The organism is Lederbergia graminis (assembly GCF_042655485.1).
Classification (GTDB): domain Bacteria; phylum Bacillota; class Bacilli; order Bacillales; family Bacillaceae_C; genus Lederbergia; species Lederbergia graminis.
The window spans coordinates 403,701-454,818 of the sequence record NZ_JBHSMC010000014.1; the positions used below are offsets into that span (position 1 = coordinate 403,701).

Genomic DNA, 51,118 nt, shown 5'->3' on the forward strand with positions numbered 1-51,118 from the left:
ATTTTGTTCCTGAAGGTTAATTGCCTCTATAGAGTAGATGTTTTTTATTCAAGAGCACTCTTAATTTATCAGCTACAATTGTTAATGATGTAACAGGAAGGATATTTCATGGTGGATATTGAATATAGAACTAGGAACCTTTGGTGTAAGGAAAAAAGCGAGGTATTAACATGAGCAATTGGTGGTATGGCTTTTATTTTTTAGTATTGAGTATTGTAGCTTTTTTTACAGGTGAAATTGTAACATTCATTATGCTTGGATTTATATTGCTAAGTCTTAACAATATAAACTCAACTTTAAAAAAGATACATAGAAGTAATGGTGGGGCATCCACTCCGAAAGAATAAGCAATTGTTATCCATTAGAATAGTTATTTGTTTTCTTAAGCAGGATTAATAGTATTAGTTTTTAGTGATAAGACAAAGGCTGTCGAAATCGTTTCGGTAGCCTGTGGGCACACACACTTTTACTTTGCTCAACTTCACTACTTTGTCGTTTGTAATTCTCCTAAAGGAACCGTCTCAAATTCGATGACGTCATGGCCCTCATATGTAAACCTATGTTCATAGTTTATCGGGTCGTTAAGAATGGTAGGTAAGAAATATTTTAAGTTTGCCATACCTTGATTATGAGGATGGAGAATCCAGTCAATATTTTTCCAATCAAGAATCCCTTCATCTGTCTTCATAGGAGTAGCAAAGTGAAATTCCTCAGGTAACTCTGCCACAAAGACATACATTCCTCCACTAATCCAACTAACGATTCCTTTATACTCCGCAGTATCCAGTACAATGCCGGTTTCTTCTTCCACTTCGCGCAAAATACATTGTAATGGAGTTTCCCCTGCATCTATCTTACCGCCAACGCCATTCCATATTCCCATCCATTCAGGATTTTCGCGATTAAGTAGTAATATATTATCACCTTGCCTAATAAAGCAGATAGTATATTTATACATAAGTAACCTCCGAACTCGAATCTTAATTGTATTCTATCATTTTTGCTTAGAATATTCTTTCTTTTTTAGATTGTAAAAGATGTATAATGAGTAATAAGAAAAATTTTCCAAACAGGAGAGGGGCTATTCTAATGCATGTTGTCATTGCAGGTGGAAGTGGCTTTATTGGGAAAGCATTACAGGAACGGTTATTAAATGATGGTTATCAAGTAACTATTTTAACAAGAAATCCAGAAAAGGTTACAGAAACAGAGCAGCTCAAAGCTGTTCAGTGGCTAGTTGCGAATAGTGAGCCTGAAAAACAATTACATCAAGTGGATGCGATTGTAAATCTAGCAGGCGAGTCTATTAATGGAGTCAGATGGACAAAATCAAAAAAGCAGAGAATATTAGACAGTCGTATGACAGCAACACGAGAAATCATTCGAATTATTAGTGCATTAGAAGTTAAGCCACAAGTACTTGTAAACGGTTCAGCTGTTGGATTTTACGGAATGTCTGATACGGAAATTTTTACTGAGCAATCGACAAGTGATGCAACTGATTTCCTTGCAACCGTAGTGAAAATGTGGGAAGCAGAAGCAATGCATGCCGAACAATATGGAGTTCGTACGGTGTTTGCTCGTTTTGGAGTCGTGCTTGGGAAGGAAGAAGGAGCTTTACCATTAATGGTTCTCCCTTACAAAATGGGAGTCGGTGGAACAATAGGTTCAGGGAAACAATGGTTATCATGGATTCATGTTGTAGACGCAGCTGGTTTACTCCATTTCGCAATCGAAAACCCAGAAATAATTGGTGCGATAAATGTCACCGCTCCTGAACCAGCAAAAATGCGTGAATTCGGTAAAACAATTGGAAGAGTACTGCGTCGCCCACATTGGCTACCAGTCCCGAGTTTTGCGATGAAGGCATTACTTGGTGAAATGAGCGATATGCTCTTACGTGGGCAATGTGCGATACCAGAACAAGCAATGCTCAATAAATACGAATATCAATATCCGCAATTAGAAAAGGCGTTGGAAAATATACTGAAAGACTGAATTAACAAGGAACTGACAATACTTATATAGTAATTTCTAATAGGAGGTAGAGTGATGGATGATAAAGAGTTACGTAAAAGTATATTACAGCAATTAAATCACATCCTTACGGAAGCATTAGTTGATTATAATGTAAGGATCTACCTATTTGGCTCATGGGCACGTAATGAAGAAAAGCAGAGCTCTGATATTGATATTGCTATTGAATCTCTTGAGGAAATTCCTGTAGAAAGTTGGATAAAATTAATAGATAAAGTAAAAGAATCGACTATTCCATATAATGTGGATGTTGTAAATTTGAAAGAAGCTAGTTCTAGCCTTATCCAAAATGTACATAAGGAGGGGATCTTATGGAAAGACTTCAAGAACGGATAAATACTGCGAAAAATGCTTTAACGGCCTTTGGAGAGCTTGTTGTGATTGACCAGCCGAATGCGATTGAGCGTGATGCTTGTATTCAGAGATTTGAATTCACTTTTGAAGCCTGTTGGAAAGCAGGTAAGCAATATTTGTATGATATAGAAGGTATTGATGTAGGTTCTCCTAAAAGTGTCATTCGTAGTTTTCGGGAAATAAATCTTTTTAGTGTGGAAGAAGCCATTGTAGGACTGAAAATGGTGAATGATCGAAATCTGACTGTCCATACTTACAATGAAGAAATAGCCATCCAAATTCATTCCAATTTGAAAGCATATTATAACTTGTTAGATATTTGGATGGAAAGAATGAAAAAGGAAAGTCTTAGAAATTAAAAAAACTAGACACACTCTCTTAATCTGCTATACTAAAGATGAAAATTACATCATGTGGAATGTGGGGGGACCGGTAGTGCCGGTTGAGATAGCATCCGTTAGGTGCTGACCCTTAGAACCTGCTCTGGCTCATACCAGCGAAGGGAACATCAAATCATTTAAAGTTAATGAGTGTTCTTTTTGATGCCCAGGTTCATAACCTATGGGCATCTTTTTCGTTTTCAAGCGGTTCTCTTTCCAAAAATAATGGAGGGAAAAAGAGGATGAAGAAGTGGTTATTTAGTTTAGTAGCTTTACTATTGCTAGCAGGTTGTGGTGCTGAAGATAGTAAAAGCAAAAATGAAGATGGTTTAACAGAGGTTACAATGGTGCTCGATTGGACACCAAATACGAACCATACAGGTTTATATGTAGCCCAAGAAAAAGGATATTTTAAAGATGAAGGTTTAGAAGTTGAAATTATGATGCCAGGTGAGACTGGTGCTGATCAGCTAGTTGCTGCTGGAAGAGCGGATTTTGGTATTAGTGCACAAGAGGCTATTACAGAAGCACGTGTACAGGATGTACCAATCGTATCTATTGGTGCAATTATTCAACATAATACGTCTGGATTTGCCTCTCCAGTGGAAAAGAATATCACATCTCCAAAAGATTTTGAAGGTAAAACATATGGCGGTTGGGGTGCTCCTGTCGAGGAGGCAGTAATTTCTTCCTTAATGGAAGGAGAAAATGCTGATATTAACAAACTAGATATTGTAAATATGGGGAATACTGATTTCTTCACTGCGGTAAAACGCGATATCGACTTTGCTTGGATTTATTATGCATGGACAGGTATCGAAGCGGAAATCCGTGGTGATGATTTAAATATGATGTACTTAACGGACTTCTCTGATCAACTGGACTACTACACACCAGTTATTTCTACGAATGAAAGCATGATTAACAAAAATCCGGACACGGTAAAAGCTTTTATGGCAGCTGTAACAAAAGGATATCAATTTGCGATTGAAAATCCAGATGAAGCTGCGGACATTTTAGTAAAAGCTGTACCTGACTTAGATGCAGAGCTTGTGAAAAAATCACAACAGTGGCTTGCTACTCGTTATCAAGACGATGCTCCTCGTTGGGGAGAGCAAAAAGAAGAAATTTGGGAAAACTATATGAACTGGATGTTTGATAGAGATCTTTTAGAAGAAAAAATTGATGTTAAGAAAGCATTCACGAATGAATTTTTACCTAAGCAAGGGGAATAAAAAATGGTAAAACTATTGGGAACGCTATGGAGGAAAGGATGGAGACCAGCATTGGTTCTCCTCCTTTTACTTACTATATGGCAGGTTACTGTAAAAGTAGCGGATGTACCAACATGGTTATTACCTGCTCCTTCTGTCATTGTATTGGAGGGCTGGAGTAACTTTGGAAACTTTACACATCATCTCCAATCCACAATCGGACTTGCATTAACAGGTTTTGTGATTGGGTGTTCTGTCGGGCTGCTCGTAGCAATTCTCTTACATCTGTTACCTGGAGTACGAGAGGCTGTATATCCACTGTTAATTTTATCGCAAAATGTCCCAATCATAGTTTTGGCTCCACTCCTTGTGATTTGGTTTGGATTTGGGGTACTACCAAAAATTATCATTATTACATTAGTTTGTTTTTTCCCGATTACAATAGCCGCTCTTGGTGGGTTTAAAAATACACCGCCAGAAATGAAACATTACATGTTAATGGCTGGTGCTAATAAGCTACAATTATTTTCGAAATTAGAATGGCCTAATTCTTTACCTGCTTTATTTTCAGGTTTAAAGATTGCTGCTACTTATAGTGTAATGGGAGCAGTTATCTCAGAATGGCTTGGAGCAAAGCAAGGGATAGGTGTGTATATGACACTGGCAAGTTCTTCGTTTAGAACAGATCGCGTATTTGTGGCGATTTTTATCGTGATGATTTTGAGTCTCCTATTCTTTGGGGTCATCACATTATTTGAAAAGCTGTTAATTAAAGGCAGAAGGAAGGGGGATTGAGTTGGATGGGCGCATTAGAAGTGAAGGAGCTATCGAAAAGCTTTGATGGACGTGAAATATTAAAGGATATTAGCCTCCATGTCGAAGAGGGAGAATTTGTAACTATTCTCGGACCATCCGGAAGTGGAAAAAGTACATTGTTTCAACTGATCGGAGGGTTGTTGAATCCAGATCATGGGGCGATTTCACTTGATGATGATAACATTACGGGAAAACGTGGATTTATTAGTTACATGCCCCAACAACCGGCGCTCCTACCTTGGAGAACAGTATTGGATAATGTCATACTAGGGCAAGAGCTCCATGGAACAAAGGATAAAGTGAAGGCGAAGGAAATGATTCAAAAAGCAGGACTAGGTGGTTATGAACAAGCATTTCCAGAAGAGTTATCTGGAGGTATGAAACAGAGGGTAGCCTTTATTCGTGCTTTATTAAGTCCACAATCACTCATCTGCCTGGATGAGCCATTTTCTGCGTTGGATGATTTCACGCGCCAAGAAATGCATGAATGGCTTCTATCTATTTGGTCTCAATATAAAAGAACTATACTGTTCGTTACCCATAATATTGATGAAGCTCTCTTCCTTTCTGATCGAATACTTGTGTTTTCAAGCAATCCAGCACAAATTGCGAATGAGTTTGTTATTCCTTTTTCTCGTCCACGAAAGCAGGAGTTGTTACTTACAGAGGAGTTCCTTAAATGGAAAAGAAAAATAAGCTCCACAATTGTGCAAAATGGGTTAGGTGGAGAAAGTGATGAATAACATAATCGATGCCCATATTCACTTGGATCTTTATAAGGAAAAGGAAATCGAGCATATCATGGAGAGCTTGGAGAGTGCGCGCTGTACAGATCTCGTATCTGTTTCCTTTCATTTGGAATCATGCCGAAAAAATCTTGAGTTAGCAAAAATCTATCCTCAAGTGAAACCTGCATTTGGTTTTCATCCTGAACAGGAATTGTTGACGGATCATGAGGCAGCAGATTTGTTTCAGTGGATGGAAGCCAACCTTGATAAAATGGTAGCTGTAGGTGAAGTTGGCCTCCCTTATTATTCACGAATAGAAAGTGAAGGTGCCTTTTCTTTAGAAGGGTACACAGAACTATTAGACGCCTTTCTAAGATTTGCTAAAAAGTGGGATAAACCGGTCGTACTTCATGCAGTGTATGACGATGCACCGATAGTATGTAATCTATTAGAAAAGCATTCTATTAAAAATGCGCACTTCCATTGGTTTAAAGGCGATAATAAAACAATCGAGCGGATGATTCAAAACGGGTACCATATTTCGATTACCCCAGATGTTATGTACGAGGAAGAAATTCAGCGTCTTGTCGCACGATATCCACTACAACAAATGATGGTGGAAACGGATGGACCTTGGCAATTCGAAAGTGAATTTGCAGAGAAAATAACACAACCTAACATGATTCATCGATCCGTTGGAAGAATCGCTGAGATAAAACAACTAGATGTGCACAAGGTTTACGAGATACTTTATCGAAATACGAAGGGATTTTATCAACTATAAAAGTAATACCTTTAATATATTCCATATATTTGACTGACAAACCAATGATTTTGATTGGTTTGTCTTTTTTTAAGGCAATAATATTTTACCATGGGATTTGACAGGGGAATGAACAAAAGTACATGTTATAATAATAAGTAGTATTGTGGAGGTGACTCAATTGAAGTGGGAAGATGTGTGTAAAGCATTTCCGAGACAGTGGGTTTTAATAGAAGCACTTCGAGCACATACGAATGAACAAAGTGAGCGTATTTTAGAAGACATTGCACCGTTGAAAAAGTTTTCTAACTCCCCAGATGCAATGAGAGCCTATAAAGAAATTCATCAAGAAGAGCCTAATAGGGAATTATATGTTCTTCATACTAGCCGTAAACATCCCAATATCATAGAGAAAAAATGGGTTGGTGTTAGGCGATAGTGAAAAAATTACTAATTGAAAATGGCTTATTACTGGCCGATATGGAACTATCGTTTAACGGAAAAACACTTCATTTGCAACGTGTATTAGTAGATACAGGATCGGGTAGTACAGTTATTTCATCAGACCTAGCAGAATCAATAGGGATTGTCGCAGAAGAAAATGACATGATATATCGTATTACTGGAGTTGGTGGATCAGAGTTTGTATATTCAAAAAAGGTGGACACCGTAAGAGTTGGGGATATGGAAGCTGAGGAGTTTATATTGGAAATAGGTGCAATGAATTATGGTTTCGATTTAGATGGAATCATTGGCTTGGATTTATTACAACAGTTGAAGGCAATTATAAATATAGATCAGTTATTATTAGAGTCAAATAGCTAATGGTGGGTATAAATATACTTGCCATTTTTTATTATATAAAGAGATATAATGAAGATGAAAAGTTGTGAAAGTTATTAGAAAATATAGCCTACTGGGGGGGAGTGCCATTTCTACATTTTTAAATATTAATAATAAGAGACTAGAGATACATACAATCGGTAATACAGGAAGACCTGTCATTATTGTTACTGGAATGGGTTGTTCGTTTTATGAATGGATAAATGTTGCTGAATCCATTGCTCCAACGAATAGAGTTATCCTGTTTCATCGCCCTGGACTTGGTTTGAGTGAGATTGTTTCTGAGGTCCGCAATACACAGGCTGTAGTTACCGAATTAAATGAGATTATTCGAAAACTTAATCTAGCAGAACCTGTCATTTTAGTAGGCCATTCATATGGAGGATTATGTGTACAGCATTTTGCCAAAGAATATCCTGAAATGGTAGCTGGAATCGTATTAGTAGATTCAACTTCAGTAGATTTGCAGGAATTAGATGACTTACACTTACCTACGTTAGATGAAGAAGATACAGATGAACTTTGGATGCAAAAATGTCAGACCTATTCTCTAATGGATCAGCGAGAATTAGAAAAAATTTTAAAACCTACTCTTACTGACAAACAAAAACTGCTCCCTGCTCATATACAACAACGCATATTAGATTTTCAAGTGAATCCTTCCATGTATAAAGCGATGTATTCTGAAATCAAACATTGGAAGCAGGATGCTGAAGTAATAAAGAGTTTAGGCGAGTTCCCAGAGATACCTCTTATTGTTATTGGCCGCGATAAAGATTACAACATTACATTAGGAATGAAAGAAGGTCTTCCTGAATCTGAAATACGGATATTAGAAGAGAAGTGGGAAGAACTCATCGTCCAGCAAGCACAGCTAAATAAAAGTAGTGAATTGATATTTGCATCAGAGGCAAGTCACGCTATATATATGGATAGACCAGATGTGGTAGTAAGGGCGATAAAAAGGTTGGAACAATAAGTGAGTAATTATATTAGCGCTAAACAGGTAACATTTTTTAAAAAATATCGTCAAAATACAAAAGGGGGGATGTATTTTGAAGAAGGTAATATTTATTATCTGTATTTCATTGGTATTGATTGTCGGTTGTAATAAACCAAATGTTACTACTTGGACTGAAGCGCAAGGAATTGCAAATGATATGGTCGAGAATGATGAAAATGCAAATATATTTATGTTCAATGACCGTGTATACGAGTTATATTCATCCGACGTTCATGATACGAGTATAGAAAAAATTGGTGAAATACAAAATGTATATTCACCTGGCGATACATTTCAAAATGGTACGGCAACGAAGCTCCCGATCGATGCAAGGATTTATAGTACATCAATAGAAAGTAATAGTGATTTTTTACTTGTGAAAATAGATGGTAAATGGTTTGAATATAAATCTGTTCCACAAGGTTAGTTATCGCTTATTTACTTACTTGATTTCAAGGGTGTGAATAAATGAAGATAATTTCCGTAAAAGAACATCCTGAATATATGGATGTAGCCATTCAGTATTTTCAAAGTAAATGGGCAAATGAGCAAAGTATGATGGTATATGAAGATTGTATAAAACATTGTACAGACCTTTCCAAACCTTTGCCACAATGGTTTTTGTTAATAGATGGTGACAATATAATTGGTTGTGCAGGTCTTATTACAAATGACTTTATTAGCCGCATGGATTTATATCCGTGGTTCTGTTCTTTATATATTGAAGAGGATTACAGAGGAAATGCATATGGAACTATCCTATTGGAAGAAGGAAAGAAAACAGCTAAAGAAGGCGGCTTTAACTATATGTACCTCTGTACCGATCATATTGGTTACTATGAGAAATATGGATTTGAATATATTGGTATCGGTTATCACCCATGGGGAGAGAGCTCGCGAATTTATCGGATAGATTTGCATTGAGTGTTTTGTATGTAGGAGTGCATAAGAGCAAGTATTTGGGAACACTAAGATGAGGTGTTTCTAATGAAAGCATATATCAGTTTTATATTAGGAATCCTTCTATTAATTTCTCCAACTTTTGCAGGTGCAGAGATGGAAGGATATGAAATTGTTAGTAGATTTAATGAAGAGAAAATAACGCTGTATGGTAAGAAAATGGGTGGTATGTATAGAGGATTTAAGGTTGATTTTAAAGGCGGAATTTATACAAGACCTTTTTGGAATAGTGTAACGACCCAAGCTTTCTTACCAAAAATTTTCTATTTAGATATCAATGAGGACCAAAAGAAAGAACTAATAATAACTTTAACGACAGGGCATGGAACGGGTTTATTGTTAGAAGAAGTACATGTCTTCAATACGCTGGATGATCACCTTTTAGGTAACGAAGTGATTGTAGATAACCCTTTGGCTATCATTCACAAAAATGTGAAAACAAATCTAACAAAGGATCATGCGGAGATTCGAGTTAGAGATAAACAGTATAAAATTAATATTGCTCCTTTAGATATTGATTCGAAAAACTTATTTAAGGATATAATTTTTGAAAACATTATTGATTATGAAGTAATGAATAATCAGTTAATGGTCAGTGTAAGTGGGCAAATAGCTCCTGCAAGTTTTATTGGAGATATAATTATTACGTATGAATACCGTGATAACATGTATCAAGCGAAGACAATTGATTTTATAGCAGATATGAAGAAAAATCCTTTTTATGGTCCTGTGACAAGCAGTGATTATCGCGTGAAATAAATCCCTCAAAAGTACAAATCGTTAAATAAGGTAACTATTTACTCGAAATAGTTACCATCAGCGTGATAATTTTTGAGAAAGGTAACTATTCGGTCGGAATAGTTACCTTAAATGTGGAAATATATGAGTGAGGGTTCTATTCGGCCAGAATAGTTACCTTAAACGTAGAAATATATGAGTGAGGGTTCTATTCGGGATGAATAGATCCCTTAAACGTGAAAATCTGTGAATGAGGTATCTATTCGGGATGAATAGATCCCTTAAACGTGAAAATCTGTGAATGAGGTATCTATTCGCTTGGAATAAGACCCGAAAAAAGGAGAATCTTCAATCTAGGTACCTATTCGCTCTGAATAGATCCCTAAAACGTGAAAATCTATGAATGAGGTATCTATTCGCTTGGAATAAGACCCGAAAAAAGGAAAAGCTTCAATCTAGGTACCTATTCGCTCGGAATAAGTCCCATAAAAAAGAAAATCTCCATTCTAGGTAACTATTCAATCAAAAGAACCAAATAGGCACATATCTCAAATCAAGGGAACTATTCAACCGCAAAAAAAAAGCACCGTTAAATACGGTGCTTTTAGTATTAATACGATAAAGCAGTGTTACGCTGTTTGTAATTCGGAGCGTGTGTCTTTATACGCTTTTTCTTTTGCTTTTCTTCGTTGGAAAATATTATTGAGTAACAACGCTGCAATTACAAGTAATATACCGACGATATCATATACAGTCAGAGCATGACCTTGAATAAATGTCACAACTACTGTTGTAATTGGAACAAAGTTGATAAACAGTAGTGCGTTAACTGGTTTCAATATACTAACTCCGACATTCCAGCCGAGAAGTGCAATTAAACCAGGGAAAATGATCATAAATGCTAGATCGAACTTAACAGCATCGATTGTAGCTAACGTAGGTACTTCGATCACACCGAACATTGTAGTTACAAGTACGACAATAGTTGCTGTTACAGTTCCATATAAACATGTAAGTGTGGAATATCTTAATACCGACCATCCACTGAAACGACTGCCACCCATTGTATATAAAACCCAGCCTACAACAGATGCAAAAAGTGCTATAAAGGGAATTAATTGACTCTTCATACTTAGCAAGCTTGAAAAATCACCTTTTGTGATGACTAAAAGCACACCAATAAAAGCAATACCTATACTTAGCATGTTGTAGCCTTTTGGTCGAATCCCGCTAATCACCCATAGAATAAGTACAGAAATCATTGGCATCAGCGATTCCATAATCGAAGCTAATAAAACTCCTGAATCTCCCATTTTATCCTGACCCCAGAATATAAATAAATTATATATAGTAAAGGCCATTGTTCCGAAGAACCATAGTGCGATTCCTTTTCCTTCTGTACGAAATGCTTTCTTACCTTCTTTGAACCACAACATAATGACAAGAATGATCGCTACAGGTATGTAACGGAAAATTGTGAAATAAAATGGTTCAATATATTGAAAGGAATGATTCGCTACAGGAAACATCGCTCCCCACGATATACTAGCGATTAAGCATAAAAATGCTCCATATAAAATACTGTTTTTCAAGATGCTTCCCTCCCCAGAACTTACCATGAATATATATATTTAACATCACATTTGATATCGTGTAAAATGATTATAAGAGATGGTATGCATCAGAAAAAATGATACCAAAGAAATCAGGAATGCTAGGGGTGAAACTGATGGAATTAAAAGATCTATATATCTTCATGAAGGTAGTAGAAACAGGGAATATAAGTAAGGCAGCGAAAGAGTTGAATTATGTACAATCGAATGTAACAGCAAGGATTCATAAACTAGAAGAAGAATTAACAACGCCGCTTTTTCACCGTCATAATCGTGGTATGACTCTTACTCCTGAAGGGAAAACACTCATTCAATACGCGGAAAAGATTTTATCGCAAGTGACAGATATGAAGAAAGCATTCCAAAATGCGGATAAACCAACAGGGAAATTAGAAATTGGGTCGGTGGAAACCGTTATAAAACTCCCATTCATTTTATCTACTTATAATAAAAAATATCAAAATGTGGATTTATCCTTAACAACAGGAGTTACAGAAGAGCTCATAGATGAAGTACTTAATTATCGCTTAGATGGTGCATTTATAACTGCAGGGAATCATAATGTCCACCCAGATTTAGTTCAATATGACGTGTTTGAAGAAGAGTTGGTGCTCGTTTCTGATATGAATCCTGTCTCATTAGAGGAAATAAAAGAAAAGCCATTCCTTGTATTTAGCTCTGGCTGTGGATATCGAGCGAAGTTACAAGAATGGTTACGGGATGAACAAGTAGTTCCATCGAAGTTAATGGAACTGGGTACACTTGAAACGATATTAGGAAGTGTATATTCAGGGTTAGGGGTATCGTATGTCCCTAAGTCAATTGTGGAACATCACCATGCACGGGGACTAATGCAATATCACCGCTTACCTGAGCAATATAGCAAAATAAAAACAGTATTTATTCGTAAAAAGGACGCATTCCTCACATCATCATTAGAAAAATTTATTGAGACAATAGGTGAAATAAGATCGGTGCAAGGGACAACATTTCCGTTTTTTTTGAGAGAGTAATTTGAAGGGAATTACGGATATGGTACGAAAATATATATGAGTAAGAACGTATAATGATGGTAGGATAACATAAAATCAATTATGAACGTGGGGCTGTTGCCTTAATTGGTTGCGTTGTGTTTGAGATTGTTTAGGAATATTTTTTGGAAAAGTAGCGGCAGGAACAATAATTGGAGTCGGTACTGGATTCGTTATAATGTCCTTTTTTAAACAATAAAAATATCCCTTGACAATCAGAAATCAAAAAGGTAAGATGATAAATAATTCAAACATATTCATAATTCAGGCGTTGATGAAGGGTAGTAGCTATTTTGTAGCACTGTAGAGAGTCAGTGGTTGGTGAGAACTGATGTGCAGAAATAGTGAATGGGCTTCTGAGCCTCCAAGCTGAACTTTGCTATATGCAAACAGTAGGATTTGGCGCATATGTCTTGGCGATACAAAAGACGGGCATTAAGCAAAAATGCTTGTTGCCGACTAAGTGAGCTTATTTTAGCTAATAAAGGTGGTACCACGGGTTCCTCGTCCTTTGGATGAGGGCCCTTTTTGTATTTTTTTAACTATTAATATAATGATTATATATGTAAATTGATGATTAAGAGTAGTACGCAAATTCACGACGTGACAGAGAGCTGGTGATGGTGGAAATCCAGTACGGCGACTTTGCGGAATGGACTTATGAGAGATTTCCTGAAACAAAAGTAGGGAAATCCGGCTTCCACCGTTAATAGGAGTGAATATCGGGCAGTTGGCCTGTTATTCATAGAGATGAGGATTCATTTCCTCAATTGAGGTGGCACCGCGGACTTTTCGCCCTCTGTAAATGTGAAGCATGCATTTACAGGGGGCTTTTTCTATTTTAAAAAATAAGGAGAGGAGAATATATGATGAAACAATACTTACAAAAATTAATGAACGGTGAAAATTTAACGATGGAGGAAATGACAGAGGCTTCACGCTTACTATTTGACGGAAAAGTGACGGAAAGTGAAGCAGGTGCTTTCTTAGGGTTATTGTCATTGAAAGGAGAAACAGCGGATGAAATTACTGGCTTAGTCCAGGCGATACGTGAAAAATCTCCTGCAATTTTTACAGTAGAAGGAAGTGTGATCGATAACTGTGGAACTGGTGGCGACCGTTCTGGAAGTTTCAATATTAGTACGACATCAGCGTTTGTAATTGCTGGTGCCGGAATTACAGTTGCAAAGCATGGAAATCGTAGTGTTTCCAGCAAAACGGGTAGTGCAGATGTTCTCGAACACCTTGGTGTTTCACTGGATAATAGCCCGGAAAGAACAGCTGAATTATTGCAAGAAAATGGCATTGCCTTCTTATTTGCACCGAATGTACATCCTGCAATGAAAGCAGTGATGAAGGTTAGAAAGGACTTAGGTGTACCGACAATTTTTAATTTAATTGGACCACTAACAAATCCTGTAAATCTGGATACACAGATGTTAGGAATTTACCGACGTGATAAAATACAATTAATGGGCGAAGTATTAAAGAAATTAGGTAGAAAGCGTGCAGTGATTATTAATGGATCTGGCTTCCTTGATGAAGGAACATTATCTGGGGATAACCACCTTGTCATCTTAGAAGACGGAAATTTAAAAACAATCACACTTCATCCATCAGAAGTTGGATTGCCGACTTATTCGAATGAAGAAATTCTTGGTGGCGATTCTGAACGAAATGCAAATATTATGATGAGTGTTTTAAGAGGCGATGAAGGCCCGTTCCGTGATACAGTCTTATTAAACGCAGGAATCGGAATTTATGCGAATGGAAAAGTATCTACGATTAAAGAAGGTATTGAATTGGCGAAAGAGAGTATTGATTCTGGTGCAGCTTTAGCGAAATTACAATTCTTAGTTGAACAAAGTAAGCAAGGAGTGGTATAAGTGGCAACAATATTAGATAAAATCATTGCTCAAAAAGAAATAGAGGTCCGTGAGCTGAAAGCAATTTACAGTTCACATCAAGCAACACCATTGAAAGAACGCCCATCATTATATGAAACATTTACGAGTGCGGACAAATTAAATATTATCGCTGAGGTAAAACGCGCTTCACCATCTAAAGGGATTATAAATGACGGGGTGGATCCTATTTTACAAGCGAAGAGCTACGAGGAAGCTGGAGCGGGAGCTATTTCTGTATTAACAGATCAAAAGTTTTTCAAAGGCTCTATGGCAGATCTTTCAGCGGTAGCGAACGCAGTGAATGTTCCTCTCCTCTGCAAGGACTTTATGATTGATGAGGTACAAATTGATGTAGCCAAAGATCATGGAGCTAGTGTCATTTTGCTAATTGCAGCGGCACTTCCAGAAGCGAGATTACGCGAGCTTTACCAATATGCAAGATCATTAAATTTAGATGTATTATTTGAAGTTCATAATGAAGAAGAGGCAGAAGTAGCACTTAGAATTGGTGCGCGAATTGTCGGCATTAATAATCGTGATTTGAAAACATTCCACGTAGATCTAGGTGTAACAGAACGGGTTGCTGAAATGCTAAAAGACGAAAATATCCTTTTAGTGAGTGAGAGTGGAATTAAGACGAAGCAAGATGTAGAGTTTGTTGAAGCTGCTGGAGCAAAAGCAATCCTTGTTGGTGAAACATTAATGCTTGCAGATGATATTGCAGCAACTATTCATGATTTCCGTGTTCCATTTCGAAAGGTGTTGAAATAGGTGCAAGTTAAAATATGCGGCATTATGTCGGAAGAAGCGGCACTAGCTGCATGTGAAGCAGGTGCCGATGTCATTGGATTTGTTTTTGCGGAAAGTAGACGAAAAATCTCACCCGAACGAGCAGCGGAATTAAGAAGGCTTTTTCCTAACAATGTGAAGGCTGCAGGAGTATTTGTAAATGAAACGTTAGAGAATATTAAGCACATTGCAGAAGTTGCAAATCTCGATTATATCCAATTACATGGGGATGAAACACCGGAATTTTGTGCAAGTGTTCCATACAAAGTGGTAAAAGCTTTCTCGATACGAACGAAAGCAGATTTAGATAGATTGTTAGATTATGATAATCATGTAGATTATTTCTTACTTGATAGTCCTGGTACTGATTTCCGAGGGGGCAGTGGTATTCCTTTTGATTGGGATTTATTACGAGACCTTCCAATTGAACGAAGTAAATTTATTCTTGCAGGTGGATTACATGCAGGAAATGTGCAAACGGCAATTAAACAGGTACAACCAATAATGGTAGATGTATCAAGTGGTGTCGAAACAAACGGAGTAAAGGACTTAGAGAAAATAAGAGCTTTTATAAAAAATGCAAAATTAGAGGAGAGTACAAAAAATGGCAACTTACACATCACCAGATCATAAAGGCCGTTACGGAAATTTCGGTGGCCGCTTTGTTCCAGAAACATTAATGACAGCCGTCTTGGAATTAGAACAAGAATATGAAAAAGCAATTGCAGACCCAGCATTTGCGCAAGAGATGGAAAAATATTTAAAACAATATATTGGTCGCGAAACACCTCTTTATTTTGCAGAAAACTTAACGAGAGTATTAGGTGGGCCAAAAGTATATTTGAAACGTGAAGACCTAAATCATACTGGTGCACACAAAATTAATAATACGATTGGGCAAGCGTTGTTAACGAAAAGAATGGGTAAAAACAAGGTTGTTGCGGAAACAGGTGCGGGTCAACATGGTGTTGCAACAGCGACTGTTTGTGCATTACTTGGCTTAGAATGTATTGTTTTTATGGGAGAAGAAGACATCCGACGTCAGCAACTAAATGTATTCCGTATGGAGTTGCTTGGTGCTGAAGTCCGTGGTGTTTCACAAGGGAGCGGTACATTAAAAGATGCGGTTAATGAGGCGCTTCGTTATTGGGTGGCAAATGTGGAAGACACTCATTATATTCTAGGCTCTGTTGTTGGTCCACATCCATTCCCAAGAATTGTTCGTGATTTCCAAAGTGTCATTGGGAATGAAACGAAACAACAAATGTTAGATCAAGAAGGGAAGCTTCCTGATGCGGTTGTTGCCTGTATTGGTGGCGGTAGTAACGCAGCAGGAATGTTCTATCCGTTTATTGAAGATGAAGATGTGAAGATTTATGGGGTAGAAGCTGCAGGATCTGGAATTGAGACAGGAAAACATGCAGCAGTATTGACGGATGGAAAAGCAGGAGTGCTACATGGTACATTAACGTACTTGCTACAAGATGAAGCAGGTCAAATCCAAAGTGCACATTCTATTTCCGCTGGACTGGATTATCCAGGAGTGGGACCAGAACATGCTCATTTAAAAGATATTGGTCGTGTAACGTATACGTCGGTTACAGATTCTGAAGCATTAGAGGCATTTCAATTCTTATCGAAAACAGAAGGAATTATTCCGGCACTAGAGAGTTCACATGCCGTTGCATATGCAATGAAGCTAGCAAAAGAAATGAAAGAAACAGAAACGCTCGTCATTTGTTTATCTGGTAGAGGCGATAAAGATGTAGATGCAGTGAGAGAAGCAATTGGAGGCGGGAAGTAATGGGGAAAGAACGTATAGATGCAGCTTTTGCAAAAGTGTTAGAAAAAGGGGATAAAGCATTTGTTCCATATATTATGGCTGGTGATGGTGGACTAGAAAACTTAAGGGAACAGGTACAGTTTCTAGAAGATAGTGGAGCCACTGTTGTTGAACTAGGTATTCCTTTCTCTGATCCCGTTGCAGATGGACCAGTGATACAAGAGGCTGGATTACGTGCACTGGCAAATGGTACGACATTAGATGGCGTATTGCAAAATTTGTCCGAGTGGAAAGAATCCCGTTCGATTCCAATTGTGCTCATGACATACTTCAATTTAATATTTTCATATGGAATTGAGCATTTTGCAGCTCGTTGTGTAGAAGTAGGTGTAGACGGACTTATCATCCCAGACATGCCTATGGAGGAAGAGGATATGGTCACTCCTACATTTAGTGAGCATGGACTCGCATTAATTCGTCTCGTCTCACCAACTAGTCCAAAAAGCCGAATTGAAAAAATTGCTGGCAGTACGGAAGGATTTCTTTACGCAGTAACGGTAAAAGGAACTACTGGAGCACGAAGCAAATATGAGGAAGGATTATCCGACTATTTGCAAGACCTAAAACAATTTTCAAGCGCCCCTGTGTTAGCAGGATTCGGAGTCTCCTCACCAGAACAGGTTCGTGAGTTAAGTAGCTATTGTGATGGCGTCATTGTTGGTAGTAAAATTGTTGAATTACTAGCTTCTGGAAAGAGACAAGAAATAAGCGAAATTATTCAAGCTGCAAAGGTTAGTGAAACAATTATTTAATCAATCTTCGTATTCTTAATGTTTTTGTCATGTTAGGAACTTCATAATTGGGGTAAATAATAGGCAAAGACTTAAGGAGGAAGATAGCATGAGTAAAGTTAAAAGCATTAGTCCTTATGTAGTAATAGGAATTGGTCTAGCAGGAGCTTCTTACTTATCTTCCAAGAATAATAGAGATCAATTAGTACAGGTTTCAAGGAAAGTAATGGAAAAAGTGAAAGTTATTTATACTGGGAGATCCTCTGGTGCGTGTGATGAGCTAATAGAAAAAGCCGGAAACCCTGACCCGCACGATATAGAGGATACGAAAATGGTAAGTGAAGGCGCCATGTATGCAGTAGAATATTATAATCAAGAAGAACAGCAATAAGCAGAGGCTGGGACATAACCATTTGACTTGAATGTAAATCCGAACAATGTAAGTGTAGCTATAACGCTTCGGAAATACACTTCGCTTTCCGCGGGCGGCTAATGAGCCTCCTCGGCGCTAAACGCCTGCGGGGTCTCATCGAGGCCTTTATTCCCGCAGGAGTCTTCGTGTATTTCCTCCGCTGGTAACTAGAAATTTTTTTATAATTGATAAAGTGACCGAACTATCTTGTTTTGAAACAAGTTATAGTTCGGTTTTTATTTGCATCCATATACCTCTTTCCCAGCTCCTATTTTTGTTAGTTAATAGTACTTGTGTCGTTACTCCGAAAGTCTCGAATTTGAGTATTGCGGTAATGAAAACGTTTTACTTGCATAATCATTTACTAAGTTTTAGTGGACAAGGAGGGTAGTATACATCTCTAGTTTCTCCTCATGAAATATTCGATAAAAATTAGGGTAGGGGTGCTGAACATGAAAAAGGCTGTCGCAATACTTGCGTTTTCATGCTTATTGTTTCTTGCTGGTTGTGGAAAAGATGACAGAACCGTAATCAGTATGTCCGTCTGGGGCATGCCTTGGGAAGATAAACTGTATACAGAAATCTACATTCCAGAATTTGAAAAACAAAATCCAGATATTAAGGTTAAATTCAATAACTATACGAATTATCGAGAAAAGATATTAACTCTAGCAGCGGGGAATAATGCACCAGATGTTATCAGACAAGGAGCTGCAGATGTTCCAAACTTTATTCAAAAGGGAATGAATCTTCCTTTAGATGATTACTTTGAAGAATCAGGAATTGATCGAAGTGATTTTGTTGATGCAGCTTGGCCAGTAGCAACAATGGATGGAAAAACATATGCGATTCCACAAGATGAGAATTTATTTGCTTTATATTACGATCCTCAAGCATTTAAAGAAGCAGGATTAAAAGAACCAGATCATGATTATACATTAGAGCAAATGTTGAAGGACGCGGAAGTTTTAACAAAGAAAAATGGGGATAATGTAGAACGTTATGGATTAGTTCAAGGTTGGAATGCTTGGAATTTCATGAATTATGTAATGGCCTTTAATGGTTCCATTTGGAGTGAAGACCTGCAAACATCCACGATTGGTTCAGAAGAGGCGATAAAAGCTCTAGAGTATTGGAAACAGCTAATGGTAGATTTCAATTTAACACCATATCAATCCGAAATGGGACAAATTGGTCCTGACGTATACTTCCAAACTGGAAAAGCTGCCATGTATTTAGATGGAACATGGATGGCCCCGTCAATTACAAAGGCAGCACCTGATTTCAAGTTTAAAGCTACTAGTTTTCCAAAAGGTGATAGAAAAGTAGTAAGAGCACAATCCGTTATGTGGGCAGTTAGTGCCGATAGTAAGCATCCGGATGAAGCGTGGAAACTAGCAGAATTCTTATCTACAAAAGAAGCATTAACTCAATATTGGCAAACACTTTGGGTTGCAGCGCCTGCAAGATATTCTGCCGTAAATAGTGAAGAATTTAAAAATGTGACAGGATTGGAAGATATTCCTGGAATAGACTCTGAGGAAGAATTTAAGGATAAGGCCGCATGGATTGTAGAAACATTTGATAATAAATGGGATACACAAGAGTGGGTAGGTCCTTACCACAGTATTTATGAACAGGAAGTAGATAATGCGATTCAGTCTGTTTTAGTCAAAGGATCAAAGGTAACACCGCGAGAAGCATTGAAAAAAGCAGAAGAAAATATTAATAAAACAATCCAGCAACAAAAAGATTAAACAGTAGTAGGCTGTCTAAGAGCATTATTTGATTTTTAGTTATGATAAAATTTTAATTCTTTAGCACAATGTTGATTGTAGAGGAAGGCACGAGACTCCTGCGGGATGAAGGGTCAGGGTAAGACCCCGCAGGAGCGTTTAGCGACGAGGAGGCTTACCGAACCGCACGCGGAAAGCGAGTGCCTGTAGCGGAAATCAACAGGTAGAGAAAGAGTTATATAGATTAACCTAATCATCACTTTTTCATTTTTAGGACATTTTGGACAGCCTTTCCATTAACAGTTGGACTATTACGACCTTGTAAGGAGGGAAAGTAATGGGAATACAGGCGAATGCAACTACCGATAATCAATTACCCAAAAAACGAAAAAAAATAACTGGAAAACAAATTGCTCCATGGTTGTTTCTTGCTCCGGCATTAACGATTGTCATCACTTTTGTCGCATTACCTGCATTAGGGGGATTAGGTTTAAGCTTTTTTAAATACGATGCAATTAACCCTCCTGAATTTATTGGGATGGAAAACTTCGCGTACTTAGTTGAGGATGAACTATTTAGGAAATCGATTTTTGTCACTATCTATTATGTATTTGGATCATTAATACCTGCAGTAGCAATATCTCTTGCAGTTGCTCTCATTTTAAATAAGAAATGGTTCCCACTTAGAAATGTTGTACGAGCTACGTATTTTCTACCAACGATAGTGTCAATGGTAGCAGTAGCTTTTGTATGGATGTGGTTATTTAACCCGCAGTTTGGACCAGTTAATGATTGGTTATCCAGTATCGGTATTGCTAAGCAACAATTTTTCGGAGATCCAAAGCTTGCAATGCCAATGTTGATTGTAATTGGAGTTTGGAAAGTAATTGGATTTAATATGGTCATTTATTTAGCTGGTTTACAAGGCATTGATAAAACATACTATGAGGCTGCAGAAATTGATGGTGCAAATTCTTTTCAACGTTTTCGCTATATTACATGGCCGTTATTAATTCCTACTACATTTTTTGTTTGTACGATGGGAGTCATTAGTGGATTCCAAATTTTTGACCAGATTTTTATTATTACTGGTGGAGGACCGGCTCAATCGACATATGCAATCGTATTTTATATTTACCAAAAGGCATTTAAAGAATGGGTGTTTGGATATGCTTCCTCTTTATCCATGATTTTGTTCTTTATCATCTTAGCTATTACTCTCGTACAATATCGATTTATGGGAAGAGTACATTACTAAAATGAGTAAGAATGGAGGGAAGCACATTGGTAGATGCTCAAAAAACTAGTAGTAAAAGATTTACGATTAGGTTGTTATTCCGCGTTGCCATTGTCATTGTTGTCCTGATTGGTGCTTTTACGATGCTCGTACCGTTCTTATGGATGATTTTGACGTCATTAAAGACAGATCAAAATGTGTTTACTATTCCAGTCACATGGTTGCCAGAAGAATTTCAATGGGGAAACTATTTAAAAGCATGGGAGATTGCTGATTTTAGTCGCTATATATTCAATAGCCTCTTTGTAACAACTATTATCATGATATTTAGCTTATTGTTTAATAGTATGGCGGGCTATGCTTTTGCAAAGTATCGCTTTAGAGCAAGGGAACCTCTCTTTCTATTATTGCTATCGACGATGATGATCCCAGGACAAGTAACGATGATTCCTGTGTATTTAATATTGGAACAGTTAGGTTTCTTAGATTCCTATTTTGGACTTATTGTACCAGGATTAGCTACTGCATTTGGAATTTTCATTATGCGTCAGTTTATGCTAAGTATTCCCGATGATTTTATTGATGCTGCAAGAATTGATGGAGCAAGTGAAGCACGGATATTCTTCCAAATTATTTTACCAATTAGTAAACCAGCAATATCAGCACTAGGGATATTTACATTTGTAGGTGCATGGAATGATTTTCTCTTCCCACTACTCGTAATAAGTAGTGACTCTATGAAAACATTGCCATTAGCAATAGCCTCGTTAGCAGCAGGACAATATGTACAAAGTTGGCCGTTATTAATGGCAGCAGCAACGTTTATCACATTACCGGTCATCATCGTTTTTTTCATCGGCCAACGTTATTTCATTGAAGGAATTGCGATGACAGGAATTAAAGGATAAGGTGTCGACAATATTCGGGCGGTCTTTGAACTGTCCGAATATATTTTCTATTTATCTATTGATTTATTGTCGAATATAGGATAGCATAAATGTAAACGATTACTTCGTAGAAGAGGTGGATGAGCATGGGACCATTAAGCAATATTTTTGAACTTAAAGACGGTATTAAAACGAAACGTATCTCTAGTTACGATCGCACTGGAGGAAATGATGACAAGATTGTTATAAAAGCAGGGGAAACTGCTGAGATTGCCAATATTAGTGGTGCAGGAATTATTAAGCATATTTGGATTACGATTTCGACACCGGATAACTTTATTCGCCGTAATGCAATCATTAGAATGTATTGGGATGGCGAGGAAAATCCAAGTGTTGAATCTCCACTTGGCGATTTCTTTGGACAAGGATGGGGAGAGGAATATAATTTTGCTTCACTTCCATTAGCAGCAGCTCCTGCAGCAGGGAAAGCATTAAACTCTTATTTCCCAATGCCATTCGGTGACGGTGCTAGAATTACAATAGAAAACCAATCAGAACATAATATTGATAGTTTCTATTATTATGTAGATTACGAGGAGCATCCATCAATTCCAGATACTGCTGGTCGTTTCCATGCTTGGTGGAATCGTGAGTTAACAGAGGTACATCCTGAAGATGGAGAAGCGGAATGGGGACTTGTTGGAGAAGTTGGCAAAAATAAATCTGACAAAGATAACTATTTATTTGCGGACATTGAAGGAAAAGGACACTTTGTCGGTGTAAACTATTATGTCGATAGCCCAGGACCAATGTGGTATGGAGAAGGCGATGACATGTTTTTAGTTGATGGCGAAGATTGGCCAGGATCGTTACATGGAACTGGTACAGAAGACTTCTTCAACAGTTCTTGGTGCCCAAATGAAGAGTATATTCACCCGTATTTCGGATATGCAAAGGTACCTGATAAATTAGGATGGATGGGCAGAACACACTGTTATAGATTCTTATTGGAAGACCCAATCTATTTTGATAAGTCATTACGTGCAAGTATCGAACATGGTCATAACAATAACTTAACACTTGATATTAGTACGGTTTCTTACTGGTATCAAACAGAACCACATAAGCCATTCCCAGAACTTCCAGGTAAAGACCAACGCCAAAACATGCCTGAAATCAACTTCATGGACGTGCACAGATGGCGTCACGAATGGAGAAAAGCCATGGGCAACGGCAAAAAACTATGGGGCAACGAAATAAAAGAAAAAAAAGATAAGTAATAATTTTTAAGGGCTATCGAAAAGTCATAATAGACTTATCGGTTGCCCTTTTTACTTTGACTTTTGATTTCCGCTTCAGGCGCTCGCTTTCCGCGGGCAAAGAAATGCGTGATGCGCCTGCCTATCGGCGACAAGCAAATGTTCTGAACAACTACTCTTAAAAAAGACGAATGTCCTACCAGTCGCTGTGATAAGATAATAGTAAACTAGATTGAAAGGTTACGTGTATGAAACGAAAAATTACTATTTTTATTGTTCTTGTCGGCCTTGTTTGGGCATTCCTTCATATAAATAATAACTGGTTACAAACAACTGAATATACAATCGAATCGGAGCGGATCCCATCGTCCTTTGATGGGATGAAAATCGTTCAATTATCAGATCTCCATGATGCTACATTCGGTGATAAACAAATAAAACTCGTAGATAAAGTAAAAAACTTAAATCCAGATTTTATATTTATTACTGGAGATTTAATAGATAGCAATCGGTACAAACTTCAGAACAGTCTTGATCTTGTAGAGCAATTAACTGACTTTGCAGAAGTATTTTATGTAACAGGGAATCATGAGGTTGCGGTTAATGAAGTGGATGAAATTACAGAGGCACTCGAATCTCTCGGAGTATTTGTATTGAAAAATGAAGCTGTTACAATTGAACAAAATGGGGAAATACTTTTAATAGCAGGAATAGAGGATCCGCTAATGAAGGTTACGGATGAAACAGAAGTTGCTGTAGCTAATTCCATTGATATCGCAATGGAAGGTATGCCAAAAAATGCATTCACACTTCTTTTGTCTCATCGACCGGAAGTATTTGATGTATATGTAGAAAAAGAAATGGATGTCACATTTTCGGGACATGCACATGGTGGACAAGTGCGAATCCCGGGATTGGGTGGTGTCATCGCTCCAGGTCAAGGATGGTTTCCAACTTATACATCAGGTAAGCATGAGCAAGGGAATACAACAATGTTTGTAAGTAGAGGACTCGGTAATAGTATTATTCCATTTAGAATTTTAAATCGACCAGAAATAATTGCTGTCACGTTAAAAAGTATGAAATAAGAAAAAGTATATAGGCGGTGAATGGTCCCAATGTGTGGAAGGTATAGTTTGTTTGCAAACAAAGAGGATATAGCAGAAAGATTTGGGTTTGATTTATTAGAAGATTTCGAGTGGGAAGAACGGTATAATGTCGCTCCTAGCCAAGAAGTTATGGCTATTGTAGGATCTGATAAGGGGAATCGAGTTGGTACATTAAGATGGGGACTTGTTCCATCTTGGGCAGCTGATCCGAAAATAGGGTATAAAATGATTAATGCAAGAATGGAAACGGTGGATCAAAAGCCGAGCTTTAAACGACTATTATCTAGGAGACGTTGTATTATACCGGCAGATGGATTTTATGAATGGAAACGAAATGGCAAAGAGAAGCAGCCTTATCGTTTTCAATTAAAATCAAAAGAGGTATTTGGCTTTGCTGGTCTGTGGGATCGTTGGCAGCAGGGTGACCAAACAATTCAATCATGCACCATTATCACTACGGAAGCGAACGATGTAGTAAAAGATATTCATGATCGAATGCCGGTAATTCTTACCCAAGAATCGGAACAAATATGGTTGGATCGCTCCATTGAAGACTCGGAGTTATTGAAAACTCAGCTCGTTTCTTATCCTGCAGATGAAATGGAGTTATATCCAATTTCATCGCTCGTAAATAGTCCTAAAAATGATAGAAGAGAAATAATCAATTCTATATAAACTCTAAATTTCGAGGGAATAATTGCTTGTCATACAATTATTTTTTAAATGGAATATTTACTCGAAATTTATGTGTGGATGCTGACAAAACCTCCTGTAAATCAACAGTATTAGAGCAAGGGAAAGTAGTTGTTCTTGTTGAATTGTATTAGTAATAAGCAAAGGGAGGGTTTCTGTTGAGTCAGCAAATTTATTCTTCCGAGGCGGCCAAGGAATTAGGATTAGGGACAAGCTCATTGAGAAAGTATGCAGTTGAACTAGAGGCAAAAGGGCATCATTTTGCAAGAGGAACGAACAATGGGCGTATTTTTGAGCAATCCGATTTAACGCTTATTTCGTTAATGATGGAAAAGATAACAACGATGGGCCTGACGATTGAACAGGCAGCGGAAAAAGTACTGTGGGAAAATGGTAATGCGGATGAGAAAATGACTCATCAAGATAATGATGAGAGTATTGACACGCCAGCAAACAATGAATTAACACAATTTATTGAGCAGATGAGAGAATTAGAGAAACAACAAGCTGCATTAACAGAAATGAATAAAGCGTTAGTAAGACAGGTCGAAAATTTAACGGAAAAGATTGAGGAACGTGAAAGAGATCAGCAGCTTTTTAATATGATTGAATCATCAAGGGAAAAAAAGAAAAAGCGAAAAGGCATTGCGTTGCTAGGTCTAATAGGCAGATAAATTTGGGACTAAATATATAAAGAATATTGCTACAGGCTTTCCAAAAATGGGTGGCCTTTTTTGTTGTATATACTTTCTATCTGTTATATAATTAGTATAACAGATAGAAAGTGATGGAGGTGGTGAAGAATATGCTTTTAAAACTTAATTTAGAATCGGAAACTCCTATATATTTACAGCTACGGAATTCCATCATTGAAGGGATTGCATCTGGGCAATTAAAGGAAGGGGAAGCTTTGCCTTCGGTACGAATGATGGCATCTGACCTAGGAGTCAATATGCACACGGTTAATAAAGCGTATCAATTGCTTAAACAAGCAGGTTTTATTCTAATTCACAGACAAAAAGGGGTAGTGGTTAATCCAGATGGGATGCCTGGATTAGATGATGAATATAAGGAATCTTTAAATTCAGGTCTTCGTCCATTTATTAGTGAAGCTATATGCCGTGGAATGGGAGAAAGTGAGTTCTTAAAGATGTGCCAAACAATATTTAAAGATATAAAACAATAATGGAGGGATACTATGACAGCTTTGGTGATATTAATTTTATATATTCCAATCATCGTTATTACCGCTATTACACCATATATCACTCGGAAAACAGAAAGCTTCGGAGTGACAATACCAGAAGCGGTTTATAATAATGAAGAAGTAAAACAGTTTCGTAAAAGCTATGTGAAAAAGACAGGGATTGTCGGCTTTACATTATTAAGTGTTAGTCTAATTGGTGGCATAATTAATGATGCAACTTCCGCTATGACTATCTTTCTACTAGCAATCATCTTATATTTGTTAACTTCTTTTCTTATTTATCTTGAATTTCATAAAAAAATGAAAAAGTTAAAAGAAAACAGTAGCTGGGGAAAAGGAAAAAATGACACTGTCATTATAGATACTAACTTCAGGAAAGAGAAATTAACCTTATCAAATGCATGGTTTATATTTGCTTTGTTAATTACAGTTGCAACATTTGCGATAACCGTAATATTTTATGACAAAATTCCAAACGAATTTCCAATGCAATATGATTTCGAAGGCAATGTAACGAATATCGTAGAAAAATCGTATGCTTCCGTATTTGGTTTACCTTTAACTCAATTATTTATGTTAGTCATGTTTATCTTTCTAAATTCGATGATTGGACGGAGCCGCCAACAGATCGATGCAGCTAATCCAGAAAAGTCCATTCAACAAAATATCATTTTTAGAAGAAGATGGTCTGCGTTCATGGTATTTTCAGGCACAGCTTTAGTCCTGTTGTTCGCACTAATTCAATTATCTCTTATTCTTTCTATGGACTATAAAATCATTGCTATTAGCTCACTTGTAGTTTCAGCCGTAATTGTCATCGCAGCTATTATCATATCGATTGTAACTGGTCAAGGCGGAAGCAGAGTGAAAACTGTCACAGGAAAAGACGGTGAAATCATTAATCGTGATGAGGATAAATATTGGAAGTTAGGTATCTTCTATATGAATGCTTCGGATCCCTCTGTTTGGGTAGAAAAACGATTTGGTAGTGGATGGACCATCAATTTTGCACGGCCCATAGCGTGGGTATTTATCGTTATTGTGATACTCATCCCTATTTTAATTAGTATTTTCACTACAATGGGTTCATAAATCAACCTAATTCTAGCAATTTTTTGCTAGAATTAGGTTATTCTTAAATTTTTTGGGTAAAGTAAAAACAAAATAGTTGACAAAAAGATTACGCTTTACAAAAAGGATATACATCAAGATTCTTTTCATGTAAAATATGATTAAGATGTCAAATCTTAAAGAGGTGGTCTTTCTTGCAAAGAGATCATGAACAGCTACAAAGAGTGATAAGTAGTCTTACAGAGATTGGTGTTAAGATTTCTAAAACGAAATCTCGACTTGAAATTAATAAATTACTTGAAGATGTCAAGTCTATCCAAAAATACTCTTAAAGGCGAACAAGCTAGGTATGTACAGGAATACATACCTAGCTTGTTTTTTTGTCTAACTAGGCTTTCGCTATTTCTCGGGAAATAGTGTGGAAAATTGCCTTTTTATTTCAGTTTTTACGAACTTCGACAACACTAATATGAGAACCTTCCATTGTGTGAACATGAAATATATAGGACTCTTCCTCTAGAATATCTCCTTCTTGCAAATCATATTTTTGAGTAAGCAGCCAGCCTCCAATTGTGTCTACATCCTCATCTGAAAGGTTTATATTAAGTAGTTGATTAACCTCGCTAATTAACATTTTTGCATCTAATAAGTAATGGTCATCTGCTAATTTTCTTACGACAGGTATCTCATCTGCATCAAATTCGTCGCGAATTTCTCCAACTATTTCTTCTAGTATATCCTCTACCGTAATAATCCCTGCTGTTCCACCATATTCGTCAAATAACACTGCCATATGAGTACGTTCCTTTTGCATCTGAACGAGTAAATCCTGAATTGGAATTGTTTCGATTACTTTTATGATCGGTTTTACATACGGCATAATACATTCTGTTTCAGCACAATTTCCATGAACACAATCAGTGAGGAATTCCTTTATATTTACGAGACCGATAATATTGTCTTTATCTCCATCTGTTACAGGATAACGGGTGAAGCGCTCTTCTTTAATCATCGCAATAATATCTTCTATAGAATCACTTTTATCAATATGATAAATTTCTGTCCGCGGCACCATAATTTCTTTGGCGATTCTATTGTCGAATTCGAATATATTATTCATATATCGAAATTCTGATTGATTAATCTCACCGCTTTTTAAACTCTCTGACAAAATAATTCTTAATTCTTCTTCAGAATGAGCAATTTCACTATCGGATGCAGCTTTTATGCCAAATACCCTTACAATTTGTCTAGCAGCTCCATTTAAGAGCCAAATAAATGGGTACATGATTTTGTAAAATAAAATTAAGGCTCCAGCGAATGCTAATGTAATTTCCTCTGCTTTATGAATAGCCATTGTTTTTGGGGCTAATTCTCCGACTACTACATGAAAAAAGGTAATAAGGACAAATGCAATTAGGAACGAAAGAAAATCAGTGATAGAGGAGGGGATATTTAGTTTTTGAAAAAGTGGATTTAGCATTACTTGTACTGTCGGTTCCCCCAGCCAGCCAAGTCCAAGGGCAGTTACAGTAATTCCAAGCTGTGTAGCTGATAAATATCCATCCAAGTTATTGATCAGTCTTTTTGCCTTGAGTGCTTTTGGATGGCCTTCTACAATTAGTTGATCAATTCTGGAGACTCTTACCTTTACGATTGCAAATTCGGATGCCACAAAAAACGCTGTCAAGGCAATGAGCAGTATCACAAGTAATATATTAATGATAAGCAATGGCTTAACCTCCTCCTGAAAAAAGTAAAGTTACACTTACTTTACCCTGAAAAGAGGTGAATTAATTATATTTATCTTAAGTTATAGGTAAAGGCTTTCATTAAAATTATTGCAAAATATTACATTATTGATACAAAAGCCCTTAACATATGAAATTTTGGTATGATAGTAATATAAATTTTGACAGGAGTGCTTTAAATGAAAAGGCAAGTTAGTGAACGGGAATATATTTATATTTACATGAATGATTCCGATCATTTTATTCTATCTTCTGGGATTGAGTTTCATGAATTCATGGCAGGCATTCCGATTCAAATACATAATATTTTATTATTAAAACATCGCTTTGAAGAAAGTCATTTCAATATGCACACATTTTTAGAATATGCGGACAAAGAACTAATCGATAAATTGTTAGCGGAAGATGTTTATGGGTATGGTGACTTTTGCTGGATCGATTTTACGAATGAAGAAAATGTGAATCTATTAAATGGCCAAGAAATTGCTGAGTTACTTTACTTAGGTCATATGAAAAGTCATCTACATATTCCGTTCTATGGCAAGTTGAATAATCAATTCGCTTATCTAGCTGGTGATGATGGACATTTTAATAAAGTATATTATCGCCATTGGGATCATTTCTTCTCTATGCTAGGGTCTACGATTGCTGGCAAAGTAAACAATCAGAAGGAAAAATCATTATTCCCAATTAGAAAGAAGAAGATGGTGCACCCAATCCCAAAAGAGATTCTTATGCCTTTCATCGATCATATGAAAGAAGGAATGGTTATTTCCATTGAAAACATGTTAAAGAATCGTTCCGTAATAGAAATACCGGTCTGGATTATTGGAGATTTAATCGATATGGATCAAATGTATGACGAGTATGAACAATTAAACGAATCAAGAAAACCAGACGGGAAGATTGTGTTTGACAGAAAAACAGAAAAATGGGAAGCGTATATCCCTTCCAAGATATAAGTAAGCACGGGAAATTCCGTGTTTTTTCTTTGAAGAAAATACTGAAAACCTATCATACGAGAGTAGTGTATTGGGAATCAGGTATGATAAAAGATAAGGAATTGACCGGAGTATAGAAGCATAAAGCATTGCGCTTTTCTTTGCACGTTCTAGTCATTCGCCCATACTATTAAGTAAGTGAAAGTAAGATAATAAAATTTTAGATTATTGTTTTCCCTTCGTGGTAAAATAAAAGACATCTGTATAGCCTGGAGGATAAAAATGAAGAAAAATATTTGTTTATTGTATGGTGGTAAATCAGCCGAACATGAAGTGTCATTGCAAACTGCTAAAGCTGTTATCCAAGCTTTGGATACGAGTAAATTTGCGATTCATCCTATTTTCATTACGAAAGAAGGAGCTTGGTTTAAAGGTCCAGAATTAACAGGACCTGTTGAAAGTGTAGAGGAATTACAATTTGTAGATAATGGTCAACAAATATATCCTAATGCATTAACCGAGAATTTTTCTTACGATGTAGTATTTCCATTATTGCATGGACCAAATGGTGAAGACGGTACAGTTCAAGGAATGCTAGAACTATTGAATATACCTTATGTTGGTAATGGTGTGCTTGCTTCATCTGCAGGTATGGATAAGGTGATCATGAAGAATTTGTTTGCTCAGGCAGGGTTGGAGCAAGTGAACTATGTATGGTTTATTCGTAGCACATGGGAAGCAGCACCTGAAAGAGCTTATGATCAAGTAGAAAAGGAACTCGGATACCCTTGTTTTGTAAAACCAGCGAATTTAGGTTCCAGTGTAGGAATATCTAAATGTGATAATCGAGAAGAACTCGATAAGGCATTTATCGAAGCATTTAAATACGACCGCAAAATTATTATAGAAGAAGGCGTAACAGCACGAGAAATTGAAATCGGTGTGTTAGGAAATGATTTTCCTGAATGTTCAGTAGCTGGTGAGATTGTACCGAAGAAAGAGTTTTATGATTACCAGTCAAAATACTTAGATGGGGAAACTGCTCTCGTTATTCCTGCAGAAGTAACTGCGGAACAATATACAGAACTACGAACGATGGCAACAAATGCCTTTAAGGTGTTGGATTGTTCAGGTCTTATACGAGCAGATTTCTTTGTAACGAATGATGGCAAAACATTTATTAATGAAGTGAACACAATGCCGGGATTCACACCGTTTAGTATGTTCCCGCTCCTATGGAAACATACAGGTGTAGATTATCCACAATTAATTGAGCGTTTAGTAGAACTAGCTCTTGAGCGTTATCAAGAAAAACAAAGCATCACACATATACATCAATCTTAAAAAATAAGGTGTCTCTGGAGCAAAACATATGCCCCTTGTGAGACACCTTTCTAATGCAAAGGAGGTTATATAATGATCAATAGGTCGATTGAACAGTTAACACAGATGATTCAACTGAAAAATGATGTTTCCGAGTATCATCACGTTCGTATTAACGGTGTAGCTTTTGATACAAGATTAATTAAGCCAGGAAATTTATTTGTTCCTCTGAAGGGGGAACAAGCAGATGGCCATGATTACGTAGATAAGGCGTTAGAACAAGGGGCATCTGCAGTACTATGGCAAAAAGATATGCCAAATCCACCGGAAAACACAGCCGTTTTAATGGTGGAGGATACATTGCTTGCATTACAACAATTAGCAAAATCCTATCTAGATCAATTGAATGTAAAAGTGATCGGGATTACCGGCAGTAATGGGAAAACAACAACAAAAGATATAGCAGCAGCAGTTTTTGCCCAAAAATATAAAGTTCATAAAACAGAAGGGAATTTTAATAACCATATTGGTCTCCCAATTACGGTCCTTTCCATGCCAGAAGAAACAGAAGTTGCGATTCTGGAAATGGGAATGAGTCAAAAAGGAGAGATTTCTGTATTAACGAAGATTGCTTGTCCAGATGTAGCAATCATTACCAATATTGGAGAAGCGCATTTACAAGATCTAGGATCAAGGCAAGGTATTGCCGAGGCTAAGTTAGAAATCTTAGAAGGACTAAAAGATAATGGCTTATTTATTTATCCAGGCGATGAACCACTTTTAGCGAATGTAGATGCACCACATTCGTTTACTTTTGGTGAAACAGCAAACAATGAATTCTATCCTGTTGATATCCAAATGGATGAGCAAGGAAGCTCTTTTAGTGTACCTGCTCTTTCAGAAAGTAGTTTTTATTTGCCAATTGCAGGGAAACACAACATTTTAAATTCACTAGCAGTCCTACTAGCTGCAAGAGAACTTTCCATCTCCATTGAATCGATGAAAGCCGGATTGAAATCTGTCGCATTATCCAGTATGCGAATGGAATGGCATGATGGTGTGAAGAACACGAAGATATTAAATGACGCCTATAATGCGAGTCCTACATCGATGAAGGCAGTTATTTCGATGCTGGAGAGTTTAAATGTGGAGCGGGATAAGGTCGTTGTGTTAGGAGATATGTTAGAACTTGGTGATCAAGAAATAAATTTTCATGTGCAAATGGGCGAACTAATTAATCCAGCGAACATAAAATATGTGTTCACTTTTGGACCATTGGCACAACATATAGCTGCAGGTGCTCGGAAGAATTTTCCTGAGAATCGCGTTTTTGCCTTTATAGATAAATCTGAACTAATTACCACACTTCACGATAAGATAAGTGGCAATGAGCTTATTTTAGTCAAAGCATCAAGAGGTATGAAGTTAGAAGAAGTTGTAAATTCCTTCGTTATGGAAAAATAATTTCCTATTCTTCTCAGCACAATCTCGGATAAATAAACTGAATGATGTAAAAAATATTAAATAATAATATCAATCCAAGTGCAATTGTATTCAAAAACAATTAGTGATAGAATAATCAACATCGTTTACGAATTTTCGCGACAGTTCTTACGTAAAAAAATGTCTAATGGACATTGATATAGGGTATAGACACTTGAGTGGTCTATCCCTCAATTTGAAGTACTCAAAGGAGATTGAGAAGATTGACGAAGTTTGCAGATTTAGACTTGAGTCCTGCTCTGTTAAAAGCAGTTAACAGAATGGGCTTTGAGGAAGCAACACCAATACAGGCAAAAACGATACCATTAAGTAAGCAAGGAAAAGATTTGATCGGGCAAGCACAAACAGGTACAGGTAAGACTGCTGCTTTCGGTATTCCATTAATAGAAAAAATTGATGTGAAATCACCACATGTTCAAGGGATTATTATTGCGCCAACAAGGGAATTAGCCATCCAAGTTTCAGAAGAATTATATAAAATTGGTATGGATGCTCGCGCGAAGGTACTTGCTGTTTATGGCGGGTCTGATATTCAACGACAAATTCGTTCATTGAAAAAAGGTCCACATATTATTGTTGGTACACCGGGTAGAATTTTGGACCATATTAAGAGAAGAACGTTAAAGTTAAATAATGTTCATACATTGATTTTGGATGAAGCAGATGAAATGCTCAACATGGGATTCATTGATGATATTGAAGCAATTCTTGAAACTGTTCCTGACGAAAGACAAACATTACTATTCTCGGCTACAATGCCAGCACCAATTAGAAGAATTGCTGAACGTTTCATGAAAAACCCTGAAACAGTTCGAATTGAAGCGAAAGAAATGACGGTTCCTTTAATTGAGCAATTTTTCATTAAAGTACCAGAGCGTGAGAAATTCGATGTTCTTTCTCGTTTAATTGATACACAGTCCCCTGAATTAGCAATCGTATTTGGTCGTACAAAGCGTCGTGTAGATGAGTTATCAAATGCATTGACACTTAGAGGCTATACAGCTGAAGGAATTCATGGTGATTTAAGCCAAGCGAAGCGCTTATCTGTTTTAAAGAAATTTAAATCAGGTAAAGTAGATGTACTAGTTGCAACAGACGTTGCTGCACGAGGATTAGATATTTCTGGTGTTACACATGTATACAACTATGATATTCCACAAGATCCTGAAAGCTATGTGCATAGAATCGGTAGAACTGGTCGTGCAGGTAAAGAAGGAATGGCAATTACGTTTGTAAGTCCACGTGAAATGGGATACCTACGTATCGTTGAACAAACAACGAAGAAACGTATGCAACCAATGCGACCACCTACATGGGATGAAGCGCTAGAAGGCCAACAAAGAATTACAATGGAAAAGTTGGATGAAGCAATTAAAGAAGGCAATTTAGATGAATATAAAACTGTTGCGAATGAGCTTTTGATGGAGCATGATGATGCAGTATCCATCATTGCTGCAGCACTTAAAGTGCTGACAAAAGAGCCAGATAAGACTCCAGTTCATATTACAGAAGAGCGCCCACTACCAGCTAAGAAAGACCAATATCACGGAGGCGGTAATAATCGCAATAGACGTGGGAAATCTGGTCAACAACCGTATAAGGGAAATCGAAATAAAAGTAAACCACAACGTCGCAGTGGAAGAAGACCGTAAAAGGAAACATCACATACGGTAAATGGGAAATTTGATTCCCCCTACAAGAGCTCGCCAAAAAGCGTAAGCGATCATAGAACGAGAAAAACTGTTCATCAAAGCAATCGGTCCATTTCCGGTTGCTTTTTTAATGGAATTATTTCATGAATCCTTTTAATTTCATTAACGTATATAATAGGTACATGAAGGGGGAGGCGCGTATGGAAATCGGACAGCCCAAACATCAAATATCTATTGATGGTTTAAAGGTATGGAGAATTACAGCAACGATAACTAGTGTAATTTTATGGCTAGTATTAATTGGAGTAGGGATAGCTACGTACATATTTGAATGGCCGATTGTATTGTATGTATGGTTAGCAGCAGGAATATTAGTGCTCTCAACCATATCAAGTATTTTTATAATACCTTCTATCCGTTGGCATCGTTTTCGATATGAAGTAAGGGAACAAGAGATTGAAATTCAGCATGGGGTATTTGTTATAACTCGGACGTTAGTGCCCATGATCAGGGTTCAACATGTAGATACTGTTCAAGGTCCTTTATTACGTAAATATAATTTGGCGACGATTGAAATTTCTACAGCTGCATCCAAACACGAGATTCCTGCTATTGATGTGGAAGAAGCGGAGCAATTACGTCATACTATTTCCAAGTTAGCAAGGGTGGCGGAAGATGATGTCTGAACCGAAGCGTCTGCATCCAATTACCATTATTTTTAATGCCGCAAAGAATGTGAAAGAAGTGATTATTCCGCTACTCCTTTATTTCGCAGTGTTTGCATTTAAAGATGGAATTAACACTAAATTGCTTATGTGGGCACCGGCAGTAATTGTGCTCGCCGGACTTGTATTGATGGGAGTACCCGCTTTTATTTCGTGGTTACGCTATACATATAGAGTCGAAGATATGGAACTTCGTATTGAATATGGATTGTTTGTGAAGAAAAAACGTTATATTCCGTTCGATCGCATTCAAAGTCTTGATTTTTCAGAGCATATACTCCATAGACCATTTGGACTTGTGAAAGTGAAAGTCGAGACAGCAGGTGGAAATGACGATAGTGCAGAGGCAGAAATGAGTGCTGTGAAGAAAGAAGAAGCAGAAGCACTAAAGCGGTTGATTGCTGAGGCGAAAAATAGCAAGAATCCAAATGTTATCTCAGAAGAAGAGGTAGAGGTTGAAAAGGAATCGATTTTATATAAAATTAGTCAGAAACAGCTTCTTTTTATTGCGTCTACGTCCGGTAGTGCCGGTGTTGTCCTCTCTGCTATTTTTGCATTTGCATCCCAATTTAATGATATTATCCCTTTTGAAAAGTTTTTTGATGAACTGCAGCACATTGTGAAAGCGGGATATGTATTATTAGGAATTTTGATTATCATTGGGCTTATTCTTGCATGGATCATATCTGTCGTGATGGCTTATTTAAAGTATAATGATTTTACTTTAAAAGTAGTGGAGAATGATTTAGTTATTACTCGTGGGTTATTGGAAAAAAGAACAACGACCATCCCAATTCGGCGTATTCAAGCTATCCGAATACAGGAAAGTCCATTTAGACAGCCGTTTGGTTATGCAAGTGTATCAGTTGAATATGCGGGATCTGCAATTGATGAAAAAGCAGAAGGTCTCATCATCCCAGTAGTAAAGAAAAACATCATAGGTACTATTCTTGGGGAGACATTAACTGATTACTCCTTCCATCCAGAAATTATCCCTGCGCCACGGTCAGCAAAGAGTAGATATCTCTTTATGAAGTTCTGTATTTTTGCGATTGTCACGTTGATATTATCGATTTGGTTGTGGCCATACGGTCTATTATCCGCTCTACTTATCATAGGTGCATCTGTATTAGGGTTATATCAGTTCAAGTCAGCTGGTTATAGCATTACAGGCAGCCAACTGACATTGCGTTACCGTGGAATTGATCAACAAACAGTATTAATGAAGAAAAATCGTATTCAATCTGTGGATATGTCCGTGAATTGGTTTCAAAAACGTGCAGGTTTAGCATCAGTTGAAACATCGGTCATGAGTGGTGGCAATTCAAGTGCGAAAGTAAAGCATATCCGATTGGAAGATGCGAAAGAAATTTATGAATGGTATCGACCAAACATAGTAAAAGCAGACCATGGAAATATTTAATTCCGCTGGTCTGCTTTTTTTAATGGAAATGAATGCTCTTAAATTGTAAAATGATCCTTCCGATAATAAATCCACTAGCAAGGCCGAAAAGGTGACCGATAATATTAACATTTGGACTGAAAAACGTCATAATGACACTAATAGCTACTATTGGTAAAATAACTTGTTTACCATAAAACGGCATTGCATGTTTATTAAATAGAAGCACTGCAAGGTAAATACCGAACAATCCGAAAATCGCTCCACTTGCACCGATATGAGTATAATATGGTGGTTTGATCATCAATGTTGCAATATTTGCTCCAATTCCGCTTCCGATATATGCGATAATGAATAGTCCTTTCCCTAGTGCCCGTTCTAATGCAGGCCCAAATAAGATGAGGGAAAAAGAGTTAAATAATACATGGGCAAATGCTACATGTATGAAAATGGGTGTTATTAGACGCCAATATTCTCCGTTTAAAATATAAATATTTGTACCTGCTAATGTGCTAAATAGCTCTTGGTTAGGAAACAAAGATGTGTTCATGATGATAAATATAACGATATGAATGGCGATAATGATTGATATGATAGGATAGTAATGGAGAAATTGACGAAAGCTTTCTGTTCTTAGAAACAGTACATATCGCTCCTTTCACATGTGATTATCATAAGCATAATTCATAGTAGTTGGATGGACAACTGTTTTATACGTATGTGTAGAAATAATATTTTAGAATACAGGTGATAGAATGATTATTGGCATAGGCTTAGATATAGTAGAAATCGAAAGAATTGATAAACTTCGTCTTGCTCAGAAACGCTTTCCAGCACGAATTTTAACGGATGCAGAACTGGACCATTATGAAAGTTTAAATGAGAAGCGGAAAGCAGAATTTCTAGCAGGACGTTTTGCAGCCAAAGAGGCATATTCAAAAGCAAGAGGTGTAGGGATCGGACGTGTCCTTTCCTTTCAGGATATAGAGGTTTCTGCCGATGCTAATGGAAAGCCATTGATTGTAAAACCTGACTTTCATCGTTCGCATTTAAGTATAACCCATTCCGATAAATATGCGGCTGCGCAAGTAATAATTGAATCGGAATAAAAAATACGAAATAACTTTTTTACTTGTCCTCATTTGTTAGACATATTGTCCACACTTGTCTCATATATTTTTAGTGCGTGGGAGAGAGAGGATTTGGCTCTGGGTATGATTGTCTCGTTGTGCGGAGCGGATCGCGAAAGAACAATGTTTCTAATTAATATCCCTGAAGTCTGCAATCTCTCTTCTTTTCATCGATCAAATGAGATAATAAAGGGGCTGAAGGAATGAGGAAGGAGTTATGGCTAGTTATAGCTTTAATTGCTGTAATTGCTATACTATCTGCATGCGGAACGAAGTCACAGGAAGATGTAACAAAGGACCTACAAGAAAAAGCAGAAGAATTAAAAGGGTACAAGGCTACAGCCAAAATGACACTGGCAGTTGGAAATGAACCACATTCATACGACATTGACATCTGGCATAACAAACCAGGAGATTATCGTGTACATTTGAAAAATGAAAAGAAGAACCAAAGTCAAATGATCTTACGCAATAAAACTGGTGTGTATGTGTTGACGCCTGCCCTGAATAAGAGTTACAAATTCCAAAGTGATTGGCCAAAAAATAGTAGTCAAGCCTATTTATATGAGTCGCTTGTTGCCGATATTTTAGCAGATAGTGAAGCGAAGTTTAAAGCTACGAAAGAACATTATGTGTTTGAAACAAAAACTCGCTACCAAAATAAAAATATGTTACCAAACCAAGAAATTACGTTTAAGAAAGGTACCTTGGAACCAGTTAGTGTAAAGGTAATGGATGCGAATCAAAACCCAGTTGTTACAGTAGAATTCTCTAAAATGGAATTCAATCCGAAATTCGATAAGAACTCTTTTGATACGAATAATAGTATGACTAGTGCACAGTTGGATGTAGAAGTTATTGGCGATAATGGGGATTCCGAATTCTCCGTTCAATATTCGATGGCTGACATTCCAGGAATTACACTAGTAGAAGAAAAAGTAGTGAACACTGAAAATGGTAAGCGTGCATTGCTTTCATATGCTGGTGAAGATAAATCATTTACAATCATTCAAGAGAAAGTCGATGTTATCCCTGCAACTTCCATGGAAACAGTAAATGTGAATGGGGAAATGGTAGACCTTGGATTTACGATTGGTGCCATGACAGATAAGACAATTTCTTGGAGTGACAATGGAGTAGAATTCCTACTAGTTTCGAATGATTTAACACCAGAAGAGATGATTATGGTTGCTAAATCCGTTCAGGGTGGAGTAGTAAAATAATTTATATAAAAGGGCTGTCCAATAACATTGGGCAGCTTATATTTTTGTCAGTTAACTTGTTTTACCAACTTTAATTTTATATCCTCTTTGAATGTTGAATGTTGATTTCCGCTCTAGGCGGACGCTTTCCGCGGGGCGAGCGGTGAGCCGCTTCAGTCGCTTACGCTCCTTGCAGGGTCTCACCTGCACGCTAACCCCGCAGGAGTCGCCGCCTGCCGCTTCAATCAACATTGTGCTCAAAATAAAGTTTTATTTACTAACAAAGTGATTATTCAACCCAAAAAATATAGATGGGGATAGAGTGTTTGTAAAAGTACACATAATAAACTCCTGTTATTAGAACAGTCAGTTTCAACGGGAAGTACAAGATCGTCAAGCTCCGTGAGGGAACCACTTTACGACGAGAATTATCAATCCAACGGAAAGCGAAGTCGCCTGGCAGGCTAATGACGCCACGTCCTGTGGCACCGCCTGCACTAGCACATCCTGTGCGTCGGAACGTAAATCAACAACTACGTATTATTGCTCACAAAATTTTAACTTAACTACAAATTCTTTATAACTTATATTCCTTTTGCTTACTTTTAGTTGACATCTTAATTTTGCAGTTCGATAATTACTAGTAGGAACTTAAGCAGAATATGGGAAGTGACACAGTTGAAGAGGCAACAGGAATTTTATCGAGATACATGGGCGGAGATTGATTTAGATGCCCTTTATTATAATATGAAAGAAATTCGAAACTTTCTTCCAAGTGAAACAAGGATTTTTGCTACTGTAAAAGCGAATGGATACGGGCATGGAGATATTCAAACAGCCAAAACCGTTCTTAAAGCTGGAGCACATGGATTAACTGTGGCATTTTTGGATGAAGCTCTCGCACTGAGAGAAGAAGGAGTTAATGCTCCAATTCTCATATTAGGTGCAACTCGTCCTCAAGATGTCCCTATTGCTGCGGATCATCAAATATCACTTACTGTGTATGACGGTGAATGGCTGAAGGAGGCAGAGAAACATCTTTCTCCAGGCAAAAAAGTGGCCCTTCATATAAAATGTGATACTGGTATGGGGAGAATTGGTGTTAGAGATGAGGAAGAACTAAAACAAATAGAGGATTATATTAACAACTCGAACTGTTTTAGTTTTGAAGGTATTTTCACTCATTTTGCAACAGCTGACGAACTTGATACGGAATATTATGAACGCCAACTTAGTCGCTTTAAAAAATTACTACAAGTGTTGAAAACAACACCAACATATGTGCATGCTGCCAATAGTGCTGCAGCTTTATATCATTCGGATGCTACTTTTAATGCAACTAGAATTGGAATTGCGATGTATGGATTAACGCCTTCTGCTGAAATAGAGCCTTATTTACCATTTAAAAGAAGAGAAGTTTTTTCATTACACTCGAAAATCATTCATGTAAAAAAAATGCATCCTGGAGAAAAAGTAGGGTATGGTGCGGATTATACTACCGAAAATGAAGAATGGATTGCAACAATCCCAATTGGATATGCGGATGGCTGGATACGTAAGTTAAGAGGTTTTCATGTGCTTGCGGGTGGTGAAAGAGTACCAATCGTCGGAAAAATCTGTATGGATCAGTCGATGATTAAACTACCATATTATATGCCTATAGGAACTCAAGTCACGTTAATTGGTGAACAAAATGGCCAATTTATTTCAGTAGATGAGGTTGCTAATAAATTAGATACCATAAACTATGAAGTGACATGTACGATAACAAACCGCGTGCCTCGTGTCTTTAAAAGTAAATCTATGAGGGATTTCTAGCGTAATTCGAAAAAATCACCTTTTTTTATAAAAAATCTGACATGATTAGCAGGAGAAATGCAGAAAAAGAAGAAATATATGTATTAGTAAGCAATGTATAGATGATAATAGATAAAGAATTTAAAAATTGACTTTGCAGTAGACGCAATTGATGTTATGATAAGATGAGATTTATATCGCATTGTTTTGCAGTGATTGTTGGAGGTGTAGGTCGGTGTCTGAATCCAGCGCAACAACAGAAATTAAAATACGCTTACCAGAGCAGCTAATCGCGGAACTGGATGGTTTTGCCGAAGAAGAAAATTTAAATCGCAATGAATTTATATTCCTTGCTACTAAAATGTATCTTCAAGAAAAAAAGAAGCGTCATATAATTGAATCGATGAGGCGCGGCTACATGGAAATGGCAAAAATTAATTTGGCGATTGCTTCAGAAGCGGTGCAGGCAGAATATGAGGCAGAGAATACAGTCGAACGGCTTGTAAGTGGGGGCTAAGCATTTTGGGCGTAAAGCGTGGTGACGTGTACTTCGCCGATTTATCCCCGGTGGTCGGTTCGGAACAAGGTGGAGTCCGACCTGTGTTAGTAATCCAAAACGATATTGGGAATCGATTCAGTCCCACTGTAATCGTTGCTGCCATAACAGCTCAGATCCAAAAAGCAAAATTGCCAACCCATGTGGAAATTGATGCTAAAAAGTACGGCTTTGAAAGAGACTCGGTTCTTTTACTCGAACAAATAAGAACAATCGATAAACAACGATTGACTGATAAGATTACCCACCTTGATGAGGAAATGATGGAAAAAGTCGATGAATCATTACAAATAAGTTTAGGATTAATTGATTTTTAATGAAAACGCTCTGCGATTGCAGGAGCGTTTTTTATTATAAGTAAAACTGCTAATCTCCATTTATAAATAGCAGTAAAAACAAAAACTTCCAACTTCCTCATTTTTCAAATTCATCGGCCTTTTGTCCTGATTTTTACAAAATATGAGTTAATATGACCCCTGTGATTGTAATTTAGCTCTGAATATTGCTAAAATTAATCTATCCAAATATTTGTTTAATTTCTTACATATTATAAAAGGTTAATTATTTGTTAGAAATGGAGATGGGCACGTGAATAAAGAGATCGTAAAATACATAAAAGCGCACGAAGATGAAATGTTATCTGTTTGGATGGAGGAAATGAAGAAAAATAGTGATGAACGTTCCATCAATATTCTCTCTAATCAAGTATTTTATAACACTAGTAAAGAATTTATAGATTTAGTCGTATCCAACATATTGGATACAGATGAAAAGTTTAATGAGAAGATAAACTCCTTTGCGGAAAACATTGTTGCTTTAGGATGGCCGCTAACGTTTATTACGATAGGTCTGCGTAAGTTGAAAGAAATTATTTATGGGAAGATGACTTCTGAAAGAGAGTACACAGTAGAACAAATAAATAAACTAATGGTGGACCTTGATTTATGGATGAACCCAATCAATGATCAAATGATAGAAACGTACTCTGCTACATGGGAAAGAACCGTATCTTTACAAAAGATCGCATTACAAGAATTATCTGCACCACTTATCCCAGTATTTGAAAAAATATCTATCATGCCACTAATTGGAACAATCGATACGGATAGAGCAAGACTCATTATGGAAAATCTCCTAAATGGTGTGGTAAAGCACCGTTCAGAAGTAGTTCTTATTGATATTACCGGTGTACCTGTTGTAGATACAATGGTAGCTCATCATATTATTCAAGCAGGAGAAGCCGTCAGACTTGTCGGTGCAAAATGCATGATTGTCGGTATTCGCCCTGAAATAGCACAAACAATCGTAAACTTAGGAATTGATTTAAATCAAATAACTACTACTAGTACATTGCGAAAAGGAATTGAACAGGCACTAGAAATTACGAATAGAAGAATTGTGAAGCTGGAGGGGTAACTTTGCGAATACCAATTTTGAAGTTGCGTGATAATCTACTGATTTCGATCCAATGGGAATTAGACGATCAAACAGCATTACAATTTCAAGAGGATTTGCTACAGAAAATCCATCAAACGAATGCAAGTGGTGTTGTGATAGATATTACATCTATTGATTTCATCGATTCCTTCATTGCAAAAGTTCTTGGAGATGTAATTGAAATGTCTAAACTGATGGGGGCAAAAGTTGTCATAACTGGCATCCAACCAGCTGTTGCCATTACGCTATTAGAATTAGGCATTCGCCTAGAAGATGTTATGACAGCACTTGATTTAGAAAATGGTCTAGACAAACTAGAACAGGAACTGGAGGATTAGCCTATGGAACTGCAGTCCTCGGTAAAAATAAAAAATGAATGGGACATTGTAGCAGTTCGCCAGTTAGGCAGAAATGTGGCTAAAGAGCTTGGATTTGGGACTGTTGACCAGGCTAGAATCACAACTGCAATCAGCGAATTGGCCCGGAATATATTTCTTTATGCTGGTCAAGGTGAGGTTAGTATTGAGAAAACCTTCCATAACGGACGAAGTGGGTTGAAAATAATTGCACAGGATAACGGTCCTGGCATCGCCGACATTCGTAGGGTAATGGAAGATGGCTATACGACATCTGGAGGATTGGGAGCAGGATTGCCAGGTGTAAAACGCCTCATGGATGAATTTGATATTCAATCCAAACTGGAGGAAGGTACCATCATAATGGCAATTAAGTGGCTCCGATAGGAGGATTTGAAAGTGGATTTTAGAGATTCGCTTGAGCTTAAATACAAGGATATGCTTACTCATTATTTGATGGATCCAAATGAGCGGATTTTATATCAGGGGCAAAAGTTAAGTCGAAAGTTAATTGAATTTAATATCGCACCTGAGGAAGTTGTTAGTCTTCATAAGTCCATCATATCTGATTCAGATTGGTCCAAAAAAGAGTTAATTGATTCATTTGATATTTTATTGGAAGTTATGATTGGATATGGATTTGCATATCGAGAACACCAAAGTCTCCGTGTACAACAATTAGCATTGAAAAATGAAATTGAAGTCGCGGCAAACATGCAACAAACACTATTAGGAACATCAATCCCACATATTGAAGGCTTGGATATTGGCGCAATTAGTATTCCAGCAAATCAGATGAATGGTGACTACCATCATTTTGTAAAGGATGAGAATGAGTGCTTAGGGGTAGCTATAGCCGATGTAATTGGTAAAGGCATTCCAGCAGCATTATCGATGTCGATGATCAAGTATGCATTGGATAGCTTCCCTGAAAATCGTAATAAACCTGGTGCAATACTACAAAACTTAAATAGAGTAGTAGAGCAAAATGTAGATACTAGTATGTTTATCACAATGTGTTATGGAATCTATAACCCAACTAATCACATATTTAGCTATGCTTCTGCTGGCCATGAGCCAGGTTTCTTATACTCTCACAAACATAATGCGTTTTCCGATTTAGATGGAAAAGGATTATTGCTAGGAATAGAAAAGAAGACGAAATACAAAGAATATGAAAAACGAATTTTTCCGGGAGATATGATTATCCTTCTCTCAGACGGTGTTACGGAGTGTAAGCAAGGCGATAGATTTATTGAACGGGAAGATTTAGTTCAGTTCATTGAAAAATATAAACACCTTCCTTCACAGGATATTGTTACGAATATCTATAAGGATCTTGAGAGATTGCAAGGTTTCAAGCTGCGTGATGATTTTACCTTAATTATTTTAAAAAGAATTAGCTGAAAATGTTTAGTTTTTAGAATAATGGGGTAAATATTAACGCAGATGAAATGAGTTAAGGGGTTGAATTTCTTGAATATAACAATAAACATTACGGAAAAAAATAACGGGTTGCATGTTGATTTACACGGTGAGATTGATGCATATACGGCTCCAGAGTTACGTGACAAGCTTTTTCAATACACGAACTCACCAGGGCTACAGATGGTTGTTGATTTAACTGGAATTACTTATATGGACAGTACGGGATTAGGTGTATTTGTTGGTTTATTTAAGGCTCTAAAGGCTAATGAAGGTAAATTAAATATTATAGGCTTGTCAGAAAGGTTAAAAAGACTATTTGATATTACTGGATTAGCGGATGTAATGGACATCAATACCGAGGTAGAGGGTGGAGTATAAATGAAAAAAGCATGTGACTACATCGAAATGAAGATTCCCGCGATGCCGGAGTATATTGGTGTTATTCGCTTAACACTATCAGGAATCGCAAGCAGGATGGGGTTTACATACGATTTAATAGATGATTTGAAGATTGCTGTTAGTGAAGCAATTACGAACGCAGTTCAACATGCATACGATGAAGAGGAAGATGGACAAATCTTAATTGGATTTAGTTTATATGAAGATAGATTAGAAGTAATGGTTGCTGATTCGGGTGCAAGCTTCAATTTGGAGGAGACGCTAAAGGAAGTTGGGCCATATCAAGATAAGTCCGATATAGAACTGATGCGAGAAGGGGGCTTAGGTCTCTACTTGATTGAAAGTTTAATGGATGAAGTGAAAATTCATCAAAGTAAAGGAGTAACGGTATTTATGACCAAATTCCTTGAAGGAGAGCAGGTGGAGAGGGATGCAGAAAAAATCTCAACCTGATAGTTCGCAATCCAAAGTCAATGATTGGATAAAAGCTTATCAACTTCATGAGGATGCGGAAGCCCAAGAAAATTTAGTATTACATTACAAAAATTTAGTAGAGTCTATTGCTAGGAAGTATTCAAAAGGTAGATCCTATCATGATGATATTTTTCAAGTAGGAATTATCGGATTGTTAGGTGCAATTCGCCGCTATGACGAATCCTACGGTAAGAAATTTGAAGCTTTTGCAATCCCTACAATTATTGGGGAGATTAAGAGATTTCTAAGGGACAAGACTTGGAGTGTACATGTTCCTCGTAGGATTAAAGAGTTAGGACCAAAAATTAAAACAACGGTAGAGGAATTAACAACAGAATTACAGCGCTCTCCTAAGATTGAGGAAATTGCGAACAGACTTGATCTTACAGAAGAGGTTATTTTAGAAGCGATGGAAATGGGGAAAAGCTACCAAGCGTTATCAGTCGATCATTCCATTGAAGCAGACCCTGATGGAAGTTCTGTTACATTGCTTGATATTGTTGGGAATATTGATGATGGATATGAGAAAGTAAATCAGCGGATCTCACTTCAGAAGGTTCTCCATGTCTTATCAGAAAAGGAGAAATTGATTATCCAATATACGTATTTGGAAAACAAGAGTCAGAAAGAAGTTGGAGATATGTTAGGGATTTCTCAAATGCATGTTTCGCGTTTGCAAAGAAAAGCAATCAAGAAACTACGTGATGCAATTCATGACGAATCGGTTAATACGGAGCGTTCTATTTTATGATTTATTTACAAAATGATAGTATTCAAGCGCATGCTTTTCAAACCGCAAAGAATGATAATATTTTTTGCGGTGATAGTTTTTATGTGTCGGTGGAAGAGGATTATTTTATCGGTGTACTTGCGGACGGTCTTGGTAGTGGAGAACTAGCATATGAATCGTCTCAAGCAGTAGTTTCTATCGTGAAGTCAAACCCAGAAGCAGATGTAGATACATTAATGCATTATGCGAACGAGGTGCTTATACGGAAACGTGGAGCGGCAGTAGCGATATTAAAGGTCGATTTTAAAAAAAGACGTATGAATATAGTTGTGTTGGAAATATACGCTTCTATGTGTATACTCCATCTGGGAAGTTAATTTATCCGATGCCTGTTACAGGTTATCTCTCGGGTAGACCAATGCAATTCCGAACACATAAGTATAAATACGAATCAAATTCGAAATTCCTAATCCATACAGATGGATTTAAAAATATAAATACGAAGGCATTTTTGACAAGTAATCAGTCCATACCTGCACTTGTTGCTCGCTTAAAAGTATTACAGCAAAATAGTAAAAAGGATGATATGTCCTTTATTGTCGGAACCTTCCTTTAACTGGGAGGGTTTTTTTATTAAAGCGCATATATGATAAAATGGAGAAAATTGAAAGTGAAATGGGGTTTGTACGTGATTGAAGTGGAAGATAAACAAGAATTGCTTATCCAAAAGATTTCTAAAGAACTGACATTATCAAAAAAACAAATTCAAAGTGTTATTCAATTATATGAAGAAGGAAATACCGTTCCATTTATAGCTCGCTATCGGAAAGAAATGACAGGTGCTTTGGATGAGGTTCAAATTAAAGGGATTTTAGATAACTGGACATATTTGCAAAATCTAGAGCAGCGTAAAGAGGATGTTGTCCGCCTAATAGCAGAGCAAGGAAAGCTAACGGATGAATTAGAGAAAGCGATTATGAAGGCGGATAAGCTGCAAACCGTCGAAGATTTATACCGACCTTATAAGCAAAAGCGTCGTACTCGTGCAACGATGGCGAAAGAAAAGGGCCTCGAGCCGTTGGCGAATTGGATTCTTCAATTTCCTGTACATGGTACCGTGGAAGAAGAAGCTGCTAAGTACGTAAATGAGGAAAAAGGTGTAAATACAGTTGAAGAAGCGATAAAAGGTGCACAGGATATTATTGCAGAACACGTTTCGGATGATGCATCTATTCGGGAATGGATTCGTAATGAAACTTTCCAATTCGGAAAAATCATTTCAGAAGTGAAAAACGAAGAGAAAGATGAAAAACGTGTCTTTGAAAATTACTATGAATATGAGGAACCTGTGAAAAAAATCGTTCCACATCGTATCCTTGCACTCAACCGTGGTGAAAAAGAAGATATCCTTCGCGTTTCTATTAGTGCGAATACCGATAAAATCCTCACACACTTACATAAAAAGTTTGTGAAAAATACAAATTCTATCGTAACTCAAGTAGTGACGGAGGCGATGGAGGATGGATATAAGCGGTTAATAGAACCTGCGATTGAACGTGAAATCCGCAATGAATTGACGGAAAAAGCAGAGGATCAATCTATCCATATTTTTTCGGAGAATTTAAGAAACCTATTATTACAGCCACCGTTAAAAGGGAAAATAGTATTGGGAGTGGACCCGGCATATCGTACAGGTTGTAAATTAGCTGTTGTGGACGAAACAGGGAAATTACATCAAATCGATGTGATTTATCCACATCCCCCAAAAGCAAAACCAGCAGAAGCGAAAGAAAAGGTTATTTCAATTATTGAAAAATATGGTGTTGAACTCATAGCAATTGGAAATGGGACAGCCTCTCAAGAGACAGAACAATTTATTGTAGATATTTTGAAGCAACTTTCATCTGAGATAGCTTATTTAATTGTGAATGAAGCAGGAGCGAGTGTATATTCAGCATCCGAGTTGGCAAGAGAGGAGTTTCCTGACCTCCAAGTAGAAGAAAGAAGTGCAGTTTCCATCGCAAGAAGATTACAGGATCCACTAGCAGAATTAGTAAAAATTGATCCGAAATCTGTTGGTGTAGGGCAATATCAACATGATGTTTCTCAAAAGAAGTTACATGAATCGTTAACATTTGTTGTAGAAACTGCTGTAAACCAAGTTGGTGTCAATGTAAATACTGCTTCACCATCACTTTTACAATATGTTTCTGGTCTAAGTAAAACAGTTGCTAATAACATCGTTAAATATCGTGAAGAACACGGAAGATTTGAGAATCGCAAACAATTAAAAGGGATTCCGCGACTTGGCGCCAAAACATATGAACAAGCAATCGGGTTCATGAGAATTTTAGATGGGGAAGAACCATTAGACTTAACACCGATACATCCAGAAAGCTACGGAGAAGTAAAGAAGCTATTGAAGAAACTCGGTTTTTCCACTACCGATATTGGATCTGAAGAGTTAGTTGACCGCTTAAAATCGGTAGATGTGAATGTTATGGCAGATGAATTAGGAATCGGTATCTTAACATTACAGGATATTATCGATGCTTTAATGAAACCAGGACGCGATTTACGAGATGAGCTACCAAAACCATTGTTGAAAAAAGACCTATTGAAGTTAGAGGATCTACAACCTGGAATGGAAATGCAGGGTACAGTTCGGAATGTTGTTGATTTTGGAGCCTTTGTGGATGTTGGAGTAAAAGAAGATGGGCTCGTCCATATTTCAAAATTAAGTAACCGTTTCGTCAAACATCCACTTGATGTAGTATCACTTGGAGATATTGTAACGGTATGGGTAGAAAGTGTAGATGTCCAAAAAGGAAGGTTAGCACTTACAATGGTAAAAACATCTAAGTAACGGTACGACTGGCAAAAAACTTGCCAGTCGTTCTAATCAAAATTAGTTAAGAGTCCTTCTATAAAAATACCAGCATTGATTTAATAATTTTATTTGGTATCTATTTTTCTCTAAGAACGCCTTCTTCATTTGTTTTTGGAACCAAACGGGCATCGGAAATACCTCCCAATAAGTATCCGTTATGATGATTTTAGAAATGAAATGGATAATTTTGCTTATTATTATGTTATGGATGAATAGGTTGTCACGTTCGTGTATTTCTTTAGGGGGAAATAAAATGACAAATGAGGAGTTACAGCTATTAACAGAAAGAATCTCACTTGAGTTTTTTCATAAGCCGTTTTTGCATAAAGCAACATTTAATCAGAGATTAAGAACAACTGGTGGGCGATATTTGCTTGCTTCACATAATATCGAGATAAACCGAAAGTATTACGATGAACATGGGTTAAATGAGATAGAAGGAATTATTAAACATGAACTCTGCCATTATCACCTCCATTTGGAAGGTAAAGGCTATCAACATCGTGATGCCGATTTTCGTGCATTGATGAAAAAAGTTGGTGCTCCTAGACACTGTACCCCGTTAATATCTAAAGCAAACCAGCGTAAGAGCGGTAAAATATATATTTATCAATGTACAAGTTGCTATCATGAGTACATGCGTAAAAGAAAAGTAGATACAAAACGCTTTGTTTGCGGGAAATGCAGTGGGAATTTGAAGCCTGTATCTATTACAACCATTACTAAAAAGAAATAGAATTCTAATGTATTAAGGTGAAAATAAGGTATTCATAAATTTTTTTGAAAAAAGTTTTTGTCGACTATTGACAGTTAGTGCATACGTCTATATAATCGTAAGAGTCATTAATCCGCAGTAGCTCAGTGGTAGAGCTATCGGCTGTTAACCGATCGGTCGTAGGTTCGAATCCTACCTGCGGAGTTTTAGAAAAATGGAAAAGCCTATAAAACTCTGACAGTCCGAAGTTAATCGAAAGGAATAACTTGATTTGTTACATCGTTGAGATTAACTTAAAGGAAGTTAGACATTTTTCTGAATGGGGAAGTACTCAAGAGGCTGAAGAGGCGCCCCTGCTAAGGGTGTAGGTCGCGTAAGCGGCGCGAGGGTTCAAATCCCTCCTTCTCCGCCATATATATATATTTTTTAAAAAGGCCCCTTGGTCAAGCGGTTAAGACACCGCCCTTTCACGGCGGTAACACGGGTTCGAATCCCGTAGGGGTCATCATAGAAAGTTCGTGCACAATATAAGCAGCGATGTGATTATTCACAAAGCTGCTTATATTATCGGCTTTCGTATTACATCATTTCAGGTCCCGTGGTGTAGCGGTTAACATGCCTGCCTGTCACGCAGGAGATCGCGGGTTCGATTCCCGTCGGGACCGTCATGTTATTGGGCTATAGCCAAGTGGTAAGGCAACGGACTTTGACTCCGTCATTCGTTGGTTCGAATCCAGCTAGCCCAGTCATGAGCCATTAGCTCAGTCGGTAGAGCATCTGACTTTTAATCAGAGGGTCGAAGGTTCGAATCCTTCATGGCTCACCATTAAAAATAACTAATAAAAAAAGTGTTGACATTGTCTTCCGAAACTGATAATATATATCTTGTTCTTCAAAAGAGAAATTAAAGATAAGCGGTCGTGGCGGAATGGCAGACGCGCTAGGTTGAGGGCCTAGTCGGGGTTTCCCGGTGGAGGTTCAAGTCCTCTCGACCGCACCAAAAAAGAGCGCCCGTAGCTCAATTGGATAGAGCGTTTGACTACGGATCAAAAGGTTAGGGGTTCGACTCCTCTCGGGCGCGCCATTTTAAATTTCATAATTATAATGCGGGTGTAGTTTAGTGGTAAAACCTCAGCCTTCCAAGCTGATGATGAGGGTTCGATTCCCTTCACCCGCTCCAAAAAACCTAAAGTTTGATCTTTGAAAACTGAACGAAACGAAGCGTTAAACAATAATTAAGCAAGACCAGCAATTTTGAGCTACAAACTACTTTTAATGAGAGTTTGATCCTGGCTCAGGACGAACGCTGGCGGCGTGCCTAATACATGCAAGTCGAGCGGACTTTT

General features: G+C 37.3%; 58 protein-coding genes, 9 tRNA genes, 1 rRNA gene, 1 riboswitch and 2 other annotated features. Of the genes, 63 read left to right on the forward strand and 5 right to left on the reverse strand.

All coding sequences use genetic code 11. The annotated features are described in order from the left end of the window. Window positions 1–170 precede the first annotated feature (170 nt). Complete coding sequence (locus ACFPM4_RS12110) at window positions 171–347, forward strand: hypothetical protein (RefSeq protein ID WP_382351909.1); 177 nt, start codon at window positions 171–173, stop codon at window positions 345–347. A 137-nt stretch (window positions 348–484) separates the two neighbouring features. Here ACFPM4_RS12110 and ACFPM4_RS12115 read toward each other — a convergent pair whose 3' ends face one another. Continuing rightward, window positions 485–958 carry an NUDIX hydrolase gene (locus ACFPM4_RS12115; protein ID WP_382351912.1) on the reverse strand — a complete coding sequence of 158 codons (474 nt, stop codon included), beginning with the start codon at window positions 956–958 and terminating at the stop codon, window positions 485–487. Between the two features lie 131 nt (window positions 959–1,089). Here ACFPM4_RS12115 and ACFPM4_RS12120 point away from each other — a divergent pair, with 131 nt between their 5' ends. The 13 genes from ACFPM4_RS12120 (at window position 1,090) to ACFPM4_RS12180 (ending at window position 9,857) form a co-directional block, all read left to right on the forward strand. After that, window positions 1,090–1,998, forward strand: a complete 909-nt coding sequence (locus tag ACFPM4_RS12120) for a TIGR01777 family oxidoreductase (RefSeq protein ID WP_382351915.1) — start codon at window positions 1,090–1,092, stop codon at window positions 1,996–1,998. Window positions 1,999–2,052: 54 nt separating this feature from the next. Continuing rightward, window positions 2,053–2,373 carry a nucleotidyltransferase family protein gene (locus ACFPM4_RS12125; RefSeq protein ID WP_382351918.1) on the forward strand — a complete coding sequence of 107 codons (321 nt, stop codon included), beginning with the start codon at window positions 2,053–2,055 and terminating at the stop codon, window positions 2,371–2,373. After that, window positions 2,349–2,750, forward strand: coding sequence for an HI0074 family nucleotidyltransferase substrate-binding subunit (locus tag ACFPM4_RS12130; protein WP_382351921.1), 402 nt, complete (start codon window positions 2,349–2,351; stop codon window positions 2,748–2,750). The genes ACFPM4_RS12125 and ACFPM4_RS12130 overlap by 25 nt, the downstream gene beginning before the upstream one ends. 53 nt (window positions 2,751–2,803) lie before the next feature. Further along, window positions 2,804–2,913: riboswitch (TPP riboswitch) on the forward strand. Between the two features lie 100 nt (window positions 2,914–3,013). Beyond that, on the forward strand, window positions 3,014–4,006 hold the full coding sequence (locus tag ACFPM4_RS12135; RefSeq protein WP_144925420.1) for an ABC transporter substrate-binding protein: 993 nt from the start codon (window positions 3,014–3,016) through the stop codon (window positions 4,004–4,006). A 3-nt stretch (window positions 4,007–4,009) separates the two neighbouring features. Next, on the forward strand, window positions 4,010–4,780 hold the full coding sequence (locus tag ACFPM4_RS12140; RefSeq protein WP_382351925.1) for an ABC transporter permease: 771 nt from the start codon (window positions 4,010–4,012) through the stop codon (window positions 4,778–4,780). Between the two features lie 5 nt (window positions 4,781–4,785). Then, complete coding sequence (locus ACFPM4_RS12145) at window positions 4,786–5,544, forward strand: ABC transporter ATP-binding protein (RefSeq protein ID WP_382352098.1); 759 nt, start codon at window positions 4,786–4,788, stop codon at window positions 5,542–5,544. Beyond that, window positions 5,537–6,313: a TatD family hydrolase gene (locus ACFPM4_RS12150; protein WP_382351928.1), complete on the forward strand. Its 777-nt coding sequence runs from the start codon at window positions 5,537–5,539 to the stop codon at window positions 6,311–6,313. Before ACFPM4_RS12145 ends, ACFPM4_RS12150 begins: the two co-directional genes overlap by 8 nt. A gap of 160 nt (window positions 6,314–6,473) precedes the next feature. Beyond that, entirely contained in the window at window positions 6,474–6,731 is a 258-nt protein-coding gene (locus ACFPM4_RS12155; protein WP_382351931.1) for a hypothetical protein, read from the forward strand. Then, on the forward strand, window positions 6,731–7,117 hold the full coding sequence (locus ACFPM4_RS12160) for an aspartyl protease family protein (RefSeq protein WP_382351934.1): 387 nt from the start codon (window positions 6,731–6,733) through the stop codon (window positions 7,115–7,117). Before ACFPM4_RS12155 ends, ACFPM4_RS12160 begins: the two co-directional genes overlap by 1 nt. Window positions 7,118–7,181: 64 nt before the next feature. Next, window positions 7,182–8,114 (forward strand): alpha/beta fold hydrolase, encoded by a 933-nt coding sequence (locus ACFPM4_RS12165; protein ID WP_382351937.1) that lies wholly within the window; start codon window positions 7,182–7,184, stop codon window positions 8,112–8,114. 76 nt (window positions 8,115–8,190) lie between these two features. Further along, window positions 8,191–8,565, forward strand: coding sequence for a hypothetical protein (locus ACFPM4_RS12170; RefSeq protein WP_382351940.1), 375 nt, complete (start codon window positions 8,191–8,193; stop codon window positions 8,563–8,565). Window positions 8,566–8,606: 41 nt separating this feature from the next. Then, on the forward strand, window positions 8,607–9,062 hold the full coding sequence (locus ACFPM4_RS12175) for a GNAT family N-acetyltransferase (RefSeq protein ID WP_382351944.1): 456 nt from the start codon (window positions 8,607–8,609) through the stop codon (window positions 9,060–9,062). Window positions 9,063–9,125: 63 nt separating this feature from the next. Beyond that, a complete protein-coding gene (locus ACFPM4_RS12180; RefSeq protein WP_382351947.1) occupies window positions 9,126–9,857 on the forward strand; it encodes a hypothetical protein in 732 nt (243 codons plus the stop codon). A 608-nt stretch (window positions 9,858–10,465) separates the two neighbouring features. Here the strand turns inward: ACFPM4_RS12180 and ACFPM4_RS12185 are convergent. Beyond that, window positions 10,466–11,431, reverse strand: coding sequence for a DMT family transporter (locus ACFPM4_RS12185; protein ID WP_382352101.1), 966 nt, complete (start codon window positions 11,429–11,431; stop codon window positions 10,466–10,468). A 134-nt stretch (window positions 11,432–11,565) separates the two neighbouring features. On the opposite strand from ACFPM4_RS12185, the gene ACFPM4_RS12190 reads away from it, so the two are divergent. The 17 genes from ACFPM4_RS12190 (at window position 11,566) to ACFPM4_RS12270 (ending at window position 27,693) form a co-directional block, all read left to right on the forward strand. Next, window positions 11,566–12,462 carry a LysR family transcriptional regulator gene (locus ACFPM4_RS12190; protein WP_144925449.1) on the forward strand — a complete coding sequence of 299 codons (897 nt, stop codon included), beginning with the start codon at window positions 11,566–11,568 and terminating at the stop codon, window positions 12,460–12,462. A 280-nt stretch (window positions 12,463–12,742) separates the two neighbouring features. After that, window positions 12,743–12,995 (forward strand) — a binding site (T-box leader). Window positions 12,996–13,044: 49 nt separating this feature from the next. Next, window positions 13,045–13,283, forward strand: a binding site (T-box leader). Between the two features lie 66 nt (window positions 13,284–13,349). Then, on the forward strand, window positions 13,350–14,366 hold the full coding sequence (gene trpD / locus ACFPM4_RS12195; protein ID WP_382351950.1) for an anthranilate phosphoribosyltransferase: 1,017 nt from the start codon (window positions 13,350–13,352) through the stop codon (window positions 14,364–14,366). Beyond that, complete coding sequence (trpC, locus tag ACFPM4_RS12200; RefSeq protein ID WP_382351953.1) at window positions 14,367–15,158, forward strand: indole-3-glycerol phosphate synthase TrpC; 792 nt, start codon at window positions 14,367–14,369, stop codon at window positions 15,156–15,158. After that, on the forward strand, window positions 15,159–15,809 hold the full coding sequence (locus ACFPM4_RS12205) for a phosphoribosylanthranilate isomerase (protein ID WP_382351956.1): 651 nt from the start codon (window positions 15,159–15,161) through the stop codon (window positions 15,807–15,809). Further along, entirely contained in the window at window positions 15,781–16,980 is a 1,200-nt protein-coding gene (trpB, locus tag ACFPM4_RS12210; protein WP_144925461.1) for a tryptophan synthase subunit beta, read from the forward strand. Before ACFPM4_RS12205 ends, trpB begins: the two co-directional genes overlap by 29 nt. After that, the gene (gene trpA / locus ACFPM4_RS12215) at window positions 16,980–17,771 is read left to right on the forward strand and encodes a tryptophan synthase subunit alpha (protein WP_144925464.1); all 792 of its coding nucleotides are present in this window, start codon (window positions 16,980–16,982) and stop codon (window positions 17,769–17,771) included. Before trpB ends, trpA begins: the two co-directional genes overlap by 1 nt. Window positions 17,772–17,859: 88 nt before the next feature. Then, window positions 17,860–18,141, forward strand: coding sequence for a hypothetical protein (locus ACFPM4_RS12220; RefSeq protein WP_144925467.1), 282 nt, complete (start codon window positions 17,860–17,862; stop codon window positions 18,139–18,141). Between the two features lie 473 nt (window positions 18,142–18,614). Beyond that, complete coding sequence (locus tag ACFPM4_RS12225) at window positions 18,615–19,919, forward strand: ABC transporter substrate-binding protein (RefSeq protein WP_382351960.1); 1,305 nt, start codon at window positions 18,615–18,617, stop codon at window positions 19,917–19,919. A gap of 316 nt (window positions 19,920–20,235) precedes the next feature. Continuing rightward, entirely contained in the window at window positions 20,236–21,156 is a 921-nt protein-coding gene (locus tag ACFPM4_RS12230; RefSeq protein ID WP_144925473.1) for a carbohydrate ABC transporter permease, read from the forward strand. 26 nt (window positions 21,157–21,182) lie between these two features. Continuing rightward, entirely contained in the window at window positions 21,183–22,043 is an 861-nt protein-coding gene (locus ACFPM4_RS12235; protein WP_382351964.1) for a carbohydrate ABC transporter permease, read from the forward strand. Between the two features lie 125 nt (window positions 22,044–22,168). Next, window positions 22,169–23,302 carry a glycoside hydrolase family 172 protein gene (locus tag ACFPM4_RS12240; protein WP_382351967.1) on the forward strand — a complete coding sequence of 378 codons (1,134 nt, stop codon included), beginning with the start codon at window positions 22,169–22,171 and terminating at the stop codon, window positions 23,300–23,302. Window positions 23,303–23,529: 227 nt separating this feature from the next. Continuing rightward, window positions 23,530–24,369, forward strand: coding sequence for a metallophosphoesterase (locus ACFPM4_RS12245; protein WP_382351970.1), 840 nt, complete (start codon window positions 23,530–23,532; stop codon window positions 24,367–24,369). A gap of 30 nt (window positions 24,370–24,399) precedes the next feature. Then, window positions 24,400–25,065 (forward strand): SOS response-associated peptidase, encoded by a 666-nt coding sequence (locus ACFPM4_RS12250; RefSeq protein ID WP_144925486.1) that lies wholly within the window; start codon window positions 24,400–24,402, stop codon window positions 25,063–25,065. 176 nt (window positions 25,066–25,241) lie between these two features. Next, complete coding sequence (locus tag ACFPM4_RS12255) at window positions 25,242–25,757, forward strand: hypothetical protein (RefSeq protein ID WP_144925489.1); 516 nt, start codon at window positions 25,242–25,244, stop codon at window positions 25,755–25,757. 131 nt (window positions 25,758–25,888) lie between these two features. Then, window positions 25,889–26,269 (forward strand): GntR family transcriptional regulator, encoded by a 381-nt coding sequence (locus ACFPM4_RS12260; protein WP_144925492.1) that lies wholly within the window; start codon window positions 25,889–25,891, stop codon window positions 26,267–26,269. 12 nt (window positions 26,270–26,281) lie between these two features. Then, window positions 26,282–27,382 carry a DUF1648 domain-containing protein gene (locus ACFPM4_RS12265; protein WP_382351975.1) on the forward strand — a complete coding sequence of 367 codons (1,101 nt, stop codon included), beginning with the start codon at window positions 26,282–26,284 and terminating at the stop codon, window positions 27,380–27,382. Between the two features lie 173 nt (window positions 27,383–27,555). Beyond that, on the forward strand, window positions 27,556–27,693 hold the full coding sequence (locus ACFPM4_RS12270; RefSeq protein WP_186324795.1) for an Lmo0850 family protein: 138 nt from the start codon (window positions 27,556–27,558) through the stop codon (window positions 27,691–27,693). Window positions 27,694–27,800: 107 nt separating this feature from the next. Here ACFPM4_RS12270 and ACFPM4_RS12275 read toward each other — a convergent pair whose 3' ends face one another. Continuing rightward, the gene (locus ACFPM4_RS12275) at window positions 27,801–29,093 is read right to left on the reverse strand and encodes a hemolysin family protein (RefSeq protein ID WP_382351980.1); all 1,293 of its coding nucleotides are present in this window, start codon (window positions 29,091–29,093) and stop codon (window positions 27,801–27,803) included. Window positions 29,094–29,291: 198 nt separating this feature from the next. Between ACFPM4_RS12275 and ACFPM4_RS12280 the strand changes: the two genes are divergently transcribed. The 6 genes from ACFPM4_RS12280 to ACFPM4_RS12305 all read left to right on the forward strand — a co-directional run bounded on the left by ACFPM4_RS12280 (window position 29,292) and on the right by ACFPM4_RS12305 (window position 36,679). Then, window positions 29,292–30,074 (forward strand): hypothetical protein, encoded by a 783-nt coding sequence (locus tag ACFPM4_RS12280; RefSeq protein ID WP_382351983.1) that lies wholly within the window; start codon window positions 29,292–29,294, stop codon window positions 30,072–30,074. A gap of 261 nt (window positions 30,075–30,335) precedes the next feature. Then, complete coding sequence (locus ACFPM4_RS12285) at window positions 30,336–31,397, forward strand: D-alanine--D-alanine ligase (protein WP_382351986.1); 1,062 nt, start codon at window positions 30,336–30,338, stop codon at window positions 31,395–31,397. Window positions 31,398–31,469: 72 nt separating this feature from the next. Further along, window positions 31,470–32,840, forward strand: coding sequence for a UDP-N-acetylmuramoyl-tripeptide--D-alanyl-D-alanine ligase (locus ACFPM4_RS12290; protein ID WP_382351989.1), 1,371 nt, complete (start codon window positions 31,470–31,472; stop codon window positions 32,838–32,840). Window positions 32,841–33,139: 299 nt separating this feature from the next. Further along, window positions 33,140–34,531, forward strand: a complete 1,392-nt coding sequence (locus tag ACFPM4_RS12295) for a degradosome RNA helicase CshA (protein ID WP_382352103.1) — start codon at window positions 33,140–33,142, stop codon at window positions 34,529–34,531. A 200-nt stretch (window positions 34,532–34,731) separates the two neighbouring features. Further along, window positions 34,732–35,217 carry a PH domain-containing protein gene (locus tag ACFPM4_RS12300; RefSeq protein WP_382351992.1) on the forward strand — a complete coding sequence of 162 codons (486 nt, stop codon included), beginning with the start codon at window positions 34,732–34,734 and terminating at the stop codon, window positions 35,215–35,217. Then, entirely contained in the window at window positions 35,210–36,679 is a 1,470-nt protein-coding gene (locus ACFPM4_RS12305) for a PH domain-containing protein (protein ID WP_144925515.1), read from the forward strand. The genes ACFPM4_RS12300 and ACFPM4_RS12305 overlap by 8 nt, the downstream gene beginning before the upstream one ends. 19 nt (window positions 36,680–36,698) lie before the next feature. Here the strand turns inward: ACFPM4_RS12305 and ACFPM4_RS12310 are convergent, their stop codons facing one another. Continuing rightward, window positions 36,699–37,208, reverse strand: coding sequence for a rhomboid family intramembrane serine protease (locus tag ACFPM4_RS12310; protein ID WP_382351995.1), 510 nt, complete (start codon window positions 37,206–37,208; stop codon window positions 36,699–36,701). A gap of 205 nt (window positions 37,209–37,413) precedes the next feature. Between ACFPM4_RS12310 and acpS the strand changes: the two genes are divergently transcribed. The 15 genes from acpS (at window position 37,414) to ACFPM4_RS12385 (ending at window position 49,033) form a co-directional block, all read left to right on the forward strand. Next, entirely contained in the window at window positions 37,414–37,767 is a 354-nt protein-coding gene (gene acpS, locus ACFPM4_RS12315) for a holo-ACP synthase (RefSeq protein WP_144925521.1), read from the forward strand. 224 nt (window positions 37,768–37,991) lie between these two features. Further along, the gene (locus ACFPM4_RS12320) at window positions 37,992–39,011 is read left to right on the forward strand and encodes a LolA family protein (RefSeq protein WP_382351998.1); all 1,020 of its coding nucleotides are present in this window, start codon (window positions 37,992–37,994) and stop codon (window positions 39,009–39,011) included. A gap of 657 nt (window positions 39,012–39,668) precedes the next feature. Continuing rightward, window positions 39,669–40,808, forward strand: coding sequence for an alanine racemase (alr, locus tag ACFPM4_RS12325; protein WP_382352001.1), 1,140 nt, complete (start codon window positions 39,669–39,671; stop codon window positions 40,806–40,808). A gap of 214 nt (window positions 40,809–41,022) precedes the next feature. Next, on the forward strand, window positions 41,023–41,304 hold the full coding sequence (locus tag ACFPM4_RS12330) for a CopG family ribbon-helix-helix protein (protein ID WP_144925530.1): 282 nt from the start codon (window positions 41,023–41,025) through the stop codon (window positions 41,302–41,304). Window positions 41,305–41,309: 5 nt separating this feature from the next. Beyond that, the gene (gene ndoA / locus ACFPM4_RS12335) at window positions 41,310–41,660 is read left to right on the forward strand and encodes a type II toxin-antitoxin system endoribonuclease NdoA (RefSeq protein ID WP_144925533.1); all 351 of its coding nucleotides are present in this window, start codon (window positions 41,310–41,312) and stop codon (window positions 41,658–41,660) included. A gap of 271 nt (window positions 41,661–41,931) precedes the next feature. Then, window positions 41,932–42,759, forward strand: coding sequence for an STAS domain-containing protein (locus ACFPM4_RS12340; RefSeq protein ID WP_382352005.1), 828 nt, complete (start codon window positions 41,932–41,934; stop codon window positions 42,757–42,759). 2 nt (window positions 42,760–42,761) lie between these two features. Beyond that, window positions 42,762–43,118 (forward strand): STAS domain-containing protein, encoded by a 357-nt coding sequence (locus ACFPM4_RS12345; protein ID WP_144925539.1) that lies wholly within the window; start codon window positions 42,762–42,764, stop codon window positions 43,116–43,118. 3 nt (window positions 43,119–43,121) lie between these two features. Then, the gene (locus tag ACFPM4_RS12350) at window positions 43,122–43,523 is read left to right on the forward strand and encodes an anti-sigma regulatory factor (protein ID WP_382352009.1); all 402 of its coding nucleotides are present in this window, start codon (window positions 43,122–43,124) and stop codon (window positions 43,521–43,523) included. Window positions 43,524–43,535: 12 nt separating this feature from the next. Continuing rightward, the gene (locus ACFPM4_RS12355; protein ID WP_382352013.1) at window positions 43,536–44,543 is read left to right on the forward strand and encodes a PP2C family protein-serine/threonine phosphatase; all 1,008 of its coding nucleotides are present in this window, start codon (window positions 43,536–43,538) and stop codon (window positions 44,541–44,543) included. Window positions 44,544–44,612: 69 nt separating this feature from the next. Next, complete coding sequence (locus ACFPM4_RS12360) at window positions 44,613–44,942, forward strand: anti-sigma factor antagonist (RefSeq protein WP_382352016.1); 330 nt, start codon at window positions 44,613–44,615, stop codon at window positions 44,940–44,942. Then, window positions 44,943–45,416 carry an anti-sigma B factor RsbW gene (rsbW, locus tag ACFPM4_RS12365; RefSeq protein ID WP_382352019.1) on the forward strand — a complete coding sequence of 158 codons (474 nt, stop codon included), beginning with the start codon at window positions 44,943–44,945 and terminating at the stop codon, window positions 45,414–45,416. It begins immediately after the preceding gene. Then, complete coding sequence (gene sigB / locus ACFPM4_RS12370; protein WP_382352022.1) at window positions 45,394–46,188, forward strand: RNA polymerase sigma factor SigB; 795 nt, start codon at window positions 45,394–45,396, stop codon at window positions 46,186–46,188. The genes rsbW and sigB overlap by 23 nt, the downstream gene beginning before the upstream one ends. Beyond that, on the forward strand, window positions 46,185–46,544 hold the full coding sequence (locus ACFPM4_RS12375; protein WP_382352025.1) for a PP2C family serine/threonine-protein phosphatase: 360 nt from the start codon (window positions 46,185–46,187) through the stop codon (window positions 46,542–46,544). The genes sigB and ACFPM4_RS12375 overlap by 4 nt, the downstream gene beginning before the upstream one ends. 8 nt (window positions 46,545–46,552) lie before the next feature. Further along, window positions 46,553–46,783 carry a hypothetical protein gene (locus tag ACFPM4_RS12380; protein WP_382352028.1) on the forward strand — a complete coding sequence of 77 codons (231 nt, stop codon included), beginning with the start codon at window positions 46,553–46,555 and terminating at the stop codon, window positions 46,781–46,783. Between the two features lie 30 nt (window positions 46,784–46,813). After that, the gene (locus ACFPM4_RS12385) at window positions 46,814–49,033 is read left to right on the forward strand and encodes a Tex family protein (protein WP_382352031.1); all 2,220 of its coding nucleotides are present in this window, start codon (window positions 46,814–46,816) and stop codon (window positions 49,031–49,033) included. A 42-nt stretch (window positions 49,034–49,075) separates the two neighbouring features. Here ACFPM4_RS12385 and cmpA read toward each other — a convergent pair whose 3' ends face one another. Next, window positions 49,076–49,186, reverse strand: a complete 111-nt coding sequence (gene cmpA / locus ACFPM4_RS12390) for a cortex morphogenetic protein CmpA (RefSeq protein WP_144925562.1) — start codon at window positions 49,184–49,186, stop codon at window positions 49,076–49,078. Window positions 49,187–49,310: 124 nt separating this feature from the next. Here cmpA and ACFPM4_RS12395 point away from each other — a divergent pair, with 124 nt between their 5' ends. The 11 genes from ACFPM4_RS12395 to ACFPM4_RS12445 form a co-directional block, all read left to right on the forward strand. Then, window positions 49,311–49,793: a SprT family protein gene (locus ACFPM4_RS12395; protein WP_382352033.1), complete on the forward strand. Its 483-nt coding sequence runs from the start codon at window positions 49,311–49,313 to the stop codon at window positions 49,791–49,793. 111 nt (window positions 49,794–49,904) lie between these two features. Continuing rightward, window positions 49,905–49,976, forward strand: a tRNA-Asn gene (locus ACFPM4_RS12400). A gap of 117 nt (window positions 49,977–50,093) precedes the next feature. Then, a tRNA-Ser gene (locus tag ACFPM4_RS12405) sits at window positions 50,094–50,184 on the forward strand. 21 nt (window positions 50,185–50,205) lie between these two features. Next, window positions 50,206–50,277, forward strand: a tRNA-Glu gene (locus ACFPM4_RS12410). Between the two features lie 87 nt (window positions 50,278–50,364). After that, window positions 50,365–50,437: transfer RNA gene (locus ACFPM4_RS12415), tRNA-Asp, on the forward strand. 9 nt (window positions 50,438–50,446) lie between these two features. Then, window positions 50,447–50,518, forward strand: a tRNA-Gln gene (locus tag ACFPM4_RS12420). A 4-nt stretch (window positions 50,519–50,522) separates the two neighbouring features. Next, window positions 50,523–50,598, forward strand: a tRNA-Lys gene (locus ACFPM4_RS12425). Window positions 50,599–50,686: 88 nt separating this feature from the next. Beyond that, window positions 50,687–50,772, forward strand: a tRNA-Leu gene (locus tag ACFPM4_RS12430). A gap of 7 nt (window positions 50,773–50,779) precedes the next feature. Further along, a tRNA-Arg gene (locus ACFPM4_RS12435) sits at window positions 50,780–50,856 on the forward strand. A 22-nt stretch (window positions 50,857–50,878) separates the two neighbouring features. Then, window positions 50,879–50,952 (forward strand) — tRNA-Gly (locus ACFPM4_RS12440). A gap of 91 nt (window positions 50,953–51,043) precedes the next feature. Beyond that, window positions 51,044–51,118: ribosomal RNA gene (locus ACFPM4_RS12445) — 16S ribosomal RNA — on the forward strand; the annotation flags it as partial.

What these genes read in the sequence shown, in the direction of transcription:
- ACFPM4_RS12120 (WP_382351915.1), top strand. Translation starts at nt 1,090, where the DNA reads ATGCATGTTGTCATTGCAGGTGGAAGTGGCTTTATTGGGAAAGCATTA.
- ACFPM4_RS12305 (WP_144925515.1), top strand. Translation starts at nt 35,210, where the DNA reads ATGTCTGAACCGAAGCGTCTGCATCCAATTACCATTATTTTTAATGCC.
- ACFPM4_RS12110 (WP_382351909.1), top strand. Translation starts at nt 171, where the DNA reads ATGAGCAATTGGTGGTATGGCTTTTATTTTTTAGTATTGAGTATTGTA.
- sigB (WP_382352022.1), top strand. Translation starts at nt 45,394, where the DNA reads ATGCAGAAAAAATCTCAACCTGATAGTTCGCAATCCAAAGTCAATGAT.
- ACFPM4_RS12230 (WP_144925473.1), top strand. Translation starts at nt 20,236, where the DNA reads ATGGGAATACAGGCGAATGCAACTACCGATAATCAATTACCCAAAAAA.
- ACFPM4_RS12115 (WP_382351912.1), bottom strand. Translation starts at nt 958, where the DNA reads ATGTATAAATATACTATCTGCTTTATTAGGCAAGGTGATAATATATTA.
- ACFPM4_RS12250 (WP_144925486.1), top strand. Translation starts at nt 24,400, where the DNA reads ATGTGTGGAAGGTATAGTTTGTTTGCAAACAAAGAGGATATAGCAGAA.
- ACFPM4_RS12240 (WP_382351967.1), top strand. Translation starts at nt 22,169, where the DNA reads ATGGGACCATTAAGCAATATTTTTGAACTTAAAGACGGTATTAAAACG.
- ACFPM4_RS12180 (WP_382351947.1), top strand. Translation starts at nt 9,126, where the DNA reads ATGAAAGCATATATCAGTTTTATATTAGGAATCCTTCTATTAATTTCT.
- ACFPM4_RS12375 (WP_382352025.1), top strand. Translation starts at nt 46,185, where the DNA reads ATGATTTATTTACAAAATGATAGTATTCAAGCGCATGCTTTTCAAACC.
- ACFPM4_RS12310 (WP_382351995.1), bottom strand. Translation starts at nt 37,208, where the DNA reads ATGAACACATCTTTGTTTCCTAACCAAGAGCTATTTAGCACATTAGCA.
- ACFPM4_RS12300 (WP_382351992.1), top strand. Translation starts at nt 34,732, where the DNA reads ATGGAAATCGGACAGCCCAAACATCAAATATCTATTGATGGTTTAAAG.
- ACFPM4_RS12125 (WP_382351918.1), top strand. Translation starts at nt 2,053, where the DNA reads ATGGATGATAAAGAGTTACGTAAAAGTATATTACAGCAATTAAATCAC.
- acpS (WP_144925521.1), top strand. Translation starts at nt 37,414, where the DNA reads ATGATTATTGGCATAGGCTTAGATATAGTAGAAATCGAAAGAATTGAT.
- ACFPM4_RS12150 (WP_382351928.1), top strand. Translation starts at nt 5,537, where the DNA reads ATGAATAACATAATCGATGCCCATATTCACTTGGATCTTTATAAGGAA.
- ACFPM4_RS12175 (WP_382351944.1), top strand. Translation starts at nt 8,607, where the DNA reads ATGAAGATAATTTCCGTAAAAGAACATCCTGAATATATGGATGTAGCC.
- trpD (WP_382351950.1), top strand. Translation starts at nt 13,350, where the DNA reads ATGAAACAATACTTACAAAAATTAATGAACGGTGAAAATTTAACGATG.
- ACFPM4_RS12260 (WP_144925492.1), top strand. Translation starts at nt 25,889, where the DNA reads ATGCTTTTAAAACTTAATTTAGAATCGGAAACTCCTATATATTTACAG.
- ACFPM4_RS12140 (WP_382351925.1), top strand. Translation starts at nt 4,010, where the DNA reads ATGGTAAAACTATTGGGAACGCTATGGAGGAAAGGATGGAGACCAGCA.
- ACFPM4_RS12145 (WP_382352098.1), top strand. Translation starts at nt 4,786, where the DNA reads ATGGGCGCATTAGAAGTGAAGGAGCTATCGAAAAGCTTTGATGGACGT.
- ACFPM4_RS12395 (WP_382352033.1), top strand. Translation starts at nt 49,311, where the DNA reads ATGACAAATGAGGAGTTACAGCTATTAACAGAAAGAATCTCACTTGAG.
- ACFPM4_RS12280 (WP_382351983.1), top strand. Translation starts at nt 29,292, where the DNA reads ATGAAAAGGCAAGTTAGTGAACGGGAATATATTTATATTTACATGAAT.
- ACFPM4_RS12290 (WP_382351989.1), top strand. Translation starts at nt 31,470, where the DNA reads ATGATCAATAGGTCGATTGAACAGTTAACACAGATGATTCAACTGAAA.
- ACFPM4_RS12380 (WP_382352028.1), top strand. Translation starts at nt 46,553, where the DNA reads ATGCCTGTTACAGGTTATCTCTCGGGTAGACCAATGCAATTCCGAACA.
- ACFPM4_RS12220 (WP_144925467.1), top strand. Translation starts at nt 17,860, where the DNA reads ATGAGTAAAGTTAAAAGCATTAGTCCTTATGTAGTAATAGGAATTGGT.
- ACFPM4_RS12385 (WP_382352031.1), top strand. Translation starts at nt 46,814, where the DNA reads ATGATAAAATGGAGAAAATTGAAAGTGAAATGGGGTTTGTACGTGATT.
- rsbW (WP_382352019.1), top strand. Translation starts at nt 44,943, where the DNA reads ATGAAAAAAGCATGTGACTACATCGAAATGAAGATTCCCGCGATGCCG.
- ACFPM4_RS12295 (WP_382352103.1), top strand. Translation starts at nt 33,140, where the DNA reads ATGGGCTTTGAGGAAGCAACACCAATACAGGCAAAAACGATACCATTA.
- cmpA (WP_144925562.1), bottom strand. Translation starts at nt 49,186, where the DNA reads ATGCCCGTTTGGTTCCAAAAACAAATGAAGAAGGCGTTCTTAGAGAAA.
- trpA (WP_144925464.1), top strand. Translation starts at nt 16,980, where the DNA reads ATGGGGAAAGAACGTATAGATGCAGCTTTTGCAAAAGTGTTAGAAAAA.
- ACFPM4_RS12190 (WP_144925449.1), top strand. Translation starts at nt 11,566, where the DNA reads ATGGAATTAAAAGATCTATATATCTTCATGAAGGTAGTAGAAACAGGG.
- ACFPM4_RS12265 (WP_382351975.1), top strand. Translation starts at nt 26,282, where the DNA reads ATGACAGCTTTGGTGATATTAATTTTATATATTCCAATCATCGTTATT.
- ACFPM4_RS12225 (WP_382351960.1), top strand. Translation starts at nt 18,615, where the DNA reads ATGAAAAAGGCTGTCGCAATACTTGCGTTTTCATGCTTATTGTTTCTT.
- ACFPM4_RS12285 (WP_382351986.1), top strand. Translation starts at nt 30,336, where the DNA reads ATGAAGAAAAATATTTGTTTATTGTATGGTGGTAAATCAGCCGAACAT.
- ACFPM4_RS12130 (WP_382351921.1), top strand. Translation starts at nt 2,349, where the DNA reads ATGGAAAGACTTCAAGAACGGATAAATACTGCGAAAAATGCTTTAACG.
- trpB (WP_144925461.1), top strand. Translation starts at nt 15,781, where the DNA reads ATGGCAACTTACACATCACCAGATCATAAAGGCCGTTACGGAAATTTC.
- ACFPM4_RS12350 (WP_382352009.1), top strand. Translation starts at nt 43,122, where the DNA reads ATGGAACTGCAGTCCTCGGTAAAAATAAAAAATGAATGGGACATTGTA.
- ACFPM4_RS12320 (WP_382351998.1), top strand. Translation starts at nt 37,992, where the DNA reads ATGAGGAAGGAGTTATGGCTAGTTATAGCTTTAATTGCTGTAATTGCT.
- ACFPM4_RS12245 (WP_382351970.1), top strand. Translation starts at nt 23,530, where the DNA reads ATGAAACGAAAAATTACTATTTTTATTGTTCTTGTCGGCCTTGTTTGG.
- ACFPM4_RS12135 (WP_144925420.1), top strand. Translation starts at nt 3,014, where the DNA reads ATGAAGAAGTGGTTATTTAGTTTAGTAGCTTTACTATTGCTAGCAGGT.